The sequence below is a fragment of the Sphingomonas sp. genome (assembly GCF_964263785.1).
Lineage (GTDB): Bacteria > Pseudomonadota > Alphaproteobacteria > Sphingomonadales > Sphingomonadaceae > Sphingomonas.
The window spans coordinates 1-42,626 of sequence record NZ_CAXVWL010000108.1 but is presented as its reverse complement, the minus strand read 5'-3'; the positions used below and the strand labels follow the sequence as shown (position 1 = coordinate 42,626).

Here is a 42,626-nt window from a genome sequence, read left to right as displayed (position 1 = left end):
CGTAGGTGCCCGGGCGCGTGCCCGAGGTCCCTGCGAACACCGCCTCGCCGGTGTCGACGTCGGCGATGTCGAGATCGCCGCTCGTGGTCAGCGTGCCGTCTTCGGTCACGCTGCCCGTCCGCGTGCCGGTGATCGTCGCGGTGTCGTTGACCGCTGCCACGTTGACCGTCGCACTGCCCTGCGTCGTCGTGGTGCCGTCGCTCAGCGTATAGCTGAACGTCGCCGCGCCGTTGAAGTTCGGCGTCGGCGTGAAGGTCACCACCCCGCCGCTCAGCGACACGGTGCCGCCGATGCCGCTGCTGACCGCCGTGACGCTCAGCGTATCGCCGGTATCGACGTCGCTGTCGTTGGCGACAAGCTGCGCCGCGGTGAAGGTCGTCGGCTGGTCCTCGGTGGCGTTGAACGTGTCCGCCACCGCGACCGGCGCATCGTTGACCGCGGCGACTGCATAGCTCTGCGACGCCGCAGTCGCGGCCTGCCCGTCGGAGACCTGGTAGGTCAGCGTCATCGTGCCGTTGAAGTCGGCGGCAGGGGTGATCGTGTAGGTGCTGCCGTTGTCGACCACCGACCCGTTCGACGCGACAAGGTTGATCACCGACAGCGGGCCGCCGTCGACGTCCGAGAAGCCCTGAAGCAGGTCGGCCTTGCTTACGATATAGGCGGTGTCCTCGGTGCCTGCCGCCAGCGTCGCGGTGGCGGTGCCGGTCGGGGCATCGTTGACCGCCGCGACGTTGACCGTTGCGGTCCCCGTCGTCGACGTCGTGCCGTCGCTCACCGTGTAGGTGAAGGTCGCAGCGCCGTTGAAGTCCGTATCGGGCGCGAAGGTGAAGGTGCCGTCGGTGTTCAGCGACACGCTGCCACCGGTGCCGTTGATCACCGAGACCAGGGTCAGCGGCTCGCCGTCGACGTCGGTATCGTTGCCGATCAGCATCGAGGCGGCGAAGGTCGCCGGCGTGTCCTCGGTCGCCGACAGCGTGTCGGCATTCGCCACCGGCGCGTCGTTGACACCCGTCACCGTGATGGTGAGCGTGCCCGTGTCGGCGAGCGCGCCGTCGCTGACCTGATAGGCGACCGTCACGTCGCGCTGCTCGCCCGCGCCGAGGTCCTGATAGGCGGCCCCCGTCGCATCGAGCGTGTAGCTGCCATCGCTGTTGAAGGTCAGCCCGTCCGCCGTCGACGCGGTCGAATAGGTCAGCGCCCCGCTGTCGACATCGCCGTCGTTGGTCGCGACGCTGCCCGATAGGATCGCATCCTCCGCGACCGTGGCGTTATCGTCCACCGCCACCGGCGCGTCGTTCACCGCGGCGACCGTGATCGTCACCGTCGCCGCTGCGCTCGAAGCCGATCCGTCGCTGGCGGTGTAGGTGAAGCTGTCGGTGCCCGCGAAGTCGGCGTTGGGGGTGTAGGCGAACGACCCGTCGGCGTTGAGCACCAGGGCGCCGTTGGCCGGCCCGGTCCCGAGAACCGCGCTCAGCGACGGCCCATCGACGTCAATGTCGTTGGCCAGCACCCCTGCCGCGGACACGCTCAGGACGCCGTCCTCTGCTACCGCATAGCTGTCGTTCGCCGCGACCGGCGCGTCGTTCACCGGAGCGACCGCGATCGTCACGGTCGTCGGCGCGCTCGTCGCGGTGCCGTCCGACGCGGTGTAGGTGAAGGTGTCGTTCCCCGCGAAATTGCCCGTCGGCGTATAGGTGAAGGTGCCGTCGGCATTGAACGCCAGCGTGCCGTGCGACGGGCCGCTGACGAGCGTCGCGGTCAGCGTGCTCTCGACGTCGCTGTCGTTGGCGAGCACGCTGGAGCCGGCGAACACCGTGTCCTCGGTCGCGGTATAGCTGTCCGCCGCCGCGACCGGCACGTCGTTGACCGGGGTGACCGTCACGTTGACCGTTCCGGTGTCGGTCGCGGTGCCGTCGCTTACGACATAGTCGAAGCTTGCCGGGCCGTTATAGTCCGCATTCGGGGTGAAGGTGACGACGCCGTTCACCAGCGTCACCGTGCCGCCGCTCGCGTTGCCCACCGACTGGAGGCTCAGCGTGTTGCCGTTCGCGTCGGTGTCGTTGGCGGTGAGCTGCGCCGCGGTCAGCGTCAATGCGCTGTCCTCCGCGGTGGTGAAGCTGTCGTCGACCGCGACCGGGGGCACGTTGGAGCCGGTGACCGTGAAGCTGAGCGTGGCGGTGTCCGACAGCCCCTTGGCGTCGACGACGCGGTAGGTGAAGCTCTCGGTACCCGTGCCGGTGCCCAGCGCCAGCGTCTGCGGATCGCTCGGATCGACCGCATAGCTGTAGGTGCCGTCAGGATTGATCGTCAGCGTCCCGTAGGTGCCGGTCACCGTCTTGCCCGCGGGCACCGCATCGAACGTGCCGCCCGCCGCCTCTGCGCCGGTGCGGACGCCGTTGACCGCCAGCACGTCGCCCAGCGGGATATCGGCATCGGTATCGTTCGTCAGCACGTTGCCCGTCGCCGCCGCCGCCAGATCGTTCACCGCCACCGGCGCATCGTTGGTGGTCAGCGCGATCGCGAACGGACCGTCGTTGCCGGTGTTGCCGGTAAAGGTGACGTTCTCGATCGCGGTGGCGATCACCTGCTGCGTCGCGGTCTCGAACATGTAGGCCGAACCGACGCGGGTGATCGTGTAGTCGCTCCAGGCGCCGTCGAGCACCAGGGTATCGGTGCCCGAACCGCCGTTGACGCTGTCGTTGCCGGGGCCGGTGTAGATCACGTCGTTGCCCGAGCCGCCGTTCAGCGTGTCGTCGCCCGCGCCGCCATAGATCAGGTCGTTGTCCGATCCGCCGTCGATGCTGTCGTCGCCGTCGCCGCCGAAGACCGTATCGTTGCCCGCACCTGCCAGCACCGAATCGTCGCCCGCGCCCGCATCGATGTCGTCGTCGCCGCCTGCGCCCGAGATGCTGTCGTCGCCGTCGCCGCCGGTGATATCGTCGGCGCTGGAGCCGCCGTTCAGGACGTCGTCGTCGGCCGTGCCCATGACGATCTCGTTGGTGCCGGTGACCGTCACGACGATCTGCTGGGTCGCCGCCGAGCTGCTCGCCGCGTCCTTCACCCGCACCGTATAGGTCAGGGTGAGCGTCTGCTCCTCGCTCAGCTGGTTCACCGAGGCCGCGCCGGGGTCGTAGGTGTAGGATAGGTTCGCGCCCGCGCCATCGGGCACGACGCTGCCGAAGGTCAGCGCGGACCCGCCATTCTCGCCGGTGGTCAGGTTCGTGACCAGTCCGGCCGGTGGCGCGTTGGGGCCGTTCCAGGTCGCGACGACGCTCACGATCTCGCCGGTGACGGCATTGCCGGTGTCGACGTCGTTGACCGCCAGCGTGCCGCCGACCGGGCCGTAATTGTCGTTCGCCGTTCCGGTCGATTCTTTGAAGGCGAAGACCGGGGCCGCCGTCGTGGTCAGCACGGGCGCATCGTTGGTGCCTGCGACCGAGACGCTGAGCGTCGCGACGTCGCTCTGCCCGGCGTTGTCCGCGACGCGGTAGGCGAAGCGATCGATGACGGTCGCACCGGCCGCCAGCGCCTGCGTCGCTGCACGGCTGTTATCGAGCGCGTAGCTGTAGCTGCCGTCGGTGTTGATCGTCAGCACGCCGTAGATGCCGTCGACGGTCGTGCCGTTCGCCACCGCGGCGAGCGTCGCCGAACCCTCGGCACCCGCCCCCGCTGCGGTCACCCGCAGCGTGTCGCCGAACTGCGCATCGCTGTTGGTATCGTTGGTGAGGACGTTGCCTGCGGTCGATGCATCGACGTCCTCCTTCACGGGGTCGGCGACCGGGTTGGCGTCGTCCGCCGCGACCGGCGCGTCGTCGGGCAGGGCGGCAATGGCGAAGCTCTGCCCGCCGATTTCGACGAACTCGACTCCGCTGACGGTGTCGGTGCCCTCCGCGGCGCTCACGATCGTGTAGCTGCCGTCGGCGTTCGCGGTCGTGGTGTAATCGGCGAAGGTGCCGCCGAGCACATAGGTGTCGTTGCCGCCGCCGCCGACGATCGCATCGTTGCCCGCGCTGGCGAAGAGACGGTCGTTGCCGCCGTTCGCCTGCAGCAGTTCGGAGCCCGTGCCGCCGGTCAGCGTGTCGTTCCCCTGGGTGCCGAGGACGGTGATCGCCGCCGCGATGCCCGTGCCGCCGCCGGTGTTGCCGGTCGCCGCCAGATCGAAGCTCTGCCCGGTCGTCACGTTCTGCAGGTTGAAGTCGCTGTCGACGTCGGTGAAGACGTTGTTGCGGATGCCGGTGATCGTGGTCGTGACCGGGGTGCCGATCGAAATGCCGCTGCCTGACGTGGTGAACAGGTTGTTTTCGACCACCGTCTTGCCGTCGTCATAGCTGTCGAGATTGATACCGCCGCGGACGTTGTCGAACGCGTTGGCCACGATGTTCAGCGACGCGGTGCGACCGTCGGACCAGATCGCCGAGGACCAGTTTGCGGTGCCGAACTTGTCGCCTGCACCCTGTTGCGCCCCGGTAAACGCGTTGTTCGCGATCACCACGTCGCCGGTCGCAGCGGTGGCGAGCAGGATCGCGCGGTCGACCGACGAACCGACGCCCGCGGTCGAGTAGAACAGGCTGTTGCGTACCGTGACATCGGCGGCACCCTGCACCGTGATGCCGACGAAGCCTGCTGCTGTGCCCGAGCCATTGAGGATCTCGACGCCGTCGATCGTCACGTCGGCGGTGATCGTCAGCTGTCCGGCGAGGACGGATTCCGCCCCTCGGCCCACTGCGCCCGTGTTGCCCGCCTGCGCACCCTTGATCGTCACCGCCTTGTCGATCGTCGTGTTGCCGGCATAGCTGCCCGCCGCGATCACGATGGTGTCGCCGCTCTGCGCGTCCAGCACCGCGGCGGCCAGCGTGTCGTAGCCGCCGTTGCCGACGAGCAAGGTCCTCGCCGCGCCGTCCGAGACGATCTCGACGTCGTCGAGCGCGTCGATGCCGTCGCTCGAGGTGACGGTCCAGCCGCTGCCGCTCGTCGCAAGCGTGTACCCCGCCGTGACGACCGCGGTGTCGGTGCCCGCGCCGCCGAACAGCGCGTCATTGTCCGCGCCGCCCACCAGCGTGTCGTTGCCCGCACGCCCGATCAGCACGTCGGCACCGCCGCGGCCCTCGAGCAGGTCGTTGTCGGCATGGTTCACGTTCAGCTGGTTGCCGTCGAGCAGGTCGGCGTAGCTCGATCCGCTCAGGTGATCGTTGCCGTCGCCGCCGAGCACGTCGACATAGGCGCCGGTCTGCGCATCCACCGCGGTCTCTGCATCGAAGGTCACGTCGACCGTTTCGTTGCGGAAGTTGAACTCCTCGCCCGCGTTGTTGAAGTCGTTGTCCGTGATCGTCAGCCCGACCGTGTCGACCCCCGCCGCCACCGCCGTACCGGTGGTGGTGAACAGATTGTCGCTGACCACCGCGGTCGAGTCGCCGCTCATGTCGAGGTTCACGCCGCTGCGGCTGTATTCGATGGTGTTGCCGGTGACCGTCAGGTCGACTCCGCCGCCATCGAACCACACCGCGCGGCCCCACGATCCGCCGCTGTAGCCGCTGGCGAAGGCGCCGGTGATGTAGTTATCGTTGATCGTGATCGCCCCTTCGGCAATGACCGAAGTGGCGATCGCGCGATCGTCGCGCCCGTTCGCGGCGCCGTTGACCTCCGAATAGAAGACCGAATGCTCGACGACATGGCCGTCGCCCGCGCCGCCGGTGCGGATGTACAGGATCGGATCGCTCGCGCCGCCGTTGCTGGTTGCGGCGGTGTTGACGAAGCGGACGCCGTCGATCGTGACCGCCGCGGTGGCGACGATGTCGTGCCGCCCGATCAGGTTGGTCTCGCCCGCCGACGCCGCACCGCGGCCCGCGGCATCGCCGTCCTCGCCGAGATGCGCGCCGAGCAGGGTGACGCCGACGTCGAACTGCAGGTTCTCGGTATAGGTGCCCGCCGCCGCGCGGATGGTGTAGCCGTCCTGCGCCGCGTCGATCGCCGCCTGGATCGTCGCAAACGTGCCCACGATCGCGCCGTTGCCGTCGAACAGCTGCACTGCGTCGCCCGCGCTCAGCGTGGTCGTGGTCGCGCCGTCGGTGAAGGCGATCTTCTCGACGCCGGCCAGCGTGTCGGTGCCGCCGCTGGCGGTCGTCACCTGAGTGAAGCCGGTGTAGCGGCCCTGCGCATCCTGCGTGCCCGTGACGGTTGCCGCACCTGCCGCGCCCTCGAACTGCGCGGTGTCGGTGCCGTCGCCGCCGGTCAGCGTGTCGTCACCCGCGCCGCCCGCCAGTTCGTTGTCCGCGCCGTTGCCGACGATCGACAGCGCACCGGTATAGCCATTGGCGTCGAACTTGGCGGTGTCGCCATTAAGCTGCACGTCGACCGGCGCGCTGCCGAGCGAAGGCGGATTCGTGGCGTCGAACGCCAGCGTCATGCCGGCGGTTTTGCCCGTGCTGTCTTCGATCACGAAATGCGCCACGCGCGAATCGCCGATCGCGACGCCGGAAAGCGTGATCCGGTTCTCCTGCTCCACTACCCCGTAGCCGTAGGTGTCGTAGACCGACACCGCAGCGTCGGTGCTCGTCACCGACCCCCCGGAGATGACCAGGTCGCCCGGGTTGTTGGCCAGGCGATAACCGTAGAACGCACCGGTGATGTCGTTGTCGGCGACGGTCACCGTCGCCCCGTTGAAGATCGACCAGATGCGAATGCCGTTGCTGTTTTCCTGAACCGCATGCGCGCCGACGCCGATGTCGTTGTTCGACACCTCGAAAGCCGCGGCCGCGCCGTAATGATTGTTGATGAAGATGCCGAGCTGCGCGCTGATCGTGTTGCCGCTGATCCGCGTCACCGCATGGTCGACGGGATCGCCGACGCCCAGGCTGATCGTCTCCACGCCGGTGCCGACATCGGTCATGACGTTGTCGAGGACGTCGGTGTACGCTTCCTGCCCGAAATAGACCGCATCGCGCAGGTTGCCGTCGGACCCGATCCCCGCGATGTCGTGAAAGGTGTTGCCCGACACCACGCTGCCGCCGCTCACGCCCGGATTGCCCGGCTGGTTGATCGAGTTGAAGTTCATGACGCCGACGCTTTGCGCCGCCGACAGGTCGTTGCCCGTGACATGCAGCCCGTCGATCGCGACGCCGCCGCCACGCGCATCCTGGTAGTTGGACACGAGCCGCGCCGCGTGGCTCACCGTGCCGTCGGGCATCGCCACACCCGCGCCGCCGCTATCCAGCGCCGAATTGGTCCCGGTGATGGTCAGCCCCTGGATCGTGACGTTGTCGGCCAGCACGGTAACGACGTTGCCGTCGGTCGCGTCGCTGCTCGCCGGCCGGATCGTGGTCGCATGGTTCGCCGCACCCACCAGGGTGACGCCCGCGGTCTGGATCACGACGTCCTCTGCGTAATCGCCCGCCGCAATGCGCACCGTGCCGCCGACCGAGGCCGCGTTCACCGCCGCCTGGATGGTGTCGAAGGTACCGGTCAGGTTGCCGCCAGCGTCGAACAGCTGCACCGGCTGGGCCGGATCGAGCACCAGTGCACCGCCGTTGAAGGCGAGCTTCTCGATGCTGACCAGCGTGTCGGAGCCCTCCGGCCCGGATACCGTGGTGAACCCGGTTACCCGGCCGTCCCCATCGACGCTGACGCCGACCGTATAGGCCGATCGCGCGCCGTAATAGAGCGCGGTGTCGGTCCCCGTGCCGCCGTCGAGCAGGTCGGCGCCGCCGCTGCCCGCCAGGATATCGTCGCCGCCCAGGCCGCTGAGCGTGTCGTCGCCGGGGGTGAAGGACACGATCACGTCGTTGCCCGTCGTCCCGGTCTGGCTGTTGCCGGTGTAGCTTCCTGCGACGCCGCCGTTCGGTACGCTCACCTGGATGCCGGGGCTGTCGCCAGTGACCACGTTGTTGGTGACGTCGGTTCCCGAACCGCGCACGCGCAGCGCGAAGCTGTAATCGACCAGGGTCGATCCGCTGAAGACATTGTTGTCGATCGTCGAATCGGCGGCATCGATCGTCACCAGCTGATTGCCGCGGAACGTGCTCGATGGATTGCCTTCGTCGTTCAGCGCCTCCGCACCCGTCGTGCCGGAAACGAGATTGTTGCTGAAGATGACGTCGCTGGAGCCCGGGTTGATCGCGACGAGCTGACGCGGCACGTTGTTGCCTGCGGCGAACTGGCCGACCGAGAATGCGCTGACGTACTGGCCCTCGAAGGTCTGGCCCGAGAAGGTGTTGCCGTCGATCACGACGTGCGCGACGTTCGCGCCATATTCGGTGACCAGCCCCAGGTCGCCGCGCGCGACCACCTCGTTGCCGGCGATCGACAGCGTGTCATGCGCACCGCGAAGATAGATCGCCGCCTTCTCGCCCACGCCGTTGCCGTTGAGGCCAAGAATGGTGAAGCCGTGATCCGCCGTGCCGATGGTGACGTGGTCCGCGCCCGCCTTGAGTTCGATCGCGCCCTGCTCGCCGCCGGTCTGCACGCCCGCAATGGTGGTCGCGCCGCGGCCGTTGACCGACAGCAGCGTGACGTTGTCGCGCGCGATCACGACGTTCTCGGCATAATTCCCGTCGGCGACGACGATCGTAACCGCCGCGCTGCCCGTGCCCGCCGCATCCACCGCCGCCTGGATCGTTCCGAAGGTGCCGATCAGGTGGTTGCTCGCGTCGAACAGCTGGACCGGATCGGCCAGGCTGAGCGTGCGGTCCGCGAACTGGAGCCGCTCGATGCCGCTCAGCGTGTCCGCGCCATCGGCGACCGAAACGCCGGTGAAAGCCGTCAGCCGCCCATTCGTTGTCGACCCGGCGACCACCGCGTCCGCGGCATCGACCGTGTACACCGCCGTGTCGTCGCCTGCGCCGCCGTCGAGCGAGTCGTTCCCCGCGTCTCCGGTCAGCACGTCGTTACCGTCGCCGCCGCTGAACGAATCCGCCCCGTTAGAACCCGCCAGCGTGTCGGCGAACTGCGTGCCGGTGACGGCGAACCCGTTGTCGGTGCTGAACGTGCCGCCCGTCGCGACCTCTTCAGGCGCGAAATGGATGCCCTCACGCGTGATGCCGGTGAAGGTGTTCCCGGTCAGCGTCGCAGTGTCGAGGCCCAGCGCGCCGCCGACATAGCTGGCCGCATAGATGCCGTAGGTCGCGTTCGCGAAGGTGTTGCCGTCGACGGCGATGTTCACTCCTGCAGTGTCGCTGACGTCGACCCCGGCGAACTCGCCCGCCGCGCCGACGCCGGTGATCGTGTTGCCCGAGATGGTCAACTGCGCGCTGGGCTCATAGGCGAGGATCCCCGCGGCGTAATATGCGACGCCGCCGTTCGGCACCACATAACCAAGGCCGCCGACCGTGTTGCCGGAGATCGTGCCCGATGCGTCGCCGATCTGGATGCCGTTCTGGCCGGTGAGCCCGGTCGCGCCGATACCCGCGACGCTGTTGTCGTGGAAATCGACCGCGACCGCGAAAATCAGCACGCCGGTCTTCTGAAAGTCGCTGATCGCGCTGTTCGCCACTTCGACCGCCAAACCGCTGGTACCGGTGCCGTCGATGAACAGCCCGGAGCCGCGCTGGTCGCCGAAATAGTTCGGCGTCGGGCTGTCGCCGATCTTGGCGACATCGACGTTGTCGAGCGTGCCCGAAGACTGCAGATAAGCGACTCCGGTCAGCTCATAGCCGTTGCTGGCGCCGCCATCGGCCGCGCGCATGCTGTCGCCGTTGTAATCGCCGTCGATTGCGATGTTGCGAAGGACAATGCCGGTCGATCCGGTCACGCCGACGACGGCGTACACCGCTTCGCCGTAACGGCCCGAGGTCCCGCTCGAACCGAGCACGTCCGGTGACTTGACGGTGACGGTCGCGCCCACGGCCGCCTCGATCGTCAGGTTCGCGCGCCCGCTCACCGTCACCTGCTCGACGTACACGCCGTCCGCCACCAGGATCGTGTCGCCGTCCGCCGCCGCGTCCACCGCCGCCTGGATCGTGGTGTAGCTGCCCTCCTTGTCGACCAGCAGAATCGTGCCGGTCGTGCCGCGCACCTTGTCGAAATGGGCGATCGTGTCGGTGCCGTTGCCGCCGTCGGTGGTTACCGTCCAGACGCCGTTGCCCGAATAGCTGAGCTCGTCGGTGGTGATCGCCTCGTTGAACGACAGCACCTCGATGTCCTCGTCGCCGATGAACGCCTCGTTCGCGCTTGTGCTGGCGAAGATCAGCTCGCCGTCGGCGGCGCTGAGGGTCGCGAACACCTGTCCGTCCACGGTGGAACCGGACGCCGCCAGAACCCCGGACACCGTGTCATGGACATAGAGTACGCGCTCGACGCCGGTGAACTGGTTGTCGTCGATGGTGATGTCGAGCCCGGCGAGCGACGGCGCAGGCTTGTTCGCCTCGGAATAGCTGGACGTGCGGATCGCGGCGTCGCTATCGCGAAAGATATTGTCCTCGATCACGATCGGCCCGGTGAAGGCGGGCAGGACGAAGACGATGCCCGCGGCATAGCCATCGACCGCAACGTCGTCGCGCGCGATATTCTGGAAGGTGTTGCCGCTGAGCGTCAGGTCGTGCGACGCGCCGGCCAGCACGATGCCGTTATCGACGTTGTCGAACATGTTGCCGGTAACGCTGCCCGCGACGCCGTTGAGGTTCATCACCACCGGCTGATCGTTGCCCGCGGCGGCGTTCTCGATGCCTGTGAACACGTTGCGCGCGATGTCGACGTCGCCTTCGCTGAACAGCTGGATGAACGAGGAATTGCCGGTCAGTTCCACCTTGTTGTCGGTAAAGGTGAAGTCGAATGCACCCGCGTCGCTGCCGAAGTAGATCGCGTTGGGCCTGGAGTCGCCGACCTTGAGGATGCTGTTGGCGATCGTGAAATCGGCAACATTGTGCGATGCCACGATCTGGTCGGCCTGCATCGTGAAACCATCGAAGCTGACGGTCAGTCCAGGAGCGGCGATGTTGAACAGCGTCGATCCGACAGAACTCTTCAGCACGGTCTCCGCGGTCCGATTGCCCGCCGTGCCCGCCTTTTCGTTCTGCTCGCCGAAGAAGCCGAGCGACTTGGTGATGTTGAGCGGGGTGGACAGATCGTACGTACCGTCGGCGTCGACGAAGATCGAATAGCCGTCCAGCGTCGTCGCCGAATCGATCGCCTCCTGGATCGTTGCGTACTGACCGACCTGGTTGTTGATGGTCGGCGTGGACGTGCTGTAGACGAAAACGGTGGCGGCCATGGGAAGTCTCCGGGAAATACGATGCGCACGCGGCGATGCTGCCGCAAAAGCCGTTGTCGACGGCGCGGGATTGGCCTTTGCGGCCGGGAATCAGAATAAGCGCACGCTGCGAATAGCGTGCGCCGGTCACGAACGGGTCAGGAGGGCGGCGACGTGGCGCTCGCCTGGCGAACACGATGCGCGCCGACAACAGCCAATGATATTACGCAACTGACCATCGAAATGCCCCCGTGCTTGGTCGGGCGGACACGCATGCAACCACGTAGATGTCGTGGCGGGCAGGAGATCGCGTTGCTGCGATCGGACGGGGTCTAGTCGACGGCGCCTCGGATCCCCCCGCCACGCCGTTCGATGTCTCTTGGCCCAAGGGCCCGACCAAACCTCTCCTGCCGGTGATTTGCAAACGAGTTTTGCCTTAACCGGTTGTTCACAATTCCCATGACTTCGATGATAAGTCCAGAGCGCCAAGTGACAATTTCGTCCTATTTGGCGGTAAAAAGAGGGACTTGTCTCCTGCTGGCACAGTGCGGCACAAGCATGGGCGACCGACAACCATGATTGCCTCGGGTTCCGTAACGTCAAGCAACTGTAGTAAAAAACGGACATAGTCTTGCCGTTTGCTCGCCTCATGACAGACCGCCTGCCGCGCCCCTTGTGTTGCTCGAATGTCACACTACCTTTCGGGCACGCCAGCAGGGACATTGGACAGCATGAACCTCGAAAAATTCACCGATCGTGCCAAGGGCTTTCTCCAGTCCGCGCAGACCGTCGCCATCCGCATGAACCATCAGCGGATCACCCCCGACCACATCCTCAAGGCGCTGCTGGAGGACGAGCAGGGCATGGCCGCCGGGCTGATCGGCGCCGCCGGTGGCGACGCGAAACGCGCGGTCGCGGCGGTCGATGCCGATCTGGCGAAAGTCCCCGCGGTCAGCGGATCGGGCGCGCAAACCCCGCCAGGGCTGGAGAACGACGCGGTGCGCGTCCTCGACCAGGCCGAGCAGGTCGCGGCCAAGGCGGGTGACAGTTTCGTCACCGTCGAGCGGCTGCTGCTGGCGCTCGCCTTGTCGAACACCGGCGCGGGCAAGGCGCTGAAAGGCGCAGGCGTTACCCCCGAGGGGCTCAATACCGCGATCAACGCGCTTCGCCAGGGCCGCAACGCCGACACCGCGGGCGCGGAGGACCGCTACGACGCACTCAAGAAATTCGCGCGCGACCTCACGCAAGCCGCGCGCGACGGCAAGCTCGATCCCGTCATCGGCCGCGACGAGGAAATCCGCCGCACCATCCAGATTCTCGCGCGCCGCACCAAGAACAATCCTGCGCTGATCGGCGAACCCGGGGTCGGCAAGACCGCGATCGCGGAAGGCCTGGCGCTGCGCATCGCCAACGGCGACGTGCCCGACACCTTGAAGGACCGGCGGCTGATGTCGCTCGACATGGGCGCGCTGATCGCAGGCGCTAAATATCGTGGCGAGTTCGAGGAGCGGTTGAAGGGCGTGCTCGACGAGGTGAAGGCCGCCGAGGGCGACATCGTCCTGTTCATCGACGAGATGCACCAGCTGATCGGCGCGGGCAAATCCGAAGGCGCGATGGACGCGGGCAATCTGCTGAAACCCGCATTGGCGCGTGGCGAGCTGCACTGCGTCGGCGCGACCACGCTCGACGAATATCGCAAGTATGTCGAAAAGGACCCCGCGCTCCAGCGGCGGTTCCAGCCGGTCTTCGTCGGCGAACCGACGGTCGAGGACACCGTCTCGATCCTGCGCGGATTGAAGGAGAAGTACGAGCTCCACCACGGCGTCCGCATCACCGACGGCGCTTTGGTCGCCGCGGCGACGCTGTCGAACCGCTACATCACCGATCGCTTCCTGCCCGACAAGGCGATCGACCTGATGGACGAGGCCGCGAGCCGCATCCGCATGGAGGTGGAGAGCAAGCCCGAGGAGATCGAGACGCTCGACCGCCGCATCCTCCGCCTCAAGATCGAGCGCGAGGGGCTGAAGCGCGAATCGGACGCGGCATCGCAGGATCGGCTCGGCACCATCGAAGGCGAGCTCGCCAACCTGGAGCAGCAGTCCGCCGAGCTCACCCAGCGCTGGCAGGGCGAAAAGGACAAGATCGCGGGCGAGGCCAAATTGAAGGAGCAGCTCGACGCCGCGCGGCTCGAGCTGGAGCAGGCGCAACGCTCGGGCGATCTCGCCAAGGCGGGCGAGCTTTCCTACGGCCGCATCCCCGCGCTGGAGAAGCAGCTGGCCGAAGCCGCAGGCGCGACGGAGGGCGCGATGCTGCGCGAGGAAGTCACCGCCGACGATATCGCCGGCGTGGTCAGCCGCTGGACGGGCATCCCGGTCGATCGCATGCTCTCGGGCGAGCGCGAGAAACTGCTCGCGATGGAGGAGGCGATCGGCAAGCGCGTGATCGGCCAGCGCCAGGCCGTCCACGCGGTCTCCACCGCGGTCCGCCGCGCGCGCGCGGGGCTCCAGGATCCGGGCCGCCCGCTCGGCTCGTTCCTGTTTCTCGGGCCCACCGGCGTCGGCAAGACCGAGCTGACCAAGGCGCTCGCCGAATTCCTGTTCGACGACCCGAGTGCGATGGTCCGCATCGACATGAGCGAGTTCATGGAGAAGCACGCGGTCGCCCGCCTGATCGGCGCCCCTCCCGGCTATGTCGGCTATGAGGAAGGCGGCGTGCTGACCGAGGCAGTCCGGCGCCGCCCGTATCAGGTGATCCTGTTCGACGAGGTCGAGAAGGCGCACGGCGACGTGTTCAACGTGCTCCTCCAGGTGCTCGACGACGGGCGGCTGACCGACGGCCAGGGTCGCACGGTCGACTTCAGCAACACGCTAATCATTCTCACTAGCAACTTGGGAAGCCAGATACTCGCGTCCATGCGCGATGATGAAGAAGTTTCGACGGTGGAACCGCAGGTGATGGACATCGTCCGCGCCCACTTCCGCCCCGAATTCCTCAACCGCCTCGACGAGGTGATCCTGTTCCACCGCCTGGGGCAAGCGCATTTGGCGCCGATCGTCGACATTCAGGTCGCACGCGTCGGCAAGCTGCTGGCGGACCGCAAGGTGACGCTCGACCTCACCGACGCGGCGCGCGCGTGGCTCGGCCGGGTCGGCTACGACCCGGTCTACGGCGCCCGCCCCCTCAAGCGCGCGGTCCAGCGCTACCTCCAGGACCCGCTCGCCGACATGATCCTGCGCGGCGAGGTGAAGGACGGCGCGCGCGTGGCGGTCGACGAAGGCGAGGGAAGCTTGGTGCTGGCCACCTCATAAAAAAAAAGGGGGCCGGTCGCCCGGCCCCCTCCACGATCGCATTGGCGTTTCGCCTAGAAGCGAAGCTGGAACTGCACGCGTGCGGAGCGCGGCGCCTGATAGCCGGTCGGTGCGCGATAGTCGCTGCGCACCGAACCATCGTCGTTGGTACCGAACTCGTTCGCGTCGCTGACCGACTTCGAATTGAAGACGTTGAACACATCGAACCGGACGAGTCCTGTAAAGCCGACCGACGTCGGGAGCGTGATCGCGGCAGTCAGATCGATCGTCTTGCTCCAATCGGTCTTGAACCCCGTACCGCGGCGCACCTGAACGATCGGGTTTGCCGCCGCAATTTCGCCATTCGCCAATGGGCAATAGCGCGATGCCGCGCCATAAGCCGCGTTGATCGTGTTGCCTAGCGGCGAGAAGTTGCGCGGCAGCCAGCCGAAGCAGCCGAAGCTGCGCGGCGACTGGACATCGACGTTAGCACCGAAATTCAGCCAATCGAACACCTGATAGCTACCATAGAGCTTGAAGTTGTGCCGCCGGTCATTGGGCAGGTAGCCGTACGATCCCAGCGTCAGCTCTGGCTGATCGAAGTCCTGGGTCAGGCCGGCATCGGTCTGGCCGTTATCCGACGTGACCGACCCTTCGTAGTTACCGACCGTCTTCGAAAAAGTGTACGATCCGGCCAGGCTCCAGGTGCCGTCGAACGTCCGATCGAATTTCGCCGTGATCGCGCGATACTCGCGTTTCGCCTTCGGGTATCCAAGATTGGTCAGCGTCACCGTCGGCGTAGTGCCGTCGGGCAGCGTCAACTGCGTCGTAATATCGGAACCCGGGTTATTCAGGACATATTGCGCGAAGCCATAATAAATCTTTGCGCAAGCACGGGCGGTAAACCCTTTCGATGCGCAATAAACGCGCGCCGCGCCGTCAACCGCCGAGTCCTCCAGCGCCCGGTTGAGCTTGGAAATGGTGCCGTATACGCCCACCGTTATCCGGCTGCCGATCCGCCGCTCGAAACCGAGGATGTACTCGTCAGCCGATTGCGACTTCAGGTTCGACGCAACCGTGCTTGCGGTCTCCTTGGTCGTACCGTTCGAGGTGACCGTGCAGTTGTCGACCGCGCCGTAGAGCGGATCGGGCCGCAGGCAGTCGCCCACGCCCAGCAGCGGCGCGCCCAGTATAGGCTGACCGTTCGCCCCGAGGCCGTTGAACTCGTAATAGGAGTTCACATCGTATTCGGCACCGCCGAGACGGATGTTGGTGTTCGCCGCGATCGGCAAGAAGAGCCGCGAGAACGAGCCATAGACCTTGGTACGGCCGTCGCCGATCGGATCGAACGTTGCACCGAGACGCGGACCCCATTGGTTGCCCGACTTATAAAAGGTGACATCGTCGATGTTGTTGTTCTGGAACCGATCGTTGCGGACGCCGAGTTGCAGCGTCAGCCGATCCGCGAACAGCGTCCAGCTATCCTGGAGATAGAAGGCCTCGTTCTTGATGTGGAACGTGCCGCCGGTCTCAAACTTGCGTGCCTGGACGCAATCGACACCGGTAATGCATAGGTCGCTGTCGGCGCCGAAAATCTGGTAGCCGTAGCCGCCGGTATAGCGCGTGTCGCCCGTTGTTGTCAGATTCTCCCGGTCATAACCGAAGCGGAAGTGATGACGCCCTAGCAGATTCACGTAAACGTCGGCGTCGGCGCGATAGAACTCACGCTTGTCCTTGTTGGTGTTGATCACCTGGGTCGGATTGGAACCGGGCACCAGGAACGGATCGCCACGATCGTCCTCGACATAGGCTATGTTCGGAATTGACGAAATCGTGTTGTCGCGATCCCGGCTCTGGCCATAAGCCCCCGAAAGCGTGAACCAGCTCGTGAAGCTGCCGGTATAGCGAGCGACGAAATTGTCACCACCAAAACCCAGACGATCGGACGAGATGAAATCTCCCAGCTGATTGGTGTCCGAGTTATAGTTGAAAGTCCGATCGTTCTCCGTACCCTTGGTGCGGAAATAGGTGAATTCCAGCCTCTGCCCATCGGTAATGATCGCGTCGACCTTGCCCGCGAAGAACGGGCTGGTCGTGCGTGTGGTCAGATAGGTCGGATTGCGAGCGTTGGTGCCGCCGTCGCCGGTCCGCACGTCGCGCGACTCATACAGGCCATAAAAGAACAGATGGTCCTTGATGATCGGACCCGACAGATAGAAGTCGCTCTGCAGATTGTAGTCGCTGTCGTTGTCGTTGTCGTTGGTCAGCGTGTTCTTCGCCTTGCTGTAGAAGGAGTTCGGCTGGTAGCTGACGATCGTGCCGGCATGGAAGGTGTTCGATCCCGACTTGGTCGTGGCGTTGACGAAGCCACCGGTGCTGCGCCCGAACTCGGCGGGATAGCCGCCGTCCTTGACCTCGACCGTGTCGTAGAATTCGAACGGCACGCGGTTGGCGCCGAGCAGCGTGCGGAAGTTGGTGACGTTCAGCCCATTGATGAAATACTGGTTCTCGCCGACGGACGCACCGCCGACCGACGGCAGATCGCCGAACGCTGAGTCGCCGCGCGCGGTGCCGGGGGTCAACTGGACGATCGAGTTCAGCGTACGCCCCGTGGGCACGCGGTTCGAAATGTCGCTTACGTTGATGACGCCGCCGGTCGTGGTCTGCTCGAAATCGGCGACCTGCGTGCGCGACCCGGTCACCACGATGTCGCCACCCGCGCTCGTGTCCGAGGCCGGAGCGGACGCGTCGGCGACCGGTGCGAGCGTGAAGGCGTTGCCCGATGCGCTCTGGCTGAGCGACACGTTCGCATCGGTAAACGCCTGATATCCGTCGGCCGTGATGGTGAAGGTATACGAACCGATCGGCAGCTGCGGAATGCGGTAGGAACCGTCCGCGCCCGTGGTCGCACGGCGGCTGAAGCCTTGTGCGTTCGATCGCACTTCGACCGTTGCGCCAGCCACGGCACCGCCGTCGGCTCGCTGCACACGCCCGGATGCGGTGACGTTCTGGAAATCCTGTGCCGCCGCCGGAGCGGCGATCATCGTCGTGGCGCCGACCCCGGCGCCGAGTAGCGCGAGTGCCTGAAGCGCGGTGGTGGTACGCAGCATGCGCTGCCGCGGGTTGGTGAAGATCATCATGTGACGCAAACCCTTTTGTTGACGGGGTCGCCGGTTGGCCGGCCGATCCGCGATACCGCTGCCGTCGTGTTCCCGACGGTTACGAATGACGTCAATTTTGCCGAGCGGAGTATGACTGTAAAGCTGTCATTTCCAAATCAAGCCCACTTCACTGCCGTCTGTGGCATTTGCGTCACATCGGCAAACCGGCGCTTATGGTTCGTCAACGGGCGATCGGCAGCGCAACCGAAAGCGGATCGAGCTTGGCGCCCTGCCATTGCAGGCTCCAGTGGAGGTGCGGACCGGTCGCGCGGTCTTGCCCGCAGCGCAGATAACCTGCCCCTGTCAACCGCCGTCGCCTACCCTCACGCTGATCCGCGACAGGTGCAGGAAGGCGCTGTTCAGCCCCATGCCGTTATCGAGCATCAGCAAATTGCCCTCCAGCGTGAAGGGACGACCGATCGCGAGGATCAGAAGGCCGTGCGCGGCGCGAGCACCTGGGCGCCGGTCGGCACCGCGATGTCGGTGCCGGACGATAGCTGCCGGGCTTGCCCTGATACACACGCTGCGCTCCGAACTGCCCGGAAATGCGCCCGGTCGCGGGCCAACGCAGCGGCTGGCGCCAGCCTTGCGGATCGATGGAAAGCGCGTGCGGTGGCGTTGACGGCGAGTTCGGCGCGGCACACGGCATCGCTCTTGCCAGTACGATACGGCGTATCGCGCGCTCGATCCGCCAAGCGCGCGATACGACCGTCAGCGAGACAATCTCCGCACCGAAGGCGTAGTGCTGGTCAAGTTGCGCCTGCCGCCCGCCGCCGCGGTCGAAGCCGATCAGGAAGCTGCCGTCGGCAGCGATCGGCACCGCGAGGCGGTCCAAGGTCAGCGCGGTTGCGCCGGGCGACACCTGCCCGCGCACGAGCCCGCCCTCAGTTGGCACGCCGATCAAATCGTGGCGGCAAGGGTTTGATTGCAACGATCGGCGCCAGAGCGACTTCGACCGTCTGCGGCGCAGGCGCGACGCAACCGATGACCAGCACTCCCGCCGGCAATCCCTCACCGTGGGCTGAGCGCCTCGCTGGCGATGGCGGCGGAGGCGAAGGCGGACTGGGCCGCGGGGCTCCAGTAGCGCAGGTCCTCCAGCGCGATCCGGGCGCCCGATACCGCGCAGATCACGTGGTCGCCGGGGGTGAGGACACGAAAGCCGTTGGCCATGTAATGGAGCCGTGCGGGGCGATTGGAATTGGACATCAACATCGGGACGGGAGCTCGGGTCAGAGGAGCGTGGGCTGCTCGGCTGGGCCGCGGTCATAGGCGCGTGGCGTGGCACGCTCAACCCGTACGTCGAGCGTGCCGTCGGCAAAGCGCAGCGTCAGCGCGGCCGCGCTGCGTGCCGCATCGGCGTTCGACAGCGTGGCACCGCCGACGCGTGCGGTGACGCGGGCATAGCCGCGCTCCAGCACCCGGTCGGAATTGAGCGATCCCGCGAGCCGCCACGCCGCGTCGAGGCGCGCGCGGTCTCGCTCCAGGCCGCGAAGCAGGATCGCGGGCCTGAGCGCTCCGCTTGCACGATCTAGCGTCCCACGGGCGATCGTCGCGCGGCGCTCCAGTCCCCGGTCGAGCCGCGCGCCCGCCTCATCGGCGCGCTGACGCTGGGGGCCGAGCAGCGCGTCGCGTTTGGGCATCACGCGCACCAGCGCCTCCAGCCGCTCGCGCCCGCGCTCGACGTAGCGGCGGGCGCAGCGTTCGGTGCGGGTGGCCTGGGCCGCGATGGTCAGGCGCAGGTCGGCGAGCACCGGCACCGCGATCTCCGCCGCCGCAGTAGGGGTGGGCGCGCGCAAATCGGCGGCGAAATCGCACAGGGTGGTGTCGGTCTCGTGTCCCACCGCGGAAATGACGGGAATGGAGCAGCCGGCGACCGCGCGAACGACGGCCTCCTCGTTGAACGCCCACAGATCCTCGGTCGAGCCGCCGCCGCGCGCGACAATGACCAGGTCGGGTCGCGGTACCGGGCCGTCCTGCGGCAGGGCGTCGAACCCGCGCACCGCAGCTGCGATCTCCGCGGCGGCACCATCGCCCTGGACCTTGACCGGCCAGACGACGACATGGGTCGGACAACGGTCTTCCAGCCGATGGAGAATGTCGCGGATCACCGCCCCGGTCGGCGAGGTGACGACGCCGATGACCCGCGGCAGGAACGGCAGCCGCTGCTTGGCGGCGGCGTCGAACAGCCCCTCCCCGCTGAGTTTCGCCTTCAATTTGTCGAGCAGCGCCATCAGCGCGCCCGCGCCCGCCAGCTCCATGCGGTCGATGACGATCTGGTATTTGGAGCGGCCGGGATAGGTCGTCAGCCTGCCCGTCGCGATCACCTCAATGCCGTCCTGCGGCGCAAAGGCGAGCGCACCCGCCTGCCCCTTCCAGATCACGCCGTCGATCACCGCGGCGTCATCCTTGAGGCATAGGTAGGCGTGGCCCGAGGCGACTCGCTTGTAGCCCGAAATCTCGCCGCGCAGCCGGACGTGGCCGAACTCGCCCTCCACCATCCGCTTCAGGCGCCCCGCGACCTCGCTCACCGACTGCGCGGGTGCGTTGTCGCCGGGGACGACCTCGGCTACCAGCCGCGCACTGTCGTCGTAGGCCGCCAGTTTGTCGAAGGGGCTTGGCATGAACGTCCTGCTGATCGGTGGGGGTGGGCGCGAGCATGCGCTGGCGTGGAAGCTGGCGCAGTCGCCCGCCCTCGATACGCTCTATGCCGCGCCGGGCAACCCCGGCATCGCCGCGCATGCGACCTGCGTGGCGCTGGATGCGACGGATCACGCCGCGGTGGTTGCGTTCGCGCAGGCTCGTGTGGTGCGCCTCGTGGTGATCGGGCCGGAGGCGCCGCTGGTCGACGGCCTCGCCGATGCGCTGCGCGACGCCGGCATCGCGGTCTTCGGGCCCAGCGCCGCGGCGGCACAGCTGGAGGGCTCGAAGGGCTTTACCAAGGATCTGTGCGCTCGACACGGCATACCGACCGCGGGCTATGTCCGCTGCACCGATGCCGCCACGGCGCATGCGGCGCTACGCGGGACCTTCGGCCTGCCGGTGGTCGTCAAAGCGGACGGGCTGGCGGCGGGCAAGGGGGTGGTGGTCGCGTTCGACCGTGAGACCGCGGACACCGCTATCGATGCGATGTTCGCCGAGCCGGGTGCCGAGGTGGTGATCGAGGAGTTTCTCGAAGGCGAGGAGGTCAGCCTGTTCGTACTCACCGATGGCGAGTCGGTCGTGCCCTTCGGATCGGCGCAGGACCACAAGCGGGTGGGCGATGGCGACACCGGCGCGAACACCGGCGGCATGGGCGCCTACAGCCCGGCGAGCGTGCTGACCCCCGAGCTGGAGGCGCGCGCGATGGCCGAGATCGTGATACCCACAGTAGCGGCACTGCGCGAGGCAGAGACGCCGTTCTCGGGCGTACTCTATGCCGGGCTGATGCTGACGCCCCGCGGGCCGCAGTTGATCGAATACAATGCGCGGTTCGGCGATCCGGAAGCCCAAGTGCTGATGGCGCGCTTCGCGGGCGACCTTCTGTACACGCTGCTGAGCGTTGCCGAGGGTCAGCTGGCTTCGCTGACGCCGCCCGCATTCGCCCCCGACGTGGCGCTCGCCGTTGTCATGGCGGCACGCGGCTACCCCGGCGCGGTCGAGACCGGCGGCCGAGTCGCAGGAATCGACGCCGCCGAAGCAACCGGCGCGATCGTCTTCCAGGCAGGCACCCGCGCGAGCGGCGATGGACTGGTCGCAAGCGGCGGACGGGTACTCGCGATCACCGCAACCGGTGCCGACATCGGTGCAGCCCAGGCGAACGCCTATCGCGCGGTCGCGCAGATCGATTTTCCGCAAGGCTTCTGCCGCCGCGACATCGGCTGGCGCGAGGTGGCGCGGTTGGGCTAAGGTCTTCGGATGACAGACGGAACCGACACGATCACGTGGATTCACATCGCCCTGCTGATCCTGCTCGCGGTGGCGGTGATCGTTGCGATCGCCTGGGGCGTGAAGCTCAGCCGCGCACGAAAGCAGGGGCAGAAGGAGTTCGGGGCGCATGCCGAGGAAGCGGGCGTTCCGATCGCCGACGCCGATCATCCTGCGCCGCCCGCTCCAGCGGCGCTAGCGCCATCGCCGCCGCCGTTATCGGATCAACCCGACGCCGGCACCCCGCCCGTAGCACGGCCGCTCGCCGATGAGCCGATCGCGGCTGCGGTCGATCCCGACGGCACCCCCGCGACTCTGGCCGCGGACGCCGCCAATGACACGGCTTCATCCCCCGCTGACGGACCGGTGACCCAATTGAAGGGGCTCGGGCCCAAGGTCGCGGCGCGGCTCGGCGAACTCGGCATCGACCGGGTCGGCCAGATCGCCGCGCTCGACGATGCGGGTGTTGCCGCGCTCGACGCGCAAATGGGGCCGTTCGCCGGGCGGATCGTCCGGGATCGGTGGGTGGAACAGGCCCGATTGCTCACGAACGGCGACCGCGGAGGTTTCGAGCGCGTTTTCGGCAAGCTCTGAGGCGTTCCCGCCTTGCAACGCAGCGTCGAAGTGTAGACCTTGCACCCGCGACGTGACCGAGGAACGCGAGTGATGGCGACCCAGACCGGGCCGGACACGGCGCCCCTGTTCGACGCGTCGACCCATGCGCGCCGCTGGATGGCCGATTATTGCGCGCGGCGGTCATCGGGCGACGTGCTGTGCGACAGCGGCGATCCGGCGTGGACCGCGATGTTCGAGGAACTGGCCGCGGTCGCCTCCGACGATCTCGCGCATGCCCGCGAACGCGTCCAGCGCCACGCCGCCGATATCGGCACCGGCTTTCGCATCGTCGGCGAGGCGGACGAGCGGCCCTGGCCCGTTTCCCCGGTACCGCTCCTGATCGAGGCCGAAGAATGGGCCGGAATCGCGCGCGGTATCGTCCAGCGCGCCGAACTGATGGAGACGGTGATCGCCGACCTCTACGGCGAGGCGAGGCTGGTCGCGCGCGGCCTGCTCCCCGCTGCGCTGGTCGCGGGCAGCCCGCTGTTCCTGCGGCCGATGGTCGGGCTGGAGCCGCCGGGCGGGCGCCACCTGCAATTCATCGCGGTCGACCTTGGGCGTGGGCCGACCGGCGAGTGGCGGGTGCTGGCCGACCATCTGCGCGCGCCCGCGGGGGCGGGCTATGCGCTGGAGAACCGTCTCGCGCTCGGCCGCACGCTGGGGGGCTTGCAGGCGCGGCTCAACGTCCAGCGTCACGCGCCGTTCTTCGCCGCGATGCGGGCTGGTCTCGCGTCCATGTGCCGGCGCACCGATCCGCGGATCGGCCTGCTCACCCCGGGCCGGTTCAACCCGAGCTACCCCGAACAGGCGCATATCGCGCGCTACCTGGGTCTGCTGCTGGTCGAGGGTGCCGATCTCGCCGCGCTGGAGGACAAGGTCTATGTCCGCACGATCGCCGGGCTGAAGCGGGTCGATGCCTTGTGGCGGCGCGTGGATCCGCGGATGATCGATCCGCTGGCGTTCGATTCACATTCGCAGATCGGCGTACCCGGGCTGATCGACGCCTATGCCGCGGGCAATGTCGTCATCGCCAACGCGCCGGGATCGGGCGTGCTCGAAGCGCCCGCCTTTTCCGCCTTCCTGCCGATGCTCGCCAAGCGGCTGCTCGGCGAGGACCTGCGCCTGCCCAATATCGCCACCTGGTGGTGCGGCCAGCCGTCCGAGCGCGCGCGGGTCGAGGAGGAGTTCGAATCGATGATCGTCGGCCCGGCGTTCGCTGCCGCACCGCTGGGGCTTCCGGGCGGGGTCGCGGTGCCCGGCGCCGATCTCTCCGCGCCGCTGCGCCGCCGCCTGCTCGACGACATGACTCGCCGGCCACAGGATTATGTCGGCCAGGAGATCGTGCGGCTGTCGACGATGCCGGTGGTCAGCGGCGACGCGCTGGTTGCGCGGCCCTTCACCCTGCGCGTCTTCGCGGCGCGCGCCGCCGATGGCACGTGGACGGTGCTGCCCGGCGGCTTCGCGCGGATCGGCGAGCATGCGGACGCCCGCGCTGCGGTGATGGGCGAAGGAACCTGGTCGGCGGATGTTTGCGTTCACGGCCCCGATGCGGTCGCGGCGGTGTCGCTGCTGCCCGCGACCGACAGCCTGGCGGTGCGCCGCAATCCCGGCACCCTGCCAAGCCGGGTCGCCGACAATTTCTACTGGCTCGGGCGTTATCTCGAACGCGGAGAGGCCTTGTTGAGCGCCATTCGCGTGATGCTCGGCAATTCGATCGACGTTGACGGCGGCGCGGCGATGGCGAACGACACGGTCGGGCGGCTCGTCGGGCTCATCACCGGTGCGGGCGCGGCGCCGCACCCCCCGTCGCTGCGCCGCGCCGACCTGACAGCACTTGCGCGCACCGCGATGGAGGACGAGGCGTGGCAATCGGTCGCCAGCATCAACCGCCATGCCCGCCACATCGGCGACGGATCGCGCGACCGGCTGTCGGCGGACCTGACGCGGCTGCTCGACGCGCCCTTCCCGCGCCATCCCGGCATGCTCGACCGCGCGGGCTCGCTCCAGCGGCGCTATGCCGCGATCCTCGGCCTGTCCGCCGAACATATGGTGCGTACCGCGTCGTGGCGCTTCCTCGACCTCGGCCGCCGCATCGAGCGCGCAATGGGGATCGCCCGCACCGTCAGGGTGTTCGGCATGCCGGGCGCGTCCGCGGACGACCTGTCGACCCTGCTCGACCTTGCCAACAGCCAGATCAGCTACCGTCAGCGCTATCCCACCGGCATCGCGCGCGTGCCCGTCGTCGATCTGGTCGCGCTCGATCCCGGCAACCCTCGCGCGCTGGCGTTCCAGATGGAGCGCATCGTCGAGCATCTCGCGCTGCTTCCGGTGCTCGCGGACGACGGCATGGCCGAGGCGCAGCAGGCGCAGGCGACCGCGCTCGCCGCGCGCGTGGCGACCGCCAACGCAGCCGCACTCGACCCCGATCTGCTCGGCGATGTCGAACGGCGGCTCGGCACCTTGTCCGACGCGATAGCGCGCCGATATTTCCTGCAAGGCGCCGAACCCTTGCGCGCACCGGGATTGACGCTGGCATGACCCCCGAAATCGATCTGGAGCCCGACCCGGAGATTGGCCCGGAAACCGGTGAAGTCCCCGACTTTAAGCCGATGGTCTACGACATCCGCCACGTCACCCGCTTCGATTACGGCGCGCAGGTGAAGTTCGCGCGCTGCAATCTCAGGCTGAAACCGATCGACTGGGCGGGGCAGCGGCTGGAATCCTACACGCTCGACGTCGAGCCGGTCGGCCGCACCACCCCCGCGCGCGCCGAGGCGGGGCTTGCCAACGTCACCCGGCTGGTGGTCGATCAGCCGGTACGTACGCTGACCATCGAAAGCCGCGCGCACGTCGTGGTCGATCGGCTGGTGCCGGTGCCCGACGCCTCGGACCCGACGCTTGCCGAGGTCGCCGAAATGGCACGCGGCAGCCGCGACCTGTCGCCGGCCTGCCCCGCGACCTACCTCTATCCCTCGCCGCTGATCCCGCTCGATCGCGACATCGCCGACTATTGCGCCGCCGACCTCGATCCCGGCGCCTCCGCGCTCGAGGCCGGAATCGCGTTGGCACGGCGGATCCAGCGCGAATTCACCTTCGATTCGACCGCGACCCTGGTCGATACGCCGCCGCACGAGGCCTTTCACCGCCGCGTCGGCGTGTGCCAGGATTTCGCGCAGATCATGATTACCGGCCTGCGCGCTGCGGGGCTCCCCGCGGCCTATGCCTCCGGCTACATCCGGACGATTCCGGCGCCCGGCGAAGCGCGGCTGGTCGGCGCCGACGCGACCCATGCCTGGGTGCTGCTGTGGTGCGGGCCGGCCAAGGGCTGGGTCGGCCTCGATCCCACCAACGGCATCTGGATGGCGGGCGACCACATCGTCGTCGCGGTGGGGCGCGATTATGCCGAGATCGCGCCGGTCGACGGCGTCGTGCTGGGCTCCGGCGCGCAGGCGATGGAGGTCAGCGTCGATGTCGCGCCGGTCGATGCATGACGCCGACGACTTGCAATGTTGGATTTTCGTGCGCAGCCCGCACGTTTCCGTTCCGGTCTGGTCCGGCCTGTTCTAGATCGCCCGGCAGATCACGCGCACCCCTGTAGGATGAGACTTTACTGTGACCTTTCGCCAACCGTGCGGCTATTCCGTGGCCGCGTTGGCATTGTCGTCGCCCTTCTCAGGCCCGCTGTAGGATTGTTCGGTCTGGCCGCCGTGACCGAAGAATCCGCCCTTGCCCTTGTCTGGCTTGACGCCGTTGGGATAGGCGCCAGGGCTGTCGCCGTCGCCGTGCGCATTGTTGACGCCGTCGGGCTCCGCTGCGTCGCCGCTGCCGCCGTCAGCCTGCATCGGTTGGGTATCGCTCATGACGTTCTCCTTCGAGAGACGCCAACGCACAACACGCCCAAGCGTTCGATTGCACAACGGGCAGCCTTGCCCCACATAGTCGCCTAACACACCGAACCGGGGACCAGATGGCCGATCCGTATCAGACGTTGGGGGTAGCGCGCGGTGCCGACGAGGCGGCGATCAAGAAGGCGTATCGCAAGCTCGCCAAGGAACTGCATCCCGACCGCAACAAGGACAATCCCAAGGCGTCCGAGCGTTTCAGCCAAGTCACCAACGCCTACGATCTGCTGAACGACAAGGACAAGCGCGCCCGCTTCGACCGCGGCGAGATCGACGGCGACGGCAACCCCGCCGCGCCCTTCGGCTTTGGCGGCGGGCAGCCTGGGGCACGACCGGGTGCAGGCGGGTTTCGTTCGCAGAACTTTGATTTCGGCGGCGCGGGCGGCGAGCAGCCCGACGTCGGCGACATCTTCGAAGGGCTGTTCAACACCGGCGGCAAGGGCGGGTTCAGCGGCGGTTTTGGCCGCCGTCCCCAGCCGAAGGGCGCGAATACGGCCTATCGCTTGGCGGTGCCGTTCGTCGACGCCGCGACGCTGGAGACACAGCGGGTGGTTCTGGCCAACGGCACCACCATCGACCTCAAGCTGCCGCCGGGTGTCGAGAGCGGCACTCAGATGCGGCTGTCGGGCAAAGGCGAGCCGGGTCCCGGTGGTCCCGGCGACGCGATCGTCACGATCGACATCCAGCCGCACCGGCATTTCGTCCGCGACGGCGACGACGTGCGGCTCGACCTGCCGATCACGCTGAGCGAGGCGGTACGCGGCGGCCAGGTCAAGGCGCCGACGGTCGACAAGCCGGTCATGCTGACGATCGCCAAGGGCACCAGCTCGGGCCGCACCCTGCGCCTGAAGGGAAAGGGGTTCGCCAAGAAGGGCGGCGGCCGCGGCGACCAGCTGATCACGCTGATGATCGCGATCCCCGCGAGCGACTCGGACCTCACCGCCTTTGTCGAAGGCTGGGGTGCGAACGAGGGGAACCCGCGGGCGTCGATGGGCGTCTGAGGACGCATGACCGACACCAGCGGGCTGACCCCCGAAGATCGCGCGCATCACCACGGCCGCGCCCGCGAGCGGATCGATCGCGGTCTGGCCAGGGTGCGCCCGGGCAGCGCGGCGTTCGAGGTTGCCAAGCGTTCGGCGCTGGGGGTCTACAACGACGGCTTCATCCACGCCGGTAACCTTGCGTATCTGGCGTTGATGACGCTGTTTCCGTTCTTCATCGTGGCGGCAGCGATCCTGTCGCTGGTCGGGCAGAGCGGCGAGACCCAGCGCACCGTCATGTCGTTCCTGCGGGTGCTTCCCCCCGATGTGTCCGACCTGCTGCGCAAGCCGATTGCGGACGTGATCGCGGCGCGCACCGGCTCGCTGCTGTGGCTGGGCGCGCTCGTCGGGCTGTGGACGGTGGGCGGGTTCATCGAGACGATCCGCGAGATCTTCCACCGCGCCTATGGCTACAAATCGACCGCGCCGTTCTGGAAGTCGCGGCTGGGCTCGTCGTTCGTCATCGTCGCTTCGGTCGTGCTCGCGCTGATGGCGTTCCTCGTTCAGGGCATCCTGACCGCCGCCGAACAGTTCATCTATCGCCTGCTGCCGTTCGCGCAGGATGTTGCCGGCTGGGTCGGGCTGGCGCGGCTGGTGCCCGGTCTGGTGATGTTCGGCGCGCTGTACATGCTGTTCTACGCGGTGACGCCGTCCAAATACCGTTACCGCAAGTGTCGCAAGTGGCCGGGTGCGCTGTTCACTGCCGCCTGGTGGGTGTCGATGACCGCGCTGCTGCCGGTGATCCTCGGCCAGCTCGGCGGCTACGACCTCACCTATGGCAGCTTGGCCGGAGTTGTCGTGATGCTGCTGTTCTTCTACCTGATCGGGCTGGGCCTGGTGTTCGGCGCGCATCTGAACGCGGCACTAGCCGAACCGCCCGAACCGGCTGTAGAGGCTCCCCTTCCGGCGACAGCGTGAAGAGGGTGCCTCAAGTGAACGATCTGATGGCAGGCAAGCGCGGGCTCATCATGGGGCTCGCCAACGACAAGTCGCTGGCTTGGGGTATCGCCAAGAAGCTGTCGGAGGCCGGGGCCGAGCTCGCCTTCAGCTACCAGGGCGAGATGATGGAGAAGCGGGTGCGCCCACTCGCCGAGCAGCTCGGCGTCGCGCGGCTGTACGAGTGCGACGTGTCGAGCATGGACGCGCTCGACGCGACGTTCGCCGCGCTCGCCGCCGATTGGGAGACGATCGACTTCGTCGTCCACGCGATCGGCTTCTCGGACAAGAACGAGCTGCGCGGCGGCTACATCGACACCAGCCTCGACAATTTCCTGATGACCATGAACATCAGCGTCTATTCGTTCGTCGCGGTCGCGCAGCGTGCGGCGAAGATGATGCGCCCGGGCGGCAGCCTGCTGACGCTGAGCTACTACGGCGCCGAAAAGGTCATTCCGCATTACAATGTGATGGGCGTCGCCAAGGCCGCGCTCGAGACCAGCGTCCATTATCTCTCGGTCGATCTCGGGCGGCAGGGTGTCCGCTGCAACGCCATTTCGGCCGGGCCGATCAAGACGCTTGCGGCAAGCGGGATCGGCGACTTCCGCCTGATCCTGAAATGGAACGAACTTAATGCGCCTTTGAAGCGCAACGTCACCATCGACGACGTCGGCGGTGCCGGGCTGTACCTGCTGAGCGACCTGGCGAGCGGGGTGACCGGCGAGATCCACCACGTCGACGCGGGCTATAACGTCATCGGCATGAAGGCGGAGGACGCACCCGACATCGCGCTGGTTTGAGATGCCCAAGCTGCTTGAATGGAGCGGCTGGAAATTCTTCTTCTACTCTCGCGAAGGTATGCCTCTCGAACCACCGCACGTCCACGTCCGCAAGGATCGCAGTGAAGCAAAGATATGGCTGACGCCCATTGTTCGCGTCGCTTCCGACCGACGGATGGACCCGCGAACGCTGAAAATGCTATTGGACGTTGTGAGTACACATCGGGATGGGTTTGTGGAGCAATGGAATGACTTTTTTTCCTGAACCCGTCGGCGTCTCTTTCGATGATGTCTCCATGAGCGTCGCTCTGGACGATGGGCGCACCATCACCGTGCCACTGGCATGGTACCCGCGCCTGTCCGGTGCCGATCGAACCCTGTTGGAAGCTTATGAACTCAGTCCCGGCGGCATCCATTGGGATGCGCTCGACGAAGACCTGGCGGTTGAAGGTATGATGGCTGCCCGGGTTATCTTTGCGCCGGAAGCGCGTCGGGCGGCGTGAGCTTCAACACCTTCGGCCGCGTATTCAGGTTCACCACCTGGGGCGAATCGCATGGCCCAGCGCTCGGCGCGGTGATCGACGGCTGCCCGCCTGGACTCGCCTTATCCGAGACCGACATTCAGCCTTGGCTAGACCGCCGCCGCCCGGGCACGTCACGTTTCACCACGCAGCGGCGGGAGCCGGACGCGGTGCGTATCCTTTCTGGCGTGTTCGAAGGGCGGACCACCGGCACGCCGATCAGTCTGATGATCGAGAACGTCGACCAGCGATCCAAAGACTATTCGGAGGTCGCGCGGGCGTACCGCCCCGGCCACGCCGACTATGCCTATGACGCCAAATACGGCTTTCGCGACCATCGCGGCGGCGGGCGGTCGTCAGCGCGTGAGACGGCGGCGCGGGTGGCGGCTGGCGCAGTGGCGCGGCTCGTCATTCCTCAGGCCCGCGTGCGCGCATGGGTTGAGGCGATCGGCGGGGATGCGATCGACCCGACGAACTTCGACGATGCGCAGATCGACGCGAATCCTTTCTTCTGCCCCGACGCGGCGGCCGCCGCGCGCTGGGAGGCGCTGGTCGATGCCGCGCGCAAGGCCGGCTCGTCGCTCGGCGCGGTGGTCGCATGCGAGGCGACCGGGGTGCCTGCGGGCTGGGGGGCGCCGCTCTACGCCAAGCTCGACAGCGAACTCGCGGCCGCTGCCATGTCGATCAATGCGGTCAAGGGGGTCGAGATCGGCGACGGCTTCGCCGCGGCGGCGCTGTCGGGCGAGCAGAATGCCGACGCGATGCGGCCCGGAGAGGACGGGCCGTCCTTTCTCGCCAACCATGCGGGTGGCATCGCGGGCGGCATTGCGACGGGGCAGCCGATCCGCCTGCGCGTCGCATTCAAGCCGACCAGCTCGATCCTGACTCCAGTCGAGACGGTCACCCGATCCGGTGATGCCACCGAGATCGCCACCCGCGGTCGCCACGATCCGTGCGTCGGCATCCGCGGCGCGCCCGTGGTCGAGGCGATGATGGCGCTGGTGCTGGCGGACCAGGCGTTGCTCCACCGCGCCCAGTGCGGGGAACGCTGAACGCCCCAGATACGTTGACTGCCTGAAAAATCAGGAGAGTTCATCATGCGCATCCTTCCCATTGCCGCAGCGCTGCTGCTTCCGGTCGCCGCGGTCTCGGCCCAGACCACCGGGAGTTCCACCGGTAGCGGCACAACCGGCAGCACCGGCCAGACGACCGGTACCATGAGCGGAACCATGGGCAGCCCGACGGGCGGAACGGTGGGCAGCACAACGAGCGGCACCACGGGGACGACGATGCAGCCCTCCACCAGCGCGCGTCCGACCACCTCGACCACGCGCAGCCGCCAGACCTCGCGTACGCGTGGCCGCACCGGAACGACGACCGGGACCACCACCGGCACGACGACGACCACCGACATGCCGATGTCCACCAGCCCGTCGACCACGACCGGCGTGGATATGGGCACGACCGGGTCGACGACGACGCCGAACGGCAGCATGGGCAGCACCGGCGCGGCCGTCGGCAGCGGCGCTACTGGCACCACGAGCCCGTCGACGACGGGCACGACCGTTCCCCAGTAAGCGTAATGTCGGACGAGTGGCGTACTGCCGCCCGTCCGCACCGTCGGAGCAGCCGATGCGGTGGGCTACGCTCGCCAGTGTCGTCATGCTAAGTGTGTCTGCGGCCGCGCTGGCGCAGGTCGATTCGACGCCCGTCGGGGACAAAGTGCCGGGCCCCGAGGCAACGGTGCTCGACAACACGGGTGCGCCAAGCGCCGCCGCAACCGCAACGCCGAACGAGACCGATCCGAGAGCGCCCTCGACCGCGTTGGTCAACAGCGCCGCAAACGTTTCCGCCGACCCCGGTCAGCGGCCACCCAGATAATCAATCCGCGAAGGGATCGCGGACCAGGATCGTGTCTTCGCGCTCGGGGCTGGTCGAGACCAGCGCCACCGGGCAGCGGATCAGTTCCTCGACCCGGCGGATGTATTTGATCGCCTCCGTGGGCAGATCGGCCCAACTTCGTGCGCCTGCGGTCGATCCTGCCCATCCCGCAACCGTCTCGTACACCGGCTCGACCGCGGCTTGGTCCGCGGCATGCGCGGGGAAATAGTCGAGCGGCTCGCCGCGGAGCCGATAGCCGGTGCAGATGCGGACCTCCTCGAAGCCGTCGAGCACGTCCAGCTTGGTCAGCGCGATGCCGGTAATGCCGCCGACCGCAACCGATTGCCGCACCAGCACCGCGTCGAACCACCCGCACCGCCGCTTGCGCCCGGTCACCGTGCCGAATTCGTGGCCGCGCACCCCCAGCCGCTCGCCCGTCGAATCCGCAAGCTCGGTCGGGAACGGCCCCGATCCTACCCGCGTCGTGTAAGCCTTGGCGATCCCCAGCACGAAGCCGACCGCGCTCGGACCCAATCCCGAACCGCCCGCTGCCGTCCCCGCGATGGTGTTCGACGAGGTGACGAAGGGATAGGTGCCGTGATCGACGTCGAGCAGCACGCCCTGCGCGCCTTCGAACAGGATACGCCGCCCGCGCGCGCGCGCTTCGTTGAGATCGCGCCAGACGGGCTTGGCGAACTGGAGGACGAAGCCGGCAATATCGCGCAGCTCCTCGATCAGCGCGGCGCGGTCGATCGGCGGCTTGCCGAAACCGGCGCGCAGCGCGTCGTGGTGGGCGGTCAGGCGGTCGAGCTGCGCGTCGAGCTGGTCGAGGTGCGCCAGGTCGCAGACGCGGATCGCGCGGCGGCCCACCTTGTCCTCATACGCCGGGCCGATGCCGCGGCGGGTGGTGCCGATCTTGCCGATGCCGCTCGCATCCTCGCGCAAGGCGTCGAGGTCGCGGTGGAAGGGCAGGATCAGCGCGCAATTGTCGGCGATGCGCAACGTTTCGGGGGTCGCGGATACGCCCTGTTCGGCCAGCCGCGCGATCTCGTCGCGCAGTGCCCAGGGATCGAGGACGACTCCGTTGCCGATCACCGACGGCGTGCCGCGGACGATGCCCGAGGGCAGCAGCGACAGCTTGTAGACCTTGTTGCCGACGACCAGCGTGTGCCCGGCGTTGTGCCCGCCCTGGAAACGCACCACCATGTCGGCGCGCTCGGCGAGCCAGTCGACGATCTTGCCCTTGCCCTCGTCGCCCCATTGCGCGCCGATGACCGCCACATTGCCCACGCGAATACCCCTTGGCTGTTGCGGGTGCCGCTTAGGCGGCAGGGCCGGACGGGTCCATGGATTTGTGCATGTGCCGGAGCCGGAAGGTGAGGCTAAGGTGAGGCCAATGGGCGTTGCTGCACGGACTGGGCGTTGACGCCGGTTGACACGTAAACGTGCGCCGACCGGTTCCGTTTACGTGACCATGACAAAGAGCGCGGGATTGCTCCCGGGTGCACTATGACGAGAGGCGAAGCTGTAGGACAGGAATATTTGCAGGGGGTGCCTCCCCCATCCCCGTCATGCCAGCGCAGCTGCATCTCAGGCGGTGGTGCGCAGCAGCGGCCGGATGGAACGGGGCGGCTGATCGAGGAGGTCAATCCTGATTGGTTGGTTCGACACGATCGTGTGATCGCTTGAGACCCCAGCCTTCGCTGGGGTGACGGGCGGGGCAATACTCGGCGCCAGTTCCCCGTTCCATGTGGCTACCCTAGCGCGTCATCGCGTGAGACCCCAGCCTTCGCTGGGGTGACGGGCAAGGACACGGGCAAGGACACGGGCAAGGGCATGGCCTCTCCCCCCATCCACACGTGGGTGCACACCTGCGCCTCGGGCGTGTCGCCTGCTTCCAGCGCCGCCACCGTGACCCAGCCCGCCGCGCGCATCGCTGCGGCTTCGGCGGGCGGGGTGCCGAAGGGCAGGAACAGGCGGCGCCGTTCGGGGCCGCCGCTCACGCCGACGAGCGGGTCGGCAAAGAGGGAGAAGCCGGTCGCGCCTTCTTCCGCCCCGTTTTCGTGCAGGATCGTGTAGGTGCCGCCGCGGCCCACCTCGCGCCCGATGCCGCCTGCGAACAGTGAAAAGCCGAGCCACGACTGGTATTCGAAGCCGTGACGCTCGGTGGGGTCGAGGGTCAGGGTGACGGCATCGCCCAGAGCGTCCGCGATCCGCGCCAGCCCGTCGAGCCGCGACGCCAGCGCGCCCGTCGTGTCGAACCCGCGCAACCGCTCCATCGCGGCCGCGAACGGACCCGCCGCCTCGATCAGCGGAAGGTATTCGGGTGCGAGCGCGGCGACGCCGCCTGCATCCTTGGCATCCAGGCGGTCGCGCAACGCCGCGATCCGATCGGGCGAGACCGGCAGCGGCCCCGCCGCCAGCGTGTCGACCAGGTCCGGCAGCGTGAAGTCGATCGAGGGCGCGCGCGCACCCGCCGCCGCCAGCGCCTCGACAGCGACAGCGACGACTTCGGCGGCGGCGGCGACGGTGTCGAGGCCGATCAGCTCGCAGCCGATCTGCCGCGCCTCGCGCTCCGGGCTGAGCTGCGGGCTGCGCAGGCGTAGGATCGATCCGGCGTAGCTGAGGCGGACGGGCCGTGGGTGATGCGCCATCCGGGTGGCGGCGATGCGCGCAACCTGCGCGGTGATATCCGGGCGGATCGCGATCGTCGCCTGGCTGACCGGATCGACATAGCGCACCGCGTGCGCGAGCCCGCCCGCCTTCAGCCGCGTCGCGAGCCCGTCGGCGAACTCGGCAAGCGGCGGATCGACGCGCTCGTAGCCGTAGAGCCGCGCCGCATCGAGCACCCGGCGCTCCAGCGCTGCCGCGGCGTCGGCGACGGGAGGCAGACGATCGTGGAGTCCTTCGGGGAGCAGGCCGGGTTTCATGCGCGCGGCGATAGCGGCGAGCGGCTCCCGGTGCCACTTATTCCTCCTGTCCGTCCTCGCAACGAAGGGCACGAGCCCGGGTGATTGTTGACGCGCCCCGCCACGCGCAGCAATGCGTCATCATGCGCTTCTTCTCCGACAACGCCGCCCCCGTGCATCCCCAGGTGATGGCGGCAATGGCCACTGCCAACACGCTCGACACCGCATATGACGGCGACGCGCTGAGCCGCAGCCTGGACGCGGCACTATCGGAGCTGTTCGAGGCGCCGGTGCGCAGCGTCTGGGTGCCGAGCGGCACCGCGGCCAACTGCCTCGCGCTCGCGGCGATGTGCCCGCCGCACGGCGGCGTCGTCTGCCACCGCGATGCGCACATCCAGAACGACGAATGCGGCGCGCCCGAATTCTATACGCACGGGGCCAAGCTGCTGCTCGCCGACGGCGACGGCGCCAAGGTCACGCCGGAGACCCTCACCGCGGTCATCGACGCGATTGCCAAGGACGTCCACCGTGTCCAGCCGCACGCGATCTCGATCACCAACGCCACCGAATATGGCCGCGTCTACACCCCCGCAGAAGTCGCCGCGATCGGCGCGCTGGCGAAGGCGAAGGGATTGCGCCTCCACATGGACGGCGCGCGCTTCGCCAATGCGGTCGCGACGCTGGGCTGCGCGCCCGCCGACGTCACCTGGCGCGCGGGCGTCGACGCGCTCTCCTTCGGCTTCGTCAAGAACGGCGCGATGAACGCGGAGGCGCTCGTGTTCTTCGACACCGACCTGTTCGGTGCCACGCTGCAGCGGCGTAAGCGCGCAGGCCTGCTGCTGAGCAAGGGGCGCTATCTCGCCGCGCAGATGCTGGCGATGCTCGATGGCGATCTCTGGCTCGACACCGCGCGCGCCGCCAACGCCGCTGCGAGCGAACTGTCGGCGAGCGCGGGCGCGCGATTGGTCCACCCGGTCGAGGCCAACGAGGTGTTCCTTCGCGCCACGCCGGACGAGGCCGCGAGCCTGCGCGCGCAAGGATTCGACTTCTACGACTGGGCGGAGGGCGAGGTCCGCTTCGTCACCGCCTGGGACACCGATCCCGCGCATGTCGCCGCGCTGGCGCGGGCGATCGCGGGGTTGTGACGGCCAAGCCCAACTCGACGCGCGCTGCGATCCTTATCCCGTTTGCGATCGTCACGCTTCTTTGGGGATCGACCTGGATCGTCATTCGCGATCAGCTCGCGGTCGTCCCCGCCTCGTGGTCGGTCTCCTACCGCTTCCTCGTCGGCGGCATGGCGATGGCGGCGTTTGCGTTCGCCAGGCGCGAGCCATTGCGGCTGGATGCCCGCGGCTGGCGCTTCGCCGCCATCCTCGGGAGCGCGCAATTCGTTCTCAACTTCAACTTCGTGTACCGGGCGGAGGCGTACATTACCTCAGGGCTCGTCGCGGTCGTGTTCGCGATGCTGCTCGTCCCCAATGCGGTGTTCGCGCGCGTCTTCCTCAACCAGCGGATGGGGCGGCAGCTCGTGATCGGCTCGGGCGTCGCGATGGCGGGCACCGCCTTGCTGTTCCTGCACGAGGCGCGCACCGACCCGAACGGCCCCGCCGCATCGCTGATGGGGATCGGCTTTACGCTCTGCGCCATCCTGTCCGCCTCCACCGCCAACGTCATGCAGGCGACCGAGATCGCCAAACGCTACCCGATGGCGCCGATGCTCGCGGTCGCGATGCTGATCGGCGCCGCGCTCGACGCCATCTTCGCCTATGCGACCGCGGGTCCGCCGGCGTTCGAGTGGCGTCTGGGCTACATTCTCGGCGTGCTCTATCTGGGGCTGTTCGCCTCGGCGGTCGCGTTCACGCTCTACTTTCGCGTGATCCGCGTGATCGGTCCGGCCAAGGCGGCCTATAGCAGCGTCATCGTGCCCGTGATCGCGATGCTGCTGTCGACGCTGTTCGAGGGCTACCGCTGGTCGCCGCTTGCGGTCGCGGGCGCGGTGCTGACCGGTATCGGGCTGGTCATTGCACTCAGGGCCCGCAGGCCCGCGCGGTAATCGGGGTAGAGCGGTCGCCAGCCGAGCACGCGCTTGGCCTTGCCATTCGCCACCCGCCGGTTCTCGGCGTAGAAGCCGCGGGCTTGTCGGCTGAGCGTCTCCAGCGCCACCACTGGCGGGGGCGGCAGGCCGAGCAGCGCCGCCGCAAAGGTCACCACCTGGTCCTGCGAGCAGGGCCGGTCGTCGGCCAAATTGTACGCCCTCGCCGGCGCATCGAACCCTGCGATCACCCCTCGCGCGATATCCTCGACATGGCAACGGCTGAACACCTGGCCCGCGATGCAGGTCCGGTGCGCCTTGCCCTCTCGCACACGGTCGATCGGCGAACGGCCGAAACCGTAAATGCCGGGCAGCCGGAACACCCGCGCCCCCAGTGCAAGCCAGTCGGCATCCGCCCGCGCGCGCGTATCGCGTCGACCGCCGCCGGTCGGTGAGGTCTCGTCGACCCAAGCGCCGTCCGCATCGCCATACACACCGGTAGACGACAGATAGCCGAGCCACGCCCCCGAGCGGGCGAGCGCCGAACCATAGGCAGCGAGAGCGGGGTCAGCATCGTCGGCGGGCGGCACGGACGACAGGACGTGGCTCGCGAGCGCGATCTCCCGCGCGACGGCATCGCGATCGTCGAACCGCAGCGTGCCGCCACGGCCATCGCGCGTCGTTCCGAGCACGCGCCACTCGGGCACGAGCGCCGCCACCGCCTGCGCGGTATAGCCCAGCCCGAGGATCAGCAGCCTCACGCCATCACGCTCATCGGGCCGCCATCGGGCCCTTGTACAACGTCCCGAAATAATCGTCGCGGTTCCACACCGGCCGGTCCGCGCCATCGGCGATCTCGCGCGCGATGCGGTAGTTGATGTCGACGAAGCGCACCCCCTGGTCCCACAGGATCGGCTGGGACACGTCGTCGCACGGGTGGTGGTAGCAGCCGCCGAGGAACGCCTCGGTCGCGGCCTTGCCGCCATTGGCGGGGCCCGGCCACAGGAACACCGACGGCACGCCTTTCTGGACGAAGCGGAAATGGTCCGACCGCACGAAGATGCCCTGTTCGGGGATCGGGTCCGCCGCGAGGCCCACGCCGGCCGCCGCCGCGGCGCGCCGCACGATCGGCCCCAAAGTCGACCGCTCGGCGCCGAACGCGACCATGTCCTGGAACCGATAGAACAGGATCGGCATGTCGAGGTTCACGTCGGCGACGATGTCCTTCAAAGGGACCGTCGGGTGTTCGGAGAAATAGTCGCTGCCGATCAGCCCCTTCTCCTCCGCGGTCACCGCCAGGAATAGGATCGAGCGTTTCGGCGCGGCCCCGCTCGCCTTGAAGCGCTTCGCTTCCTCGATCAGGCTGGCGATGCCGATCGCATCGTCGAGCGCGCCGTTGTTGATCCGGTCTCCCCCATCCGGCCCCGCCTTCGACACGCCCAAGTGATCGAGGTGCGCCGACAGCACGACGACCTCGCCGCCCGCCTTGGGGTCGCTGCCGGGGATGAGCCCTGCGACGTTGGAACTGTGCGCGGGCGCGAACACCGTCTTCGTCGCCGCCGACAGCGTGCCGGGGAGCGCCGCCGAGCGATAGGCGGGTGCCTCCTTCGCGCCTTCAGCGGCAATCGCCTGCCACGCCGGGCCGAACAGGCTGGCGGCGCCCGCGGGCGACAGCGTGCCGAGCGAAGCAATCGGCGCCTCGGCATGACCGGTGCCATCGGCTTGCGCCCAGGCGGTGCGCGGCGCGGCATAGCCCGTGGCCATTCGCGCCATGCCATCCGCGGTCATATTGGGGCTGGCGATCTGGATGGTCGCCACCGCGCCACGCTGCGCGGCGGCCTGCATCTTGGTCTTGGCCGATCCGAAGAACGCGCGCTCCTCCCCCGCGAACCGAGCCGGTGCGCCGCCGACAAAGGCGACGATCTTGCCGCGCACGTCGACGCCGCGGTAATCGTCCTGCTTATATTGCGGGGCGCGGATGCCGTAGCCGACGAAGACGACCGGCGCCGACACCGCAACCTCCGCCTTCGCCGGATCGGCGGCGGGCACATAGTCCACGCCGAAGGCGAGGCGCTGCGCCGTGCCGCCCCGCGGGGTCCAGACGAAATCGCCCTTGCCCGCAGCCTTGTAGGTGACGAGCGGCACCTGCTGCAGGTAGCCGCCGGCATCGCCCGCAGGCTTAAGCCCCGCGGCATAGAATTGCGCCGCAACATATTGCGCGGCGATGTCATATTCCGGGGTCCCCGCCTCGCGCCCGCGCATCGCGTCGGAAGCCAGGAACAGGACGTGCGCCTTCAGCGCCGCCTGCGCCGCGGGCAAGGGCGCGTAGACGACGGCGTTGGTGGCGGGTGCAGGCGCCTGAGCGATCACTGTCGAGGCCGAGGCCGCCAGGAGAAATGCCACCGATCCACGGAACATGGTGATTACCTCGAAAAACGAGTCGCTGCCGGTAGCACACCGTGCCGGGCGCGCAATCCGATCCGCCCCGCCTGGCGGAGGAACAGGAGGCTGGCACCCCCGGCCCTAGCGTCTATATCCGCCCCATGGACATGCACAGCCCCAGCCAGCCCGCGCTCGCCCCGCAACCGACGCGCCGCGCGGACTACACGCCGCCTGCGTGGCTTGCACCGGACATCGCTCTCGATTTCGATCTCGACCCCGCCGCCACCCGCATCCGCGCGACGCTGTCGGTGGTGCGCAACGGCACCGAGCACGACCTGCGCCTCGACGGCGCCGGGCAGACCCCGCTGTCGGTTCGAGTCGACGGCGTGGCGGTCAACGACTGGCGGATCGACGGCGAGCAGCTCGTCATCCCGCTCAGCGGCGCGGTGCACACGATCGAGACCGAGGTCGAGATCGCGCCCGACCGCAACACCCAGCTGATGGGCCTCTACGCATCGGGCGGCAACCTGTGCACCCAGTGCGAGGCCGAGGGGTTCCGTCGCATCACGTACTTCCCCGATCGCCCCGACGTGCTGAGCACCTACCGCGTACGGATGACCGCCGATGCGACGCGCTTCCCCGTGCTCCTCGCCAACGGCGATCCGGTCGCGCAAGGCACGCTCGACGGCGGCCGTCATTGGGCGGAGTGGAACGATCCCTTTCCCAAGCCCTGCTACCTCTTCGCGCTCGTCGCCGGGGACCTCGCGGTCAACCGCGGCTCCTTCACGACGATGTCGGGACGTGAGGTGACCCTGGGCATCTGGGCGCGCGAGGCGGATCTCGCGCGCACCACGCATGCGCTCCATGCGCTCAAACTCGCGATGGCGTGGGATGAACGCGTTTATGGGCGCGAATACGATCTCGACGTGTTCAACATCGTCGCGGTCGACGATTTCAATTTCGGCGCGATGGAGAACAAGGGGCTGAACATCTTCAACAGCCGCTACATCCTCGCCGATCCCGATACTGCGACCGATTACGATTACGACGCAATCGCCGCGGTCGTCGCGCACGAATATTTCCACAATTGGTCGGGCAACCGCATCACCTGCCGCGACTGGTTCCAGTTGAGCCTCAAGGAAGGCTTCACCGTCTACCGCGACCAGGGGTTCTCCGCCGACCAGGGCTCGGCCGCGGTCAAGCGGATCGAGGATGTTCGGGGCCTGCGCGCCGCGCAATTTCCCGAGGATGCCGGGCCGCTTGCGCATCCGATCCGCCCCGACAGCTACTTCGAGATCAGCAATTTCTACACCGCCACCATCTACAACAAGGGCGCCGAGATCGTCCGGATGATGGCGACGATCCTCGGTCCCCAGCAATTCCGTGCCGCTACCGACCTCTACTTCGCCCGCTTCGACGGTACAGCCGCGACCTGCGAGGACTATGTCGCGTGCATGGAGGAAGCGGGCGGGATCGACCTGACCCAGTTCCGTTTGTGGTACTCGCAGGCGGGCACGCCTCGGGTGGCCGCATCGCTCGATCACACCGCAGGCCGGGCCACGTTGCGCCTGGCGCAGAGCGTGCCGCCGACGCCCGGGCAGCCGCTCAAGCAACCGATGGTCCTCCCCCTCAAGCTGCGCCTGTTCGGGGCGGAGACCGGCCGACCGCTGACCGACGAGAGCCTCGTTCTGCTCGACAGCCCCGACATGACGCTCACCTTCGAAGGGCTCGCCGAGCGCCCGGTGCTGTCGATCAACCGCGGCTTTTCCGCCCAGGTCGCGATCGAAAGCGACCGCACCGCCGCCGAGCTCGCCTTCCTCAGCGCGCACGACGACGATCCGTTCGCGCGCTACGAAGCGATGCAGCAGCTGATGCTCGACACCCTCGTTGCCAGCGCGGCGCACGGCCGCGGCGATCACGACGCGGTCGTCTCGGCGGTCCGCAACACGCTCGCCGATCCCGCGCTCGACCGCGCCTTTGTCGCCGAAGCGGTGCTGCTGCCGTCCGAAAGCTTCATCGGCGACCAGATGGCGGTCGTCGATCCGGAAGCGATCTTCCGTGCGCGCGAGGCGCTGCGCCGCGATCTCGCGCGCGCGCTGGCGGATCAGTGGCGCCTCGCGCTTGAACAGGCGCCGAGAGGCCCCTACGAATACACCCCCGACGCCAAGGGTAGCCGCCGCCTGCGCAACGTCGCGCTGGGCTACATCGGTGCGGGCGGCGCGCCGGATGCCGATACGCTGGCATTCGCGCAGTTCGAGCGTGCCGACAACATGACCGACCGCCAGGGTGCGCTGACCATGCTGGCGAGCGGCACGTCGGACAAGCGAATTGCCGCGCTCGACATCTTCTACAATCGCTATTCGAACGACGCGCTGGTGCTCGACAAATGGTTCCAGACCCAGGCGCTTTCGACCCGCGACGATACTGCGGCCATCGTCGCCGAGCTGGCCGACCACCGCGACTTCACCCTGGCCAACCCCAACCGCGCGCGCGCGCTGATCGGTGCCTTCGGGGTCAACCAGCGCGCCTTCCACACGCCGGGCGGTGCGGGCTATCGCTTCCTGGCGGATCAGTTGATCGCGCTCGACCGGTTGAACCCGCAGACCGCCGCCAAGCTGCTTCCGCCGCTAGGCCGCTGGCGCCGCTTCGACGCGGGCCGCGGCGCGCTCATGCGCGCCGAGCTGGAACGGATCGCGGGCACGCCGGGCCTGTCCAAGGACACGCTGGAGCAGGCGACCAAGAGCCTGGAATAGCGGCAGCGCTCAGAAGTTGCGGATGAACTGCAGTCCCAATATGCCCTCGGCCTTGCCGATCGGTTCGGGCAGGCCCGGCATGCTCAGCCCCGGGTTCGGTCGCGGATCGCGAATGCCCGCGCCGATCTGAAACCACCCCTGGTCGCCGGCGCGAAACGCGAGGCCGAGCGGCATGTGCCAGGGTGACGTGCTGCTCGCCTCCGCATTGCGCAACGGGCTGTAGGCATCGTGGTTCACCGTCACCGGGGTCTTGCGTGCCGCCTCCTCCAGCCGCGCGTCCATCGCGCGGCCGCCGGTGGCGATCAGCGTTTCCCACCACGGATCGCGCGGGTCTGGCGGTCGCAGGTAGCGGCGTATCCTGGGGAGCACGACCTCCTTCATCAGCAGCGAGCGGGTAAGCGGGTTCGGGCTCGCCAGCAGCGCGGCGATGTCGCGCCCCAGTTCCTGGATGACCAATGCGGCGAGCCGGCGCGCCTCGACGAAGCCCTTGGCGTCGGCGGTGTCCTTGGCGATGCGCGCATGCGAATAGCGTTCGGTGCGCGCCGCGGCGGCCTCGGCCATGCCGTGATAATAGGGCTTCATCTCGGACGTGGCGACACCGCCCTGCACATGCGCCAGCGACGACTGTTCGTTGGCGGCGTCTCCCGCGAAGCTGCCGGTCAGCAGCGGCTCGCCCTTCGCTGCCCCCGCGATATGCTCGATGAAGTTCGAATGCGCAAAGAAGTCCTCTACGGTGTGGAAGGCGTTGCCGAGCCATTGCAGGCTGCGCGGATTGGCACCCGCCTGGGCAAGGCTGTCCAACTGGCTCTCGATGTAATCGATCGGCGAGTAATCGATGCGCCCGGGCGCCAGCTGCTTGAACGACCCCGGCGCGGGCCCACGCGTGCGCCAGCGGCCGGTCGCGGGATCGAAGATGAAATTGTCGAAATGCTCGGCCGCATCATAACCGCCGAAGCCCAGCCGCTGGCCGAGCAGCAGCGCGTTCACCGCAGGCGGCAGCTGGCTATAGTCGCGCTGGATGTTGCCGCGCTCGACCGCGTGGAGCTGTTCGGGCGCGAACAGGCCGCCTAGCGCGGCTTCCTCGATGACATGGTGGTTGTCGTCGCTGAAACAGGCGAGCGCAGGAGTGGCGACCGGCTGCGGCGCGGGCGCCCGCCGCCCCGCCGCGACCCGGCCCGCGGCTTGCTCCGCGGCGCGCTCCTCGGCTGCACCCGCGGTGCGCAAGCGTCCGCCCGGGCCGGGTGCGGCGGTGCCCGACTGCTGCACCACATGCGCGAGTTCGTGCGCGAGCAGGCGCCGCCCCGCGGCGCTCGCCGGATCGTGGCGCATCGCACCGAAGGCGACAT

Annotated in this window: 27 protein-coding genes; 15 read left to right on the top strand and 12 right to left on the bottom strand. The window is 67.8% G+C overall.

Annotation, left to right across the window (positions count from 1 at the left end; translation table 11 throughout):
- The coding region (locus ACE5C1_RS14325; protein ID WP_374944747.1) for a tandem-95 repeat protein at positions 1 to 11,200 on the bottom strand (11,200 nt) is incomplete at its 3' end.
- A gap of 710 nt (positions 11,201 to 11,910) precedes the next feature.
- On the opposite strand from ACE5C1_RS14325, the gene clpB reads away from it, so the two are divergent.
- Positions 11,911 to 14,487, top strand: coding sequence for an ATP-dependent chaperone ClpB (gene clpB / locus ACE5C1_RS14320; protein WP_374944746.1), 2,577 nt, complete (start codon positions 11,911 to 11,913; stop codon positions 14,485 to 14,487).
- A 53-nt stretch (positions 14,488 to 14,540) separates the two neighbouring features.
- Here the strand turns inward: clpB and ACE5C1_RS14315 are convergent, their stop codons facing one another.
- From ACE5C1_RS14315 to xseA, 5 genes are all read right to left on the bottom strand, one after another.
- Complete coding sequence (locus ACE5C1_RS14315) at positions 14,541 to 17,606, bottom strand: carboxypeptidase regulatory-like domain-containing protein (protein ID WP_374944745.1); 3,066 nt, start codon at positions 17,604 to 17,606, stop codon at positions 14,541 to 14,543.
- Positions 17,607 to 17,808: 202 nt separating this feature from the next.
- A complete protein-coding gene (locus tag ACE5C1_RS14310) occupies positions 17,809 to 17,934 on the bottom strand; it encodes a hypothetical protein (RefSeq protein ID WP_374944744.1) in 126 nt (41 codons plus the stop codon).
- Entirely contained in the window at positions 17,931 to 18,149 is a 219-nt protein-coding gene (locus ACE5C1_RS14305; RefSeq protein ID WP_374944743.1) for a hypothetical protein, read from the bottom strand. Before ACE5C1_RS14305 ends, ACE5C1_RS14310 begins: the two co-directional genes overlap by 4 nt.
- A gap of 489 nt (positions 18,150 to 18,638) precedes the next feature.
- A complete protein-coding gene (locus ACE5C1_RS14300; protein ID WP_374944742.1) occupies positions 18,639 to 18,839 on the bottom strand; it encodes a DUF2093 domain-containing protein in 201 nt (66 codons plus the stop codon).
- A gap of 17 nt (positions 18,840 to 18,856) precedes the next feature.
- On the bottom strand, positions 18,857 to 20,248 hold the full coding sequence (xseA, locus tag ACE5C1_RS14295; protein WP_374944741.1) for an exodeoxyribonuclease VII large subunit: 1,392 nt from the start codon (positions 20,246 to 20,248) through the stop codon (positions 18,857 to 18,859).
- On the opposite strand from xseA, the gene purD reads away from it, so the two are divergent.
- The 4 genes from purD to ACE5C1_RS14275 all read left to right on the top strand — a co-directional run bounded on the left by purD (position 20,247) and on the right by ACE5C1_RS14275 (position 25,636).
- Positions 20,247 to 21,512: a phosphoribosylamine--glycine ligase gene (purD, locus tag ACE5C1_RS14290; protein WP_374944740.1), complete on the top strand. Its 1,266-nt coding sequence runs from the start codon at positions 20,247 to 20,249 to the stop codon at positions 21,510 to 21,512. The genes xseA and purD overlap by 2 nt on opposite strands.
- 9 nt (positions 21,513 to 21,521) lie before the next feature.
- Entirely contained in the window at positions 21,522 to 22,124 is a 603-nt protein-coding gene (locus ACE5C1_RS14285; protein ID WP_374944739.1) for a hypothetical protein, read from the top strand.
- Positions 22,125 to 22,196: 72 nt separating this feature from the next.
- Positions 22,197 to 24,683, top strand: a complete 2,487-nt coding sequence (locus tag ACE5C1_RS14280) for a circularly permuted type 2 ATP-grasp protein (protein ID WP_374944738.1) — start codon at positions 22,197 to 22,199, stop codon at positions 24,681 to 24,683.
- Positions 24,684 to 24,754: 71 nt separating this feature from the next.
- On the top strand, positions 24,755 to 25,636 hold the full coding sequence (locus tag ACE5C1_RS14275; RefSeq protein WP_374944750.1) for a transglutaminase N-terminal domain-containing protein: 882 nt from the start codon (positions 24,755 to 24,757) through the stop codon (positions 25,634 to 25,636).
- Between the two features lie 144 nt (positions 25,637 to 25,780).
- Here ACE5C1_RS14275 and ACE5C1_RS14270 read toward each other — a convergent pair whose 3' ends face one another.
- Positions 25,781 to 26,005 (bottom strand): hypothetical protein, encoded by a 225-nt coding sequence (locus tag ACE5C1_RS14270; RefSeq protein WP_374944737.1) that lies wholly within the window; start codon positions 26,003 to 26,005, stop codon positions 25,781 to 25,783.
- Positions 26,006 to 26,112: 107 nt separating this feature from the next.
- Here ACE5C1_RS14270 and ACE5C1_RS14265 point away from each other — a divergent pair, with 107 nt between their 5' ends.
- The 7 genes from ACE5C1_RS14265 to ACE5C1_RS14235 are packed head-to-tail and all read left to right on the top strand — an operon-like array spanning position 26,113 to position 30,900.
- A complete protein-coding gene (locus ACE5C1_RS14265; RefSeq protein ID WP_374944736.1) occupies positions 26,113 to 27,048 on the top strand; it encodes a DnaJ C-terminal domain-containing protein in 936 nt (311 codons plus the stop codon).
- Positions 27,049 to 27,054: 6 nt separating this feature from the next.
- Positions 27,055 to 28,005, top strand: a complete 951-nt coding sequence (locus tag ACE5C1_RS14260; RefSeq protein WP_374944735.1) for a YihY/virulence factor BrkB family protein — start codon at positions 27,055 to 27,057, stop codon at positions 28,003 to 28,005.
- 14 nt (positions 28,006 to 28,019) lie between these two features.
- On the top strand, positions 28,020 to 28,823 hold the full coding sequence (fabI, locus tag ACE5C1_RS14255; protein WP_374944734.1) for an enoyl-ACP reductase FabI: 804 nt from the start codon (positions 28,020 to 28,022) through the stop codon (positions 28,821 to 28,823).
- Position 28,824: 1 nt separating this feature from the next.
- Entirely contained in the window at positions 28,825 to 29,067 is a 243-nt protein-coding gene (locus ACE5C1_RS14250; RefSeq protein WP_374944733.1) for a DUF4160 domain-containing protein, read from the top strand.
- On the top strand, positions 29,051 to 29,305 hold the full coding sequence (locus tag ACE5C1_RS14245) for a DUF2442 domain-containing protein (protein WP_374944732.1): 255 nt from the start codon (positions 29,051 to 29,053) through the stop codon (positions 29,303 to 29,305). The genes ACE5C1_RS14250 and ACE5C1_RS14245 overlap by 17 nt, the downstream gene beginning before the upstream one ends.
- A complete protein-coding gene (gene aroC, locus ACE5C1_RS14240) occupies positions 29,302 to 30,375 on the top strand; it encodes a chorismate synthase (protein WP_374944731.1) in 1,074 nt (357 codons plus the stop codon). Before ACE5C1_RS14245 ends, aroC begins: the two co-directional genes overlap by 4 nt.
- Before the next feature lie 45 nt (positions 30,376 to 30,420).
- Positions 30,421 to 30,900, top strand: coding sequence for a hypothetical protein (locus tag ACE5C1_RS14235; RefSeq protein WP_374944730.1), 480 nt, complete (start codon positions 30,421 to 30,423; stop codon positions 30,898 to 30,900).
- A 304-nt stretch (positions 30,901 to 31,204) separates the two neighbouring features.
- Here ACE5C1_RS14235 and ACE5C1_RS14230 read toward each other — a convergent pair whose 3' ends face one another.
- Together ACE5C1_RS14230 and ACE5C1_RS14225 are read right to left on the bottom strand one after the other, a co-directional pair.
- On the bottom strand, positions 31,205 to 32,494 hold the full coding sequence (locus ACE5C1_RS14230; RefSeq protein WP_374944729.1) for an adenylosuccinate synthase: 1,290 nt from the start codon (positions 32,492 to 32,494) through the stop codon (positions 31,205 to 31,207).
- A gap of 464 nt (positions 32,495 to 32,958) precedes the next feature.
- Positions 32,959 to 34,134 (bottom strand): ATP phosphoribosyltransferase regulatory subunit, encoded by a 1,176-nt coding sequence (locus ACE5C1_RS14225; RefSeq protein ID WP_374944728.1) that lies wholly within the window; start codon positions 34,132 to 34,134, stop codon positions 32,959 to 32,961.
- Between the two features lie 122 nt (positions 34,135 to 34,256).
- Between ACE5C1_RS14225 and ACE5C1_RS14220 the strand changes: the two genes are divergently transcribed.
- Together ACE5C1_RS14220 and ACE5C1_RS14215 are read left to right on the top strand one after the other, a co-directional pair.
- The gene (locus ACE5C1_RS14220) at positions 34,257 to 35,258 is read left to right on the top strand and encodes a threonine aldolase family protein (protein WP_374944749.1); all 1,002 of its coding nucleotides are present in this window, start codon (positions 34,257 to 34,259) and stop codon (positions 35,256 to 35,258) included.
- Positions 35,255 to 36,166: a DMT family transporter gene (locus ACE5C1_RS14215; RefSeq protein WP_374944727.1), complete on the top strand. Its 912-nt coding sequence runs from the start codon at positions 35,255 to 35,257 to the stop codon at positions 36,164 to 36,166. Before ACE5C1_RS14220 ends, ACE5C1_RS14215 begins: the two co-directional genes overlap by 4 nt.
- On the opposite strand, the gene ACE5C1_RS14210 is transcribed toward ACE5C1_RS14215, so the two are convergent.
- On the bottom strand, positions 36,076 to 36,906 hold the full coding sequence (locus ACE5C1_RS14210) for an NAD(P)-dependent oxidoreductase (protein WP_374944726.1): 831 nt from the start codon (positions 36,904 to 36,906) through the stop codon (positions 36,076 to 36,078). The two genes, ACE5C1_RS14215 and ACE5C1_RS14210, sit on opposite strands and share 91 nt — an antisense overlap.
- A 10-nt stretch (positions 36,907 to 36,916) precedes the next feature.
- Positions 36,917 to 38,563, bottom strand: coding sequence for a M28 family peptidase (locus ACE5C1_RS14205; protein WP_374944725.1), 1,647 nt, complete (start codon positions 38,561 to 38,563; stop codon positions 36,917 to 36,919).
- A 131-nt stretch (positions 38,564 to 38,694) separates the two neighbouring features.
- Between ACE5C1_RS14205 and pepN the strand changes: the two genes are divergently transcribed.
- A complete protein-coding gene (pepN, locus tag ACE5C1_RS14200) occupies positions 38,695 to 41,280 on the top strand; it encodes an aminopeptidase N (protein ID WP_374944748.1) in 2,586 nt (861 codons plus the stop codon).
- A 9-nt stretch (positions 41,281 to 41,289) separates the two neighbouring features.
- Here pepN and ACE5C1_RS14195 read toward each other — a convergent pair.
- Positions 41,290 to 42,626 (bottom strand): DUF4157 domain-containing protein (locus ACE5C1_RS14195; RefSeq protein WP_374944724.1); only part of this gene is annotated, 1,337 nt, incomplete at its 5' end.

Bases quoted from the DNA above. Each gene is read 5' to 3' on its own strand.
- clpB (WP_374944746.1), top strand. From the start codon at position 11,911: ATGAACCTCGAAAAATTCACCGATCGTGCCAAGGGCTTTCTCCAGTCC.
- ACE5C1_RS14315 (WP_374944745.1), bottom strand. From the start codon at position 17,606: ATGATGATCTTCACCAACCCGCGGCAGCGCATGCTGCGTACCACCACC.
- ACE5C1_RS14300 (WP_374944742.1), bottom strand. From the start codon at position 18,839: ATGTTGATGTCCAATTCCAATCGCCCCGCACGGCTCCATTACATGGCC.
- purD (WP_374944740.1), top strand. From the start codon at position 20,247: ATGAACGTCCTGCTGATCGGTGGGGGTGGGCGCGAGCATGCGCTGGCG.
- xseA (WP_374944741.1), bottom strand. From the start codon at position 20,248: ATGCCAAGCCCCTTCGACAAACTGGCGGCCTACGACGACAGTGCGCGG.
- ACE5C1_RS14285 (WP_374944739.1), top strand. From the start codon at position 21,522: ATGACAGACGGAACCGACACGATCACGTGGATTCACATCGCCCTGCTG.
- ACE5C1_RS14280 (WP_374944738.1), top strand. From the start codon at position 22,197: ATGGCGACCCAGACCGGGCCGGACACGGCGCCCCTGTTCGACGCGTCG.
- ACE5C1_RS14275 (WP_374944750.1), top strand. From the start codon at position 24,755: ATGGTCTACGACATCCGCCACGTCACCCGCTTCGATTACGGCGCGCAG.
- ACE5C1_RS14270 (WP_374944737.1), bottom strand. From the start codon at position 26,005: ATGAGCGATACCCAACCGATGCAGGCTGACGGCGGCAGCGGCGACGCA.
- ACE5C1_RS14265 (WP_374944736.1), top strand. From the start codon at position 26,113: ATGGCCGATCCGTATCAGACGTTGGGGGTAGCGCGCGGTGCCGACGAG.
- ACE5C1_RS14260 (WP_374944735.1), top strand. From the start codon at position 27,055: ATGACCGACACCAGCGGGCTGACCCCCGAAGATCGCGCGCATCACCAC.
- ACE5C1_RS14250 (WP_374944733.1), top strand. From the start codon at position 28,825: ATGCCCAAGCTGCTTGAATGGAGCGGCTGGAAATTCTTCTTCTACTCT.
- ACE5C1_RS14245 (WP_374944732.1), top strand. From the start codon at position 29,051: ATGACTTTTTTTCCTGAACCCGTCGGCGTCTCTTTCGATGATGTCTCC.
- ACE5C1_RS14235 (WP_374944730.1), top strand. From the start codon at position 30,421: ATGCGCATCCTTCCCATTGCCGCAGCGCTGCTGCTTCCGGTCGCCGCG.
- ACE5C1_RS14225 (WP_374944728.1), bottom strand. From the start codon at position 34,134: ATGAAACCCGGCCTGCTCCCCGAAGGACTCCACGATCGTCTGCCTCCC.
- ACE5C1_RS14220 (WP_374944749.1), top strand. From the start codon at position 34,257: ATGCGCTTCTTCTCCGACAACGCCGCCCCCGTGCATCCCCAGGTGATG.
- ACE5C1_RS14205 (WP_374944725.1), bottom strand. From the start codon at position 38,563: ATGTTCCGTGGATCGGTGGCATTTCTCCTGGCGGCCTCGGCCTCGACA.
- pepN (WP_374944748.1), top strand. From the start codon at position 38,695: ATGCACAGCCCCAGCCAGCCCGCGCTCGCCCCGCAACCGACGCGCCGC.